This window comes from Pseudonocardia sp. ICBG1034, assembly GCF_020131375.1.
GTDB classification, from domain to species: Bacteria; Actinomycetota; Actinomycetes; order Mycobacteriales; family Pseudonocardiaceae; genus Pseudonocardia; species Pseudonocardia alni.
Window position 1 is genome coordinate 56,860 of sequence record NZ_JAHLEK010000027.1, and the last position, 47,580, is coordinate 104,439.

A 47,580-nucleotide genomic window follows, 5' to 3' on the forward strand; every position below is an offset into this window, starting at 1 on the left:
CGGCGTCGGCGACGAAGCAGCGGAGGCCGCGGTGGAGCGCCAGCACCTTACCGGCGGGCAGTTCTCGGATCTGCCCGGGGCGCATTACCGGGACGGTTTCGGTGCTGTAACTGTGGCGTTCTCGGCTGAACAACCCGTCGGCCTGGCTCTGACGTCGGGTGCGTTCGTAGGTGCCGCAGATATCCGAGAGCCATTGCAGGGTGCGGTCGTCCTTGATCCCGCCCCAGGCGGTGAGGGTGGTGGTGTTGTCGCGGACCTCGCGCTCGCCGACGGACCCGAAGAGGCGTTCGAGCTGTGCGAGGGACTGAGCGGCCCAGTGGATCACGACCCCTCGGCCAGCGGCGTCGGAGATGACCTCAGCCAGGCGCGGGACGGGGGTGCCGTTGGCGAGTTCGTCAAACACCACGGTGACCGGCGGGTCGGCCCGTCGTGCCGGGTAGTCCATGGCCATGTCCTGCGCGGTGCGCAGGAAGTGCTCGGCCAACGCGGTCAGTACAGGAACTGCTTCCGCGGCCTGCTGCTGGTCGGCGATTAGGAACAGCGAGCCGCCCTGGCCGATGAACCGGCGCACATCCAGGCCACGCCCGCGGGCCGGGCTCAGCAGGTCCCGCACTCTCGGATCGGTCCAGGCGCCCACGACCCGGCGCACTGACATCCATACCGCTGACGCGGTCCGTGGGTCCAGATCCATCTCCGCGCGAAGGTTGGCCGCCATCTCCGCGCGGCCCGCGTCCTGCAGGATCTTGACCGGCCGGGGGTCGGCTGGCAGCCGCCGCCCCGGCCTGGACGGTGCTGGGCGCTCACCGGCCTGAGTCGGCAACGCGTTCGACGCGTTGGGTTCCGGGGATTCGGTGGCCCACGCACGGATCGTGTCGACCGAGGAGTCGGAGACCGCGGCGGCCACGAGGTAGGCGGTCAGCACGACGACGGCGCGCTCGCGGAACACGCGGTCGTTGCCGGCGCCGCCCCCTCCACCGGCCTCGACACGCAGGGCTGCAGCCTCGACCAGGGTGTAGGCGCGGCGGCTGGCCTCTTGCTGGTCTTGGCAGCCTTCGATCAGTGACCAGCGGAGCGGGGCGGGCCAGCGCAGCCGACCGGTGGCGTCGTAGACGATCACGGGTCCGGCCAGCGGCCTGCGTGACCGTGACAGCGCCGCGAACTCGACCAGATCGAGCTTGGTCGTCGAGCACAGCATCGCCCCGGGTGCATCGAGGACCTTGTGCACCAGGTCCTTGCGGGACTTCCCGGACTGGGTCGGTGCCAGCGTGCCGGTCAGGTTCACGAAAGACCCGTATAGCGGTCTGGCGCGATAGTGATAGAGCGGGAAGCCCAGCTCGGTCGCAGCGGCGCCACGCAACTCCGCACTGCTCATCGACGGCCGCGTACGCGCCGCGCTGCGGCGCACCGCAACCTCCGAGAACTCAGCGCTGATCTGCTTGCCACTGGCATGACCAGGAGGAGCCGGAGCCCAGCGCTTGGCCCACCACACCCGAGCCACCACCGCGAGACCGATGAGTCCCAGCGCCACGACGATCACACAGGTCACAAACAGCGCAGAATGCTCAGTCAGATAGCCGACCGCACTATCAGCGGTCAGCGGCGCACCGAGCCACGATCGAAGCAGCTCGCTCAGATCGTCGAAGCCGACCAGCAGCAATCGCCCGGCACCGGACAACACCCCGGTCGCCACTGAGGCAAGCTCCAGCACCACGACCGCGGCGACAACCAGGCCGAGCGCCGTCGCCGGCAGAACCACCTCCTCGATCCAGGCACGATCAGTACGGGAACGGGTCATCACCCAACAGCTCCTTCACGGGTGGGGGAGTGAGAGCCGCCGTCACGACGTGACGAACCGGTCTCCTCGGAGCGCTCCGACATGCCAGCGGTCGATTGCTGATCCGTGCGGCCTATCGGCGCAGGCGCTTGCCAGGGGCCGGTGATCGCGAACAGCACCCCGGGTTGCTGGATTCCGGCGAAGAGCACCGTTCCGTCGGGGGAGAAGGTGGGGCCGGTGAACTCCGAGCCCATCTGGCTGCGGGCGATGGGGTAGGCGGTCCCGTCGTCGGTGACGCCGGCGAGGTGGTTGTCGCCGTCGCCGTCGGTGGACACGATCAGCCCGCCGAACGGGGCGGCGACGATGTTGTCCGGTGCCTCGACGGTCTCCCCGTCGGCTTCCACAGCGAACACCGTGGTCAGGGTCAGTGTCGAGGCGGTCGGATCGTAGTGCCAGATCTGGCCGCGGTGGGAGTCGGAGAAGCTGGAGACCAGGTAGGCGCCGGGGGCGCCGTCGTGGTCGGCCCACCAGGCGCCCTCAAGCTTCTTCGCCCGGGTGATCCCGTCGAGCGAGCGAACCGGACCCCGCGCTGCGTCGCGGTCGGTGACCGGCACCCACGTGACGGTGTAGGAGGTGCCGACGGTGTCGGCCTGGTCGAGGTCGGCGACGACCTTGCCGGACCGGTCGGCAGCCGCCATCGCGGCGAGCTCTCCGGCGCCCGCGTCGAGGGCCTTGAGCGCGCCGCTGCGGCCGCGGAACCCGGTGGGTGGGGTCCAGCGGTAGACGGTGCCGTAGGGGTTGGAGGTGTCCTCGGTGAGGTAGATGGTGAGGGTGTCGGGGTCGACGCAGCAGGCCTCGTGGACGAATCGGCCGAGGGCTTTGATCGGCTGCGGGTCTCGGTTGGCCTGCAGGTCGACCGGGTCGACCTCGAAGACGTAGCCGTGACCGTCCTTGTCGGTCTCCTCGCAGGTCAGCCAGGTACCCCAGGGGGTGACGCCACCGGCGCAGTTGGTGGAGGTCCCGGCGAGTGCGACGGTCTCCCAGATGAGCTCGCCGTCGGGGGTGGTCTTGACGACGGTGCAGCCGCCGCCGGCGTCCTCGCGCCAGGTGTATCCGCGCAGGTGCGGGACGGCGCCGTCGTCGTCGGGGCCGCCGCGGACCTCGTGGTTGAGCACCACGAGCACGTTTCCGTCCGGGGCGGGGAAGGCGGCGGCACCGTCGTGGATCCCGGGGGAGGCGTGGTCGGAGTAGAGGCGGGTCTTACCGGCCTGGGTGACCACTCGGTAGGAGAACCCCTCGGGCAGCGCGAGCATGCCCTTCGGGTCGTCGACCAGCGGCCCGTACCCGGCCGCGGGCGCGGGCTGGGCTGCGGGGCGGGTGAGCAGGCCGTGGACGGGCCCGGACACAGCGACGCCGAGGCCGAGCTGCCCGGAACGGCGTAGGAACGCGCGGCGGTCGATCGGCATGCGGGACCTCCAGGGAAGCGGGCCGGATGAGAGGGGGAGCAGGGTGCTCACCAGGGCAGGTCTGTCTGCGTGGCCGGCCCGACGCGGGCGCGGTGGGTGGTGATGTGCCAGTCGGCGGCGTCGATGGCGGTCTCGGGGTCGGGGTAGGCGCCGGCTTCGCGGACCGCGGTGAGCGCGACGAGTTCCCCGGCGGAGACCCGGCGGTAGGTGTGGATCTGGTCGCGGCAGCCGCCGTGGGCGGGGTAGTGGCGGATCGCGCACTGCCCGGTCGGTGGTCCGAGGTCGTCGCGCACTGCGCGGGGCAGCACGTCGACGGCGTGGTCGGTCATCCGCACCTCTGCCTCGCCGGGGTCGGCCGTGGCGGGGGTGTGTGGGGGGCGGGCCCAGCGCTGGGTGGTGGGCCCCGGCCCGGTCAGGGGGTGGGTGCTGACCAGGACGTGGCCGGTGCCGGTGCGGCGCAGCTGTGGCGTGGTGCCGGTGCTGGTCGCGGCGCCGGTGGGGGTGAGGGTTTCGCGGGCGCGGACGGTGAGCAGGACAGTGGTGGAGATCCACCAGGCGTCGGTGTCGTGCCAGTACCGCCCCGCGCTGTCGCGGCGGGTCACGGCGGCGTAGGTGCCAGCCGCGAACACCGGCCCGGCGGTGGGCTCGGCGGTGTGCCCGGCCGCGGACAGGGCGAGGCGCGCAGGTTCGGGCAGCCGGTCCCAGCCGACCGGCTCGTCACGGCGCCAGCGGATCCGCGCACCCTGCGCCGGGCCTTGGGCCGGCTGGGCGGTGGGCGCGGTGGCGGGTGGGCGCGGTGTGCGGCGGGCCAGGAACCCCATCAGCGGACCTCCTCAGGACGATGGTGGCGGGCGCGCCGGTGCACGGCGGCAACGGTGAGAAAGCGGACGGTCCAGCAGGCCAGCGGGATCGCGGCCGCCGTCCCGACGACCAGGGCCTCGACCGGTGCGCGGTCGTGCCCGGCCAGGGCCAGGGCCGCGGCGAGGAGTACCGCCGCGAGGACCGCGGCCGCGGCGAGCGGTCTGTGCGGGAGCGGCGCGAGCCGCCAGATCCCCAGCAACAGCCGACCACCCACGCGGTGGACGTCGATCTGGCCCACGGGCCACCCCGCCGGCCAGCGACCGCCCGGTGGGGCAGCGCCGGGCCCGCAGCCGTGCCCCGGGGCGGGCCGCCTGACGTGGTGGGGCCTGACGTTGTGGGGCCTGACGTTGTGAGGCCTGACGTTGTGAGGCACGGCGGGGGTGGTCGGGAGGTAGTCGTCGACGATGACGGGTGGCCCGGCCGGTGCGTAGTCGTCGTAGCGGTCGCCGTCGTCCCCGGCGCTTGTGCCCGTACCCGGGGCCCCGACGTCGTGAGGGGCAGCCTGGGCGGCGCGGATGGCGTCGTAGTCGGCGCGGCGGGACGGGCGCGACAGCACGGCGTAGGCGGCGCTGACCTGCCCGAACCGCACTGCGGCGGCGGGGTCGGGGTTGCGGTCGGGGTGCAGGGCCATCGCGAGGCGTCGGTAGGCGCCGCGCAGCTGCGCGGGTGTGGCGTCGGCACCGACGCCCAGGTCGGCGTAGAGGTCACGCTGGTGCAGGTCCGGGTGAAGGGTCATGGCCCGACCTCCGCCAGTGCGGCGGTCACCGGCCCGGCCGGGGCCGGAACCCCGGCGGGGCCGGCGATGTGGCGGACGTGGGTGATCTTGTCGGCCCAGTCCGAGAGCGGCTGCAGGATGACTCCGGTGCTGGAGTCGTAGGCGTTGACGACCAGGCCGTTGCCGACGTACATGCCGACGTGGCGGGGGTTGGTGGGGGAGCCGAGCGAGCCGGGGATGAACACCAGGTCGCCGGGGGCGATGGTCGCGGGGCTGGCGGGGGTGCCGGCGTTCTTCTGGTTGACCGTGCCTGCGGGGATCGGGACGCCTGCGGCGGCCCAGGCGGCGAGCATCAGCCCGGAGCAGTCGAACCCGTTGGGGCCCTTCGCACCCCAGATGTAGGGCTTGCCGAGCTGGGCCAGGGCGTAGGTGACCGCGGCGCGCTGTGCGGGGTCGGTGGGCGGGACGAACCCGGGCGGGAGCTTGGTCGGGTCGATGTTCGACGGGGCCAGCGGGACCCCGGCGCCGCCCTGGTCGGGGCAGGCGAACGCGGTCGAGGCCAGCTGCACGTCCGGTGCGGCACCGGGCGCGGCGGGGACGGGGCTGTCCGGGCCGACCCAGAACCGGTCGACCAGGGCTGCGGCCGGTGCTTCCTGGGGGGCGTAGCGGTCGGGGAACGCCGAGCGCTGCACCGCCTGCGCCGCGGTCCCCGGCGGCATGGTCGCCCAGCCGGGCAGGGCGATGAGGCGGTCCAGGAAGATCCGAGTCGCGTAGTCGGGGTTGAGGACCTGCTCGGGTGTGCCCCAGCCCTGCGAGGGCCGCTGCTGGTAGAGGCCCAGGGAGTCGCGGTCGCCGTGGCCGACGTTGACCAGTCTCGATTCGACGATCACCGTCGAGATCGCGATGACCGCGGCCCGGCGCGGGAGGCCGCGCTGGGCGACGATGTTGACGATCGTGGCGGCGTTGTCGGTCTGCTCGGCGTTCCAGTCGGTGCCGCCGATGGACTGCGACCCGCCACCCAGGCCGCCGTCGCCGCCGCAGCCGCCGCCGGGCAGGGCACCATCGACCAGCACGCTGAGCATGGCCATCCCCATGCTGAACGTGGCGGCGAGGAACGTCAGCACCGCCGCGGCCAGCGCGAGTGCGATCGTCGCCTTCTTCTGGTCCACGGGTCAGCTCACCGGTGGGTGCCGTTGCGCCGCGCCGGATCCCCACCGGCGCCGGCCAGCGCCGGGCCGCCACCTGCGGTGTCGGGGACGGCGACCAGCCGCGGCCGCCCACCCGTGGGGTCGGCGGGCTGGTCGAGGGCGGTGGCGCGCAGCCCGGCGTTGGTGTCGAAGATGGCGCGCTCGGTCGCCGAGAGCACGGTCTGGATCTTCATGCCGGGCCGGTTCTCCAGCTTCCACAGCGCCCGGCCCTGGCCCTCCATCGCCCAGCCGGTGATCACAGCCTGCTCGCGCTCGGACAGCCCGAGCTCGTCGGCGAGCTCGTCGCCGACCCGGGTGGACTGGCCGAGCAGGATCCGGGTCGAACACAGGGCCAGCAGGTCCTTGGCGATGGAGACCTCCTGGGACCCGGCGGCGCCGACCGAGAGCAGGTCCGAGGGCTTGTGCATCACCAGGAGCTGGATCTTGCGTTCGGCCCGGGACAGCCGCAGGTCGGAGTCGACGGCCTGGACGGCGCGCAGCCCGAGGCGCATCTGGCGCCACACCTCGTCGCGCACGACGATGCGCACGTCGCCGTCGTCCTGCAGGTCGGTGATCATCGATGACCAGGAGCCGAGGCAGGTCAGCGCGACCGCGATCGCCTGGTCCCCGCGGGACCGCAGCAGCGACAGATCCATCGACTGGACCGGGGCGTCCCAATCGAGGTCGAAGTTGGTGGGTTCGTCGAACAGCCCGGCCAGCGGTCCGACGACGAGGTTGGACAGGGCGTCGGTGATCTGGCGGGTGTGGTCGAGGAACTGGCGGCGGTCGGCGAAGCGCAGCTCGCGCCACAGGTCGTCGGTGGGTGCGGCGAGCTGCGCCACGACCTGCGGGATCGTGATGGGGCGCAGCTCGGTGTAGCCGTCGGCGGCGCCGACCAGGCGGGTCAGCACGGTGGACAGGACGAGCTCGTCGGTGACGGTGGGGTCGTAGCCCTGGGCCTCGGCCAGCGCGGTGAGCAGCCGGGTCCAGCGGGCGGTGATCCCGGTGAGCTCCTCACGCTGGCGCTCGACGCCCCAGCTGGCCCAGCGGGTGCGGATCGGCCCGAGGTCGAGGGCGTTGAGCCGGTGCGGGCTACCGCGGCCGAGCGCGATCGGGGTGATCCCGAGGGAACGCAGCAGGGGGGTGTACTCGCCCTTCACGTCACCGGAGATCAGCGAGCGGACCCCGAACAGCATCATCCGCAGCATCAGCGCCACGACCGAGGAGGACTTCCCGCGGCCGGGTTCGCCGAACACCACCAGGTTGGGGTTGGTGACCATCTGGCGCAGGACCCACTCGGTGGGGTGGACATAGAAGGCGCCGCCGGACTGGGTGTCGTAGCCCAGCCGGGCGCCGATCGCGGGGACGCCGTTGGAGGCCAGCAGCGGGAACAGCCCGCCCACCTCGGCGGTGGTCGCGCGGTAGACCGGTGCGCGGCGGGCGGCGTCGACTGCGGCCCAGCCGCGGCCGGGTTCGCGCGGCCCCTGCATCGGGGCGGTGGCCTGGTTGACCCGCTGCCGCCCGCCCGAGCGGCGCCGGGGCTGCTCGCCCGCCGCGCGGGCGGGTACGGCGGGGTCGGGTCCGGGGCGGGTGACGGGGATGCCGTCGAGGTCGGTGAACTGGGCCAGCAGCTCACTGGTGCTGCGGGGCTGCGGGCGCCGGCGCCGGCGGCGAGGCGAGATGCTCATGCGGTGAACGCCCTCTTCTGACGGGGCAGCCCGATCCCGACCGGGAGCGCGGCCGCGACGAACGCGGAGTCCTGGGCGAGCTCGAGGCGCAGTAGCCGGAACCGGCCTGAGGCGTCGTTCTCCAGGCGGGCGGCGTGGTCCTCGACGTTCCAGTCGGCCGGGACGGTGATCGAGGAGGCGACGGTGTAGCGGACCACGGCGTGCCCGGCCGCGACCGCGGCCTCCTGCTCTCGGGCGCCGCGCTGGCGCCGCGAGTCGATCTCGGTGGTGTTGAACCCGCGGGCGGCCTTCGCATCGACCAGCACGTTGTTGCGGAACCGGTCGCTCTTGACCACCCGGGCGCCCTCGGCGGCGGAGAGGATCTCGTAGTGGACTGCCAGGGTGCGGCGCTCACCGGCGGTACGCACCGCCAGCAGCGGGCCGAGTGACCCGAAGGTCGTGCCGGACTCGGGGGGCTGCACGGCGTAGGACACCGAGGAGAACCCGTCGTGGTGGTAGGCCCGCGCGGCCGGGGCCGGGGCGAGTGCCGGCCCGGCCTGGGAGACCGGCAGCCCGACGGTGCCCTCGGGGTCGGGGCTGGTCAGGTGGCGGAACGACAGGCTCGCCGCCGCGGCCGGGTTGAACCCGGTCTTGATCGCCTCCGCGACGCCGGTGGAGGTCAGCCAGGTCACCGAGGTCACCCCGAGCCCGCGCAGCCCATCGGCGACCCCCTCGAGGAGCCGGTAGAGGGCGTAGGCGCGCCCTGCGATCCCGCCGCCGGCGGCCTTCGCGGGGCGGCGCAGCGCCTCCTCGGTGCCCGACACGGTCACGAACAGCTCGGTGCGCACCGACACCGAGGCGACGTCGTGGTCGATCTCGACGGTGACCTGGCGGGCCAGGGCGGGGGCATCGGGGCGCTGGTGGCGCTCGCGCCACACCGCGTACTCGGTGCCGTCGTCGGGCACGGTGCGCACGCACAGCGAGACCCGGTCGACGATCTCGCGGTGGCCGAGCCCGACCAGCATCGACCCCAGTCGGGACGCCAGGCGTTCGCACTCGTCGTCGGAGAGCATCCCGACCCCGGAGTGGGTGAGCTTCGCCGTGGCGCCCCACCGGCCCTCGGCGGTGTCGTGGATCAGGCAGATCCGCGAGCCGCGGAACTCCGGGCCGTCGGGGAACTGCAGGCGGGCCAGGACCCCGGGCAGGTCGGGTTCGGTGTGGTCACCGGCCAGGCCGGCGGCCGCGCGGGACTGCCAGGGAGACCAGCGCATCAGCACTCCTGTCTGGAACATGATCAGGTCGGCCAGCCAGCGGAACGCGGGGCGGCCGTGGATCGGGATGAGGATCAGGACGGCGACGAACGCGGCGAACAGGCCCCAGCCGAGCGTCGCCGACCACTGGTTGCGTGACATCGCGATCAGCGCGGGCGTGCAGACCGCGATCAGCAGGAACGCCTGGACCGGGGTCATGCCCGCGATCCAGCCGATCCCCTCCTTGTGGTTGAGGCCCCGGTAGATGCGAGGCCCGGGCGAGGTGGTGTCGGTGCTCATCAGGTCGGCTCCTCACGAGGCGGCGCAGTACGCGGCGGCGCAGTACGGGGCGACTTGCCGCGGGGTTGAGCGGGCCGGGGCGGCGCGGTCCGCGGTGGTTCAGCAGGTCCCGGGGCCGGTGTGGTGGGCGCCCCGTCCGTTCCGGCGGTCACCGGAGGGGGCTCAGGAGGGTCCTGCGAGTGCCCCGAGGAGGGGGCGGTGTCGGGGCGTCCGGCCTCGGGTGGGCCGGGGTCGACCGGCGGCGGATCCGGAGCGGCGCCGCCCGGTGGGACTGCTGCAGGACCCGACGAGCCTGGGCTGTCGCCGGGGTCGATCCCCACCGAGTAGGGGCCGATCGCCGTATAGCTCTTCGCGTCCTGGGCGGAGTGCGCTGCAGAGCCGGCCGCCGAGCTGATCATGTCCCCGCTCGGGCCGGCGCCGGGCGCGGGGCCCGGGTGCCCGACCCCGGTCTGGGCCATCTGGGACGAGCCGTAGCCACCCGCGGCCTGAGCGGCGGCCTTGGTGGCCAGGTAGCCACCGACGAGGGCCGCACCGGCGATCCCGCCGGCGGCACCGACCCCGGCCGCGACACCGCCCGCGGCGGCACCGCCACCCGCACCACCCGCGGCGGCGCCGCCACTGGCGGCACCGCCCGCGCTGCCCCCGGCGCCGGCTGCGCGGCCGGTCGCGGCGGGGGAGGTCGCGGTGCTGCCGCCGAGCTCGCCGCCCCCACTGCTCGCGGGACCAGCGCCCGACGAGGAGGAGGATTGCATGTGGCGGGCGATGTTGGTCGCCTCGCTGCTGCCGCTGTCGCTGCCGGCCGGGCCCGACCCGGACATGCTTGATGAACCGAAGGAGCGCACCGCGATCCCGGCGCCGGTGCCCGGGTCGACGAAGGCCAGGAGCCGGTAGAGCACCATCGGGCAGAACAGGCTGATCAGCAGTACCGCGGTCCCGGCCAGCAGACCGGCGACGCCTTGGGTGCGGGACATGATGTTGACCCCGATGACAACGACCAGCGCGAGTGCGGGCTTCATCAGCACCGCGGCCAGGATCCAGCGCACGGCGCGCCAGAACATCGACGCGGTGGTGTCGGAGACCAGGCAGGCGGCGGCGATGGGGATGGTCGCGATCAAGACCATGATCGCGGCCGCGCGGAAGATCATCGCGAGTGCGAAGCCGATGGCGGCCGGGATGACCCCGAACAACGCGGCGATGCCCAGGATCATCGATCGGACGCTGTCCTCGACGTCGGCGCCGAGATCGGGGTTGTCACCGAAGCGGTCGGCGACGGCGGGGTTGTCCATGATCGCGGTGAAGCTGCCCTGCTCACCGAGGTTGGACAGGAACATGGCGGTGAGCCCGTCGGCACCGGTGAGCAGCGCGGCGACGGCGCCGGTGGTGACGGCCAGCGCGATCCCGAACTGGACCGGGCCGGTGACCGCACGGAACATGCCGCGTCCGCCCCGCAGCGCGACCGAGGCGAGTTGGTAGAAGAACAGGCCCAGCGCGATCAGCGCGGCCAGCCAGATCATCGTCGACCACAGCGAGCCCAGATCCAGCGCGCCCTGGGGCGGATCCGGAGGCGGGGCGGCGGATCCGGGAACGGGGGCGGGGACGGGGACGGAGTCGGCGTCGTTGCCGGTGATCGTGGCGGGAGAGACGTGCGAGACGGTGTCGGCGAGGCTGAAGCCGCCTTTGAGCAGCCAGATCGCCGAGTCCCACACGGTCTGCATGGCGTCGCTGAACGCGTTCTGGGCGATGCCGCTCAGGGAGCTACCGACCAGATCCGGGACGGGGTTCCACCCTCCGCCCCCGTCGTCGGCCGGGGGCGGAGCGGGGTCCTGAGCCGGCCAGGCCAGGCTGTTCATCGGACGATGTCCCGGTACCCGACGGCGACGGCTTCATCGCTGCCCGGCCACGCAGCGGGAGCATCGGCCGCGGCAGGCCCGGAGGCGATCCGCCACTGGTCCGCGACGCGGCGCATCGGTAGGCAGGTGCCCAATCCTGCGTTGACCACGCGGCCCTTGTTGTCCGCGATGAGTTCGCCCAGGACGCAGGCCACGGTGTAGGTGCCGTCGTCGGTGGTGCCCTTGATCAGCGCGCTGGTGGGGGCCCAGGAGATCGTCATCCCGGAGCGCAGCGGCCCGGATTCGCGCATGTTCGCCGCTCGCCGCAGACTCATGAGGTTCCGCGAGGCGGGCGTCTGCTCCGCGGCAGCGGCACCGGGCTCGGCCATCGAGTTGTAGGCCTGGGCCCAGACCTGCGGATCAGCGCCGGACATCCCCACCCGGGCCAGTTCGATCACCTGCGCGACCGCGCCCTCCTCGCTGTCGGGGAAGCCGGTCGGGACCAGTACCCCCGCCACCTGTTGCGGCTGGGGGAGCGTGATCGGGGGGCCCGCGGTGCGGGTCGACAGTGTGTGGGGCAGCGCGGCTTGAGCGGGGATCTCGAGCATGGGGCGGCGGGCCAGCGCCGTCTCCGCCTCGGGCCCGCTACCGGCGCTCGCTCCGCCGGGTGCGGGCGCGGTTGCGGTCCCCGGGACCGAGGAGTCGGATCTATCGGGACTACCGCTGCCGAACATGCCGGTCAGTGACACGACAACGCCGACCAGCAGCGCCACCACCAGTACCGCGACGACCCCGAGGGTCAGCAGCGCCCGCCGTCGACTACCGCCGTCGGGCAGTTGGTCGGTGCTCATCAGGCGGGCCATCACGCGGCGGAGGCGGCGAACTGGGAGACCAGGGTGTATCCCAGGCCGAACAGCACGGCCAGGGCCAGGCTGCCCACGATCATCCGGGCGCCGAGGCGGCCTGAGCCGTGGTGGTCCCACAGCCGCCCGGCGGTCGCGGCGACGATCCCGCCGAAGAACAGGCCCAGGATGCAGATCCCGGCGATCCAGCGCAGGTAGCTGACGACGTCCTCGATCGCGCCGGCGCCGGGCGGGGCCTGCGGGCCGGGGTTGGGGATGTCCTGGGCAGGCAGCAGGTGGATCTGAGCCAGGGACTCGCTGATCACGTGGGTGAGGGACATGTCGTGTACTCCGCAGGCTTGGGGGTGGATGGGATGGAGACCGGCGCTGGTCGGGCCTGGCCGGCAGACCGATGTCGGTAGAGCGGTGTCGGGGTGACGGCGGTGGGGGCGCCGGGGGTGGGTCAGCGCCGTCGCGGTGAGGTGATCAACCGCCACGACGCGAGCAGCGGGCGCAGGGCCTCCACCGCCCGGGCCGGGCTGGGTTCGTCGCTCACCCCGCCGACCTCCCAGGCCGGGACGTGCGGCACGAACAGGGCCTCGTCCAGCAGTGCCGCGACCCGGGGGCCGGCCGCGCCGGCCACCCCGGCGGGCCACTTGCGGGCCCCGTTGACCACGAGTTGGTAGATCGGGGTGGCCAGGCCGCGTTGGACCCAGGGGTCGAGGCGGGCCAGCAGTTGCTCGGCCTGGCGCAGGGACGGTCGGGTCGCGCGCACGACCAGGATCGGGCGCTGGGTGGGCAGTCCGCGGCGTAGCCAGCCCCCGGCCCCGTAGATCGGGGAGGCGGCGGCGCGCCAGCCGCCGTGGCCGAGGTCGACGACAGTGGCGTGCAGCGGGTCCGGCGCGGGGTTGGGCAGCCAGTCCGGTGGAGGGGGCACCATCCCCGGGGTGATCGCCGGAAGGGCGGTCTCCAGCCGGGCCAGGAGGGCGTCGTCGCGCCAGCTGTAGCGCACGGTGAGGTGGTCGTTGACCTGCCGCGTCCACGGGCCGTCCACCGAGGAGGCACCGGCCAGGCCGGAGCGGGCGGGGTCGTCGGCGTCGATGAGCAGCGCGCACCGCTGGTCCTGCTGCAACGCATCCACGATCGCGGCCGCGACACACGACGCCCCCGCTCCGGCGGATCCGGCGAGCACCGGGATCAGCGGGCCGAACGCTGCCCAGGACACCGGCCGGGACTCGGGGAACACCGTCCGGGTCCGGGTCTGGGCGGTGTCGGTGGCGGCGCCGAGCTCGGCGGCCACCTCGACCGGGTCGGGGCCGTAGCCGTCGTCGACAGCGGCGGCCGCGGAGGTGGTGTTGACCAGGTCCTCGCTGTCGACGATCTCCAGCCCGCTGGGTGCGCGCGAGCGCGCCGCAGCACCGAGCCGCTGGTTGAGTTCATACGAGCTGCGCGGCGGCGACGCCCCGGGCGCCGCCCAGCGGTCGTGCGGGTCGGCCGTGTTCCTGGGTGAGGTCATCAGCTGGTCCCTCCTCGAGGGGCGGTCCGGGCGAGCGCAGGGTCGGGTGCGGGGGGCTGGTCGGGGAGCTGCGCGGCGGAGTCGGCGGCCTCGTAGACCTCGCGGGCCGCGGCGCCGAAGCGGGGTGAGACCAGCTGGGTGGCATCGCCGCCGGACACGACCCCGACGACCTGCCCGCGCCCGGCCGCGGCGTCCGGGCCGGCCAGCCAGGGCCCGCCCGAGGCGCCCTCGGTCATGTCGCAGGTCATCGCCAGCACCTGCCCGCCGTCGCGGTCAGGCCGGGTGAAGGTCTCGACCGCGGCGGGGCCGTCGCAGCCCCGCAGGGACTGCCCGTCGTAGACGCCGGTGGCCGGGTAGCCCAGCGCGGCGACCGGGAGCTGGTCGGGGGTGGTGAAGCGGATGCCCTGGGCCCCGAGGACCTGCTCGGGCAGGATCCCGCCGCGGGGCAGCAGCGTCACGAACGCGAAGTCGGTGTCGGCGGCGACGTCGTTGATGGGGGAGTCGATCTGCTGCCAGGCCGGTGGCACGTAGGCGGTGTCGACGGTCCAGCGGCCCAGCGGTTCCTCACCCGCGGCGTAGCCGGGGATGAAGAACGCCCCGTCGACTCGCCAGCTGCCGGCGAGCCACACACAGTGTGCGGCGGTGGCCAGTACCCGCCGCGACCGTGAGGCGACCACCGCCGCCGAGCACTGGTGGCGGCCGCCGTCGACGACCAGTACCCCGACCGAGGTCGCCGACAGCCCGCCGACGACCGGCCCGGCCTGGCCCTGCACCGGCGGCGCCGGCGCCAGGGATGTGATTGGGGTCCTCGGGTCGGCCGACCCCCACGGTGCGGCCGACCCGAGTCCCACCACCCGAGTGCCCTGCGGGGCCTCGGAGGTCCACAGCGCCAGCGCCAACGCCGCGGTCATCACCGTGGTGAGGACCGTGGTCGTCGACGTCGTGCGCCAGTTGCGGTTGGTCATGGCTCAGGCCAGACCCAGCTTCTTCGAGCACGCCGGCCATGCCGAGTAGCCGTCGCGGTCGGCGCGGACCTGCTCCGCGACCGCGATCTGCTCCTCGCGGCTGGCCTCGTGGGCCGAGCCGGTGCCGCCGTAGGCCGCCCAGGTGGCCTGGTCGAACTGCAGCCCACCGGAGTAGCCGTTGCCGGTGTCGATCGCCCAGTCCCCGCCGGACTCGCACTGGGCGAGCCGGTCCCAGGTCGCGGCCTGCGCGCTGCCACCGGCCACCGGTGCGGGCTCGGATCCCTCCGGGTCCCGGGGCTGCTCCCCGTCCTCGGACGAGCCGCCCTGCCCGTCGGAGCTTTCCTGGGGTTCCGAGCTTCCCTGCTGGTCGGAGCCGGTCTGCCCGGCCTCGCCCGGACTGTCGCCCTGCTGGTCGCTGGGCTGGTCGGTCTGCCCCGCGCTGGTCTGACCCTGCCCGGTCTGGTCCGCGCCGGGCCGCGAGATCGGCTCCCCGGCCTGCGGGCTCTGCACGTCGTCTCCGCCCGCCGCGTCGCTGCCCGACCCGGCTCCACCGGTGTCGGCGTCGCCGTTGCTGGTGGAGGGCTGCTCGGAGCTGCCGGTCTCGCCCTGTCCCGTGCTGTCCGTCTCCTGCTCATCGGGCTGGGTCGAGCCCGAACCGGCGTCCGACCCGGTGCCGGAGCCACTGCCGGCGCCACTGCCGGAGTCGGAGCCGGAACCTGTGTCGGAGCCGATGCCGGCGGCGTCGAGCTTCTCGGCGAGCTGCTCGGCCAGCGGGTCGGCGTCGGCGGCGTCGCGCACCTGCTCGGCCAGCTTCTCCGCCCCGGCCTCCCACGCATCACCTGCGCCGCCGGTACCGACCTGCTCGGTCGTCGACGGCGACTCACCACCGCCCGACGACGACGTCGTGGACGCGTCACCCGAGTCCGAGGTCGTCGACGAGTCGGTGTCCGATGAGCCCGAACCGGTGCCGTCGGAATCGGCCGTGCTGGTGCTGTCGGAGCCGGTGCTGTCGGAGCCGGTGCTGTCCGTGCCGGTGTCGCTCGACCCGGAGCCTGATGAGGTGGGGGAGTCCCCGGAGCCGAGGTCGTCGAGCTGGTCGAGCTTGGCCAGGTCCGCGGGGTCGGCCCCGAGCTTCTCCAGCTGCTCACGGTCCAGAACCCCGAGCACGGAGTCGCGGACCTGCCCGGCGTCGGAGTCCGAGCTGGCACCGAGAGCCTGCATCAGCTCACCGACCAGCTGCAGCGCGATCCGCGCCTTCTCCAGGTCCTGGGTCGAACCACTCCCGGAGGAGGTGGCGGACTCGCTCGTGTCCGACGAGCCGTCCGAGCCCGACGAGGTGTCCGAAGCGTTGTCCGGCGAGGTGTCCGTGCTCGTCGAGCTGTCCGAGTCCGCCCCGGCACTGGTGTCGTTCGTGGTGTCGTCGGTGCTGCTGGTGCTGTCCTGGTCCGACGAGCCGGGGTCCGAGTCACCGGAGGTCGAGCTGCTGGAGTCCGAGCTGTCGGAGTCCGAGGAGTCCGGCTCCGACGGGCCCGAGGGGTCGGGGTCCTGTCCGCCGGCGGTGCTCGGTGCGCCGGTGTCGGGCTGCTCGGCGGCGTCGCCGTCGTCGGCGGGGCTGTCCGAGCCGGTCTCGCCGGTGCTCGGGCTGCTGGTGTCGTCGCTGTCCGGCGTCGCATCCGAGGGCGAGTCCTCGTCCGGCTCGGGGTCCGGTGTCGCTGCGGGCGCCGCCGGTGCCGGAGCTGGGGCTGGGGCGGCGGGTGCGGCCGCAGCGGGCTTCGGCGCCGGCGCAGCGGGCTTCGGCGCCGGTGCCGGGGCGGCGGGTGCTGCGGTGGCACCGGCGTGGTCGATGCAGGTCTGGGGCAGCGCGGGCTCGGCCTGGCGCTTGGGGTTCGAGGCGGCAGGTCGTCCGGCGGACCCCGCGCTGCTGGGCGCGGGCTTGGGTTTCCCGATCTCGGTGACCGCCTCACCGGCGGAGGTGACCGCACCGACGGCGCTGTCCGCGGCGTTGCCGAGAGACTCGCCCAGCTCGGCGACCGGACCCGGCGCGGGCGGCGGCGGGTCCTTGGGCAGCAGGTCGGCAGGGGTCGGACCGAACCCGGCGCGGGCCAGCTTCGCCGCGACCTGCTGCAGGTGCGGATCGGCGGCGTCGAGGGTGTTGAGCTGGTCGGAGACGTCCACGGCCTTCTGCCGCCACCCGGGCGGCTGGGTCGCGGGGGTGAAACCGAGCCCGGCGATCTCGCGGGCCAGCCCCTGAGCCCTGGTGTCGTCGCTGACGGCGAGATCGGCCAGTAACGCCCGGGTCTGGGTGCGGGTCTCGCGGGCGGCGGCGAGCTGGCGCACGGCCTTGCCCTCGTTGCAGCCGACCGCGGTCAGGCCGAGCTGGGCGGGTAGCGGGCTCAGCGAGAACGCGGTCACCCCGACCAGCGCTCCGGCGGTCAGCACCGCGACCGCGGCGCGGCGCGCGGCAGGACCGCGCGAGGACGGGGGGAGGTGCTCGGCCCACGAGGGGCGCGGCGTGCGGTTCCAGGGCATGTCACAGGTCCTCTGTCAGGTGATCCGGGGGCTGTCTCACGAGCAGGTCGGTCGGTCAGTCACCTCCGCGGGACCCGCCACCGGAGTCACCGCGTTCACCACCGCCATCGCCACCGCGGTCGCTGTCGCCGCCGCTGCGGTCGTCGCTGCTCTGACCGGTGGAGTCGCCGTCACCGCCGCCGAGGGAGACATCGGCGCCGGCGTCGACGCCGTCCTGCCCGGCCGAGACATCGACCCCGACCGAGGCGCCGCCGCCGGTGAGCTCGTACTGGCGGACCCAGTCGACGTGCATCGCCGCCCCGCCTGAGGCGTCACCGCCGAAGTAGTCGAGCTGGATGGTCAGGTGCATCGGCCCGGGCGGGTTGTGGGACTTGTCGTCGTCGGTGAACCACGGCTCGCCGTCGACGAGGTAGGTGATCTTGTCCGGGGTCCACTCGACGGCGAAGGCGTGCCACTCGGTGGCGTCGATCTCGACCGAGCCCTGGGTCTGGGAGTTGTCCGAGCCGTAGTGCAGGAACCCCTCGACCTTCTGCCGGGTCCCGTCGGAGATCTCCATGAAGTCGACCTCGCCGCCCTCGGGCCAGTTCTCCGCGGTCGGCCAGAGCAGGAACAGGGTGTGCAGCGACCCGGCCCCGGGCGGGGACTGGGCGCAGCCCTCCCAGCGCCCGTACTGCTGGCTGTGGGGCGACCAGGCCATCCCGCCTGCGTCGCCGTTCTCCGAGCCGGTGATGGTCAGCTGCCCGTCGGCGACGCTGATCGCGTCCGGGGTCCGGCGGCCGTTGCCGCCGTGGCCGGGCCCGTCGTAGGCGTTCCAATCCCCGGAGATCGAGGTGCCCTCGAACTCATCAGCCACCTTCGGCTCGCCCCAGCCGAGCGTCTCCGCCGCGGTGGTCGTGCACTTGCTGGCAGCTCCGCCGCCCGAGCCCGTCCCGCCGCCGGAGCTGTTCCCCGGGTCGGAGCTGTTCCCCGGGTCGGAGCCGGTGCCTCCGGAGCCGGTGCCTCCGGAGCCGGTGCCTCCGGAGTCGTTGCTGCCCGAGCCGTTGCCTGTGCTCGGGGCCGTACCGGTGTCGCTGGAGTCGTTGCCGGACCCACCGGACCCGCCGGAGCCGGACCCGCTGGAGTCGCCGGAGCCGGGCTCGTAGCACTGGGCCGGGATGAAGCCGGGCTTGTTCGCGCCGACGTCGAGCAGGGCCCGGCGCAGCTTCTCCGCCCGCGCGGAGGTGTCGCCGGTGAGCTCGGCGAGCACGTGCACCGCGGTGATCCGCCACCCGCACTCGACCCCGCCCTCGGGGGCGGCGGCCGGGACGAGCCCGGACGCGGTCAGGGTGGTGGTGAGCGCCAGCGCGGCGCCCACGACCAGCTGGGGACTGATCACCGGGGACCACCGGGGTCGGTCGGCGGGGTGCGGAACCCGTGGCTGGCCAGCCCGTGGGTGCGCCGGCCCTGGAAGCCCTCGGCGACGGTCGCGGCGAGCTCGAGCGCGGCGTCGCGCGCGGCGGGGGTGAGGGCGTCGAAGTCGATGATCCCTCCGGCCTGCAGGTGCGGGTCCGGGGGAAGGACGATCACCGCGCGGCAGCGTTCGGCGAAGAAGTCGCGAATCACGCGGTCGTCGATGTCAGGGCTGTGACGGTCATAGGACAGCACCACCACCGCGTCCTCGGTGAGGTGGCGGTACCCGTTGGCAGCCAGCCAGCGGAACGTGCGCGCCGCGCGGGAAGCGCCGTCGTTGGTCGGCGCACCGACGATGACCAGCGAGTCGGCGTGGCGCAGGCTGCCCTGCATCGCCGAGTGCACGATCCCGGTTCCGGAATCGGTGATGATCGCGTTGTAGTAGCGGGCCAGCAGCCGCAGCGCGGCCTCGTAGTCGCCCGCGGAGAACGTCTCCGACAGCTCCGGTTCCTGCTCGCTGGTGAGGACCTGCAGGCGCCCGGCGAGATGGGTGTAACCGGCCAGGTCGGTGTGGGCGCGGATCTCGTCCAGGGCGTAGAGCAGGTCGCGCACGGTGGTCTTCGCAGCCAGGGTCTCGCCGACAAGGCGGTCGCCGAGGGTGCCGGCGTCGGGATTGGCGTCCATCGCGATGACCCGGTCCCCGCGGTACTCCGCGAGCGCGAGCCCGAGCAGCGCGGACACGGTGGTCTTGCCGATCCCGCCCTTGATCGAGCCGACGACGACGCTGTGCGGGCCGGGCAGCGGGGTTCGGATCTTCTGCAGCTGGTCGCGCAGCCGGGCCTCGGCCTCGGACAGTCCGGGGTTCCAGCGGCCGCCGGTCAGCTGGTAGGCGAAGTGGCGCCATCCCTGCTGAGGACGGGCCCGTCGCTCGCGGACCACTCCCGACAGCACCCCGGTCTGCTCGTCCCACGCCGGGCGGAACGCCTGCGGATCCTCCGAGGGACCCGGACCCTGATGAAGGGGGAGGGACGGCGGGACCACCGGAGACGGCGACGGCGCCGCCGCAGACGGTGGCGCCGGCCGGACCGGTTCGGCGGCGGGGCCAGCGGTCGGTGGCTCGTCGCGGAAGCGCTCCGGCGCGGGCGCCGGGCGAGACGGCGGGCTGCTCGGCGCGGTGGTTGCCGAGGTGGTCGAGGCGCTCGCCTGCGTGGCCGGGGGCTTGGTCGCGGGGACCTGGGCCCCGTCGTGTCCGGTGGCCGGGGCGGCCCACGCGGCGCCCGCGTCCAGCCAGGACGGGGCGGCGGGGGTGTTGTTGGTGCCGTTGGACGAGGACATCAGCAGCTACCTCTTGGTGGGGGTCAGGAGGAATCGGTGGGGCGCAGGTGCGGGTCGACGACCAGGTGGCCGTCGTCGTCGCGGGTGATCGGGACCGTCATCCGGACCCAGTTCGCCTCGACCGCCGTCCACGCCGGGTCCGCCTCGGGCGGGGCGCACGAGGGGCCGAGCAGCCCGGGCACGTCCACCTCTGCGGACCCGGCGTGGCGCGGGGTCTCGGGCGGCGGGCAGGCGCGCGCGTACGTGGTGACCCGGACGATCACCTCGACGAACACCACCGTGTCGCCGGGCCGGTAGAGCCGGCCCGGCAGTGGTGAGTCGGCGCGCTGCCTGCCCGCGCCCGACCACCCCCAGGTGCTGGCCTGGGGGTCAGCGAGCAGAGGCCGCAGCACCTCTGCCCGACGACTCGGGTCGTCCTCATCGAAGGACTGGAAGTCGGTGGCGAAACGCCCGGCGAAGCTGGCCGCTTCAAGATCAGAGATCGGCTCCAGCGACCGCACCGAGCGCGAGAAGAACTCCTCGCCCGCAGAACGGCGAACCACCGCGGTGGTGCCGGCGCCTCGGGCGGCCCGTGGCGAGGGCTTGGCCCGGGGCAGGTCAGCGTTGAGCCGGACCTGGGGCCGGGCGAGCTCATCGGCAGGCTCGGGCTCGGGCTCGGACTCGGGGGCGTGCCGATGGTTGCTCTCGGTCGCTGCTGGCTGCTCCTCGACCGCCACGTCCTCTGCTACGGGCTCTACAGGGGCCGGGGCGGTGTTCTGAGAGCTGTCGCGGACGGGCGAGTCGGTGGGGCTCGCAGTAGATGTCTGGTCGGGAGCCTGGTGAGGCGTGGACGGTCGGAGCCGCGTGGGGGCCGGACCGTGGTGGTCGTCGACGTCTCGGTGCGTGTGCAGATCTGTGTAGCGGTCGGGAGCGGGGCTGCCCGGCTGTGGTGCCGGGGCCGCAGCGCCATCGGAGCCGCGCCCCGGCGCTGTCCGCCAGGGCGCACCGTTGGTCGGCACCGGACGGGAACGAATCGGCATCACGCCCTCCGCCCTGCACAGTCTCGCCGCGACCGAAGCGCCATGACCACGACTCCTTCATGCTTCTAGATTCAGAGCTAGCTCTTTATCTTGTTTATAAGATCCGCGGGATACTATCCGCGCACGGTGACCGTTCGTCAACCGATCGTGTTCAGTGCTCCTGGCTCTATCCGGTCCCGGAGCGCCCCGGCTGGGATCCGTGGCTGGGCGCCGCTAGCGTCACGACATCTCGTGTCGAGATCGCGAGGCGGCGTGCGCATGTGGGGGTGACCTGGTGGCAGACGAAGCGCTGGCTAGTGACGCGCCGCGGACGCTGGCTGACAAGCTGAATCGTCTCGCCCGACCACCCGGCAGCACCCGCGCCCTCTACCTCGACGAGATCGTCGAGGGCATCGCCGGAGTAGGTGGCCAGGTCTCGCGCGCCACGCTGAACACCCTGATGCGCGGGCGCAACACCAATCCCCGCCGAAGCACCATCGAGGCGCTGGCCCGGTACTTCCGGGTCTCGGTCTCCTACCTCCTCGACGACCCACACCCGATTGCGACGGCTCAAGAGCACGAGCTTCTGGCGAAGCTGCGCGACCCCGACCTCGCCGCACTGGTCAGCGGCATCAGCGAGCTGCGCCCCGAGACCCGCAGGTCCCTTGCACGCATCGTTGAGGACCTGCGACGGATGCAGACCAGCGAACAAGCTCATCGCTCGTCCTGAGTGGTTGCGGTACCTCCGAGCAACGCCTGGTGGGTTGCGATAGCCGAATCGAGGGCCTCGGCGGCAAGGGCCAGCCACTGCCCCGTGGTCTCACCCGGTGGGCTAGGGCGCGCGCTCCGACTCGATCCAACTGCGCCACGAACTGATGTCAGCGCGTGGACGGTGAGGCTGGATAGCGATGTCAGCTCCTGCTCTAGCCGGCTGAGCAGGGCTGCTGGCACTGCATCAAGCTGACGCGTCGCTTCCTGCCGGGGAGCAGACGGGTGAGAACGGCCCAGGGAGCCCCGAAACGCAGCACTTGGCTGGCGCATTCCTCCTCCGTTCCTGCTCGTGCCTCCGTGCCGCTGAGGTGCAGCCGGAGGGGGTGGTCCACGAGGAGACTCAAGTCGCTGCGCCGAAAGTTCCCGCGCCGCAAGACCTTTCGAGCAGAGCGACATGGCGCAGGGCCTAAGCCATGGCCCTCGGTGCTGGCGAGATACCTCGCGGTGAGGGGTCGACGGCTGTAGGACAGTGCGGGCCCGGCGGAGGGCGGTAGCGTGATCGAGAACTGGCCTGGCCGGTCACCGGCAGCTACCCGAGGCTCGGAGTGTGCTGCGGGGGACGACGAAGTGGGTGGGACCATGGACTTGCTGGATGAGAGTCGATTCGCAGGAATTCACACTTTTGTATACGTAGGCTTGCGGTTTGACTGGACTAGCGGAGTCGCAGAGTTCAACTTTCGGCACGAGGGCGACCATGAGGAGCTCTCTTTTACCGACGTAGTCGTCTTTCCTCTTCCGGAGGCCGTTCCCGCACAGGAGCAGAGAGAGACATTCGAGCGCGTTCTTGAGTTGCTCTATATTGCAACCGGGACCATCTACTATAAAGCAGTGGCGCCGAGGTCAGTGTCTGTCGAGTCGGTTTCACTCGCCCCGGCAGCAGTGAGGTGGGCCCAGCACTTGTATCGCGACGGGCTAGCCGAGTTCGCATATCGCTGGTCGCTGGAACACGTGCTAGAGGTGCCACTCAAAGCCAATTTCAAAGAATCTCTATCCCCGCGCTGTGACCATGCAGATTCCGGGCGTCCGCCCCTTGTTGGAATGGGAGGTGGCCGGGACTCTCTCGTCGCCCTCGAAGTGTTGTCTGCTGCCGGGTTCGAGCCTGCAACCTTCATGGTGGAGAAACGCGGTCGTGGCGCGAGACCGCTCACCCTTTCTGCGGGAGCGACTCGCGGTCGTGCCTTCGCGGTCACACGACGTCCTGATGAGGACATGCTGCGGAAGCTCGCGAACAACACGTTGCGCATCGGCCACGTCCCGGTGACTGCGATCAACTCCATCGCTGGGGTGGCTCTTTCCGTGCTCCACGGGCTAGGTCCGGTCGTAATGGCGAACGAGCGGTCGGCAAGCGAGGCAAACACAGTCTGGTGCGGCCGCTCGATCAATCATCAGTGGTCGAAGACGTTCGAGGCTGAGCAGCTGCTCAATGAGGCGGTCCGAGATCATGCGGGGATCGACCATGCTAGCTTCTCGTTGCTCGGTGGAATGTCGGAGTTGGTGATCTCTCGACTCTTCGCTGCGACGTCGCGATACGACAACGTTGTGACTAGCTGCAATGTTGCAGCTCGGCGGCCGGGCGGTGGGCGATGGTGCAACGACTGCGCGAAATGCCGGTTCGTCTTCCTAGGGCTGGCTCCGTTCATGTCTGTCGAGCGCCTGGTCTCAATTCAGGGGCGCAATTTGCTCGATGACTCCAAGCAGATTTCCGGTTATCGGGAGCTCGTCGGGATGAGTGGGCATAAGCCATTCGAATGTGTCGGCGAGTTGAACGAAGCACGCGTGGCGGTACAGCTTCTGGCTCGCGACCCGCAGTGGCGTGATGCGGTGGTCGTCTCTGATCTCAGCAACCGTCTGCCCCCGGTACGTCAGGCCGACGTCGACAAGGTGTGGCGGGTGGACCCGGCGCCCGGCGCTCCGGTCGCCTACCGCCAGGCGTTGGAGGTATGGCCGGCCTCGGCGAAGGCTGGGCAGGGCGGGTCGTAGGAGCGATCTGGCGACACGAACGTATCCCACGCCCGTTCGGTAAGGGCATCGGCGGTACTTGAGCAGATTCGGCTGATCGCGCGATCGACGCTCAGGTCCCATAGACGGACGACGCGGTCGCGGCCACCGCTGGCCAGGACACCAGGGGGACCGAAGCTGACGGCGTAGATGTTGTCGGTGTGGCCGGTGATCGGCGTCCCGACGAGGCGTCCGCCGTCCGGATTGGTCATGTCCCACAATGCAATCGTGGTGTCGCTGCTGCCAGTGGCGAGCAGGGCGCTGTCCGAGCTCCACGCCACCCCACCGACCGATTCGGTCTGCTCAAGGAGCGGAGGCTCCTCGCGTGGTTGCGCAGGGTCGGCGATGTTCCAGACACGGACGGTGTGGTTGGCGCCGACGCTGGCCAACCGTGTTCCATCGGGGCTGATCGCGATCTTGAAGATGTTGTCGGTGTGGCCGCGGAGGATTCCGGCAGGTCGTGGTTGCGACGGCACCGAAACATCCCACAGTCGCACGTCGTGATCGTTGCCCGCGGTAGCGAGAATCCGGCCGTCTGGGGTGAATGCGGCGGTGGTGACCAACTCGCCAGGGGTGGACACGAGGGGCTCGGACAGCTGAGTCGGCCGTGCTGGGTCATTGAGATCGAACAGCCGGGTGAGACCGTCGGTGGACCCGACTGCCAGGGTCCGGTTGTCCGGACTGATGGCCAGCCCAGCCGCGACAGCGGGGAGTCTGATGTCTGGTCCGGCGCGAACCGGCCTGTAAGGGTCGTGGATGTTCCACATTCGAACTACTGGGCCGCTGGCCGCCGCGAGCACGCTATCGTCCCGAGTGATCGCGATGGAGTCCACGTCGCCGTCGGCCGGCAGCGGGCCGGACGCGCGTTTCGGCAACGTGGGGTCGGTGACGTCCCACAGGTGGACTGAGCGGTCGCCCTTCCCTCCTCCGACGGCCAATGTCTTGTTGTCGTGGCTGAACACCACCGCGGTCGCATTGCCAGCGATTCCTGCCAGGCGTGTCGTGGGAAGCGACCAGATCCGCACGGTGTCGTCCGCACTCCCGGTGATCAGGGTGCGTCCGCCCTCGGCAAAGGCCACGGTGGCCACCCCGCGTTCATGCCCGGCCAGTGGCTCGCCGAGGGGGAAGGGGCGCGTCGGATCACTGATGTTGAAGAGGGTCGCCATGTTGTCTGCACCACCCACTGCGACGGTCTGTTCGTCGGGGCTGATGTCCAAGGACAGGATGGAGGGCGAGGCGTCTGGCCCCCCTCGGGAGGCGCCGAGCAGCCGTGCCTGCGCGGGGTCGGCGACATCCCAGAGGCGTAGCGAGCTATTGCCACCGCCAGTGACCAGGATGTTCCGGGTGGGGCTGAACGCCACGGCATGAGCGATCCCCGTCCCGCTGGGCAGCGGCGAGAGCTCTGCCGGGCGCTGTGGATCGGTGATGTTCCACAGCTTGGTCGAGCCGTCGGGCCCGGCAACGGCCAGTGTGCGGTCATCGGGGCTGATGGCGACGTTGCTGCCATAGACGGCCGTGGTTGTGCCTGGGAGGCGAGAGCCGAGGTCGGCGGGGCGCGCGGGGTTACCGATCTCCCACAGACGAGCACTGCCGTCGGTGGTCACGATGGCTAGTAGACGACCGTCAGTGCTGGTGGCCAGGCCGCTGACCTGTTTGCCGCGCTCGACGGGTAGCTCCGGAGACAGCGGTTCCGGGTGCTGATCATCGCGCATGCCCCAGACCCGGATCGTGCTAGCCGTACCGTTCCGCCCTCCAGCCCCGGTGATCATGATGTGTCGCTGGGGAACGGTGACCATGCTGGTGACCGGGCCGGGCTCGTTCAGTGTCGTCGGTGCAGCGTCTGTAGGCGTAGACGGCCAGAGCCGGATGGTGCCGTCTGCGGACGTGCTGATGATCGTCTTGTCGATCTGTCCGACGGCTCGTACGTTGCCGGTGTGGCCCAGGAGCTGCCGGGACAGAGGCGTGTTTTCCGTGCTGAGCAAGGCGGTGTAAAGGTCGGGGGTGGGCTGCATCCGGTAGGCGGTCAGCCACAGCTGCGCTGACATCGACGTGTCAGTGTCGGCGAGCTGCTTGGCGTGTGCGATCACCTCGGAGAGGATCGCCCGCTGGGAGGCTTGTCGCTCCGCGATGCCCGAGATGACGGCCACGGTGCCTGCCGCCACGATGAGGACCGCGGCAGCGACGACAGCGATCCACTGGCGACGGCGACGCGCCGCCGCGAGCTGTTCCTGCCGATCAGCCTCATCGAGGAACTGGCGCGCCATGTCGTCGGCGACGGTGGCGTGTACCCCTGTGTCGATGACTCGATGAGCATCGGCAAGCACCGTTCCGCGGAGGAGCTGTTCCGGTGGCCGTCCGGCTTCGTCCCACTGCCGCGCGCGCAAAGCGATGCTCTGACGAAGCACGAGGTCAGCTCGTTCGGAGTCGATCGTGTCGCGCAGTAGCTGCCAGGCCCGGATGAGGGCCTCATGGGTGATCTGGACTGTGTCCTCGCCGATGGTGATCAGACGCGCCCGGGCCAGGATCTCCAGGGCCTGGCCTGTGGGGCCATCACCGAGGCCGGGTAGTTGGGCGCGATCCAGAGGGCGGCGGGTGTCATGGCCGGGGTACTCGCCGACTCGTACCAGGCGAACCAGCAACGCCAGCGCGGCGTCCTCGAGCCCGGCTTGCCGCAGCTCCTCCCAGGCCTGATCTGCGGTGTGCGCGACCGCCCCGTCGATGCCCCCGACTCGTTCGTAGGAACGAACCGTCATTGGCCCGGACTGGTTCATCAGACGCAAGACGTGAGAGATGAGCGGCAACTTTCCCTCGACCAGGCCGCCGTCTCTGACCCCCGCGTCGGCGAGCAATCGGTTCACCAGATCGTTTCCGACGGTGATCCCCGCCCGGCGTGCCGGCTCACGGATGGCCTCGGCCAGGGCTTCCCCCGTTAGAGGATCCAGGTTGAACGGTGCATCGAGGGCGGGCTTGAGCAAGGCGAGCTGTCGAAGTTCCGGATAGAACTCGTTGCGACAGGCGATAACTACAAGCGCGGTGGGGTCGCTCTCGCCGCCTCCAGCCGGGGAGGAGGCGGCAGAAAAAAGCTCTGCAACGAATTGCTGACGAATTGCGGGGTCGAGCTGGAAAACCTCCTCGAATTGGTCGACAACGAGTATCGATCCGTTCCTCGGAGCCGTTTCATCTCCGCTGTCCGACGACGCGGCGTGGCGTTCCCAGAATTCCCGTAGATTCTGCAGCGGCGTCGAGCCGGGCGTGATGACAGCCGCTGGCCAGGAGGCAACCTCTGGGCTCGATGGGAGGCCACGCGTTTCCAACGCTGGGAGCAAACCCGCCGCCAGCAGACTGCTCTTCCCGATCCCCGACTGCCCGAGGACGGCCAGCACAGCGCTATCCGGCGAGCGCTGCAGGGCATCCAGCCGTCCGAGCATCGCCTTGATTTCCCGGTCGCGCCCGAAGAACCGGGCGGCGTCGTCGCGTCCGAACGGTTCCAGGCCCTGATAGACGACCTGGGGAGTGCGCTCACCGCCGTTCCCTCGCCCGGACTCACGGACCGCCTTCTGATAAGCCTCACGCCACCACGCAGGCCGGAGCAGCGTCTCGCGCTGCTGGCGCGTCGGGTTCTTCGTGTGCTCCTTGACTCCCTGAACCACGAGCTCGAGGGCACGGAAATCGGTCGGCAACGTCGTGCCACTTACCCAGCGGTTGACCGTCGGACGCGAGGGCGCCTCGTCATCGCCGATCTGCGCAGCCCACTCAGCGAGCGCACGTGCCGAAGCCGGCCGGGACCCGGGAACGCGCCGCAACGCGTCCAGGTAGCCCACGAACCACTCTGGTGCAGCCACCTACACCCCACCAACCTTCTCACTGAGCAACACGTTCACCGGCTCTGAGCTGCGCAATCACCTCTGACCTACCAGCTCTCGCCCATCAGGTCGGGCGCAGGCCCGGCCTGGATCGGGGCGTGAAACCTCGTCTGGCGGCGAGCTCGGACACTGCCCGCTGCGCTCTCAGTGATCAGTGAGTTCACCCGCCGCAGCCTGCAAGATCTTTCCACCTCGGACTGACACCGCACACCGTGCGTCCCCGCTTCGCAACGCTGAGCAGGCCCCGGAGGAGATCGTATAAGCAGAGGTAGCCCCACATGCCCAACTGCACCAGCACACTCGCGCGAACGCGAGCACCGAGTACGCCAGAGGAACTAGTTCCGACGGCTCGCAGCAGTGAGCCGCTGACGAAGAGGCACTGCTCATCGCGGCCTGCCCACGCCGCATTGGCTGCCGCAGCCGCGCACGAAACCTGTGCCTCTCATGACGATTGCATGCTGATGCACGCCCATCTCGCTGGCGACCCCCAGGCGTTCAACGAGCTGATCCGGCGTCACCGCACACTTCTGCGGGTCGTGGCGCTGCGAGTGCTGGAGAACCATCACGACGCCGACGACGCGGTGCAGGACAGTCTCATACGTGCGTTTCGCAGCGCGCATACCTACTCCGGGCGCAGCTCGGTCGGGGCCTGGCTCCGTACCATCGTCGAAAACACTGCGCGCACAGCCGCGCGCAGCCGCAGCCGCGATCAAAATCGCGTGGTCCAGATCGACGGGACGCAACTCGCTGAAGCCGAACAGGTCGGCGGCGATCCCGCAGTCATCGTCGCAAACCGGGAACGTATCGCCTCGGCCCTTGCGCAGATCCCCCTTCAATGGCGGCGGACCTTCGTGCTGGTGAAGATCAACGGACTGTCGTACGCCGAGGCTGCTGAAGTACTTGACATTCCTATCGGGACCGTCCGAAGCCGGATCAACCGTGCCAACGCCGCCCGTGCGAAGCAACGGGCTCAGAAGACCAGCGCCGCCCCGGGAACCATCTAGCATCGTTCGAGAGTCTCCCCTACTGACCAGCATCCACCGCCACTGCTGTGAGATCACCGCCCACGACCGCACCCGAGCGTTCTTCGCTCCGGGCACAGTCGGGCCCGAGGTGATCGCGCGACCACGACGCGGCTCGACACGAGGAACGGCTCACCATCCCGATGGAGCAGAATTCCGAGCTCGCCGCCCGCATAGCCAAGGCGCTGGCAGAGGTCCAAGCAGAGTTCCCCGATCCGCCGAACGCCCACGAGCCGCTCCACGTCCCCGCACACGTCGCCGCCAGGTGGCAGTCCGCCATCGCTCGGGAAGCCGAACGACGCGCCCGCAACTACGACGACGGGGCCCCTTCCACTGGCGACCTCGACTCGATCGAGCCACACCGCGAGGGCACGGCAGAAGAGGATCGTGACCCTCGGGACGATCCGGGTGCCGGGGCAGCGCGGTCCTAAGGCCCCATTCACCCGACCGTCGGTCGAGCGACCAGGGTTGACGGGTGGCGGTAGTTCGGTCGTTGCTCTGGTGTGGCCGCTGGTGCGGCGGTGATGGCGAAGTAGCCGTTGACCAGGATCGGGGCGTCGGGCGACGGGGTGGGGTGGTCGGCTCCGGTGCGGCCGTCGAGGACGACGGGGCCGTTATCGGTGTAGCCGTAGACCATGCCGTGCCAGGCCGTTGTCACGGTCGGGACGACCCGTCCTGCGTCTCGGGTGATGCGCCACAGCTCGGTGCCGTTGTCGTCGAAGCCGAGTACGGCGTCGGTGTCGTTGTAGGGGGCCAGAGAGCACACGGTGAGGGACTGTTGGTCGCGGCGGCAGGTCCAGCCGGGCTGTCCGTTGAGCGGGCTGTCGAGCTCGCGGCCGGTGGCCGTGTCGATGACCTGGCTGCCGCCCCAGGCGTTGTCGAGGGTGCGTAGGTCCACCAGGGCCCGGGAGGTGCCGAGTGGCGAGACGGAGCTGCCGGCGATCCCAGCCCAGCGGGGCCGGCCGTCAGCGAGGGCCAGGCCTCGTAGCTCGCTGCGGGCGAGGTCGCGGAGCCTGACGACCACGGTGTCGTCGGTGAGTAGCTGTGCGGCGACGTCGGGGGTCGACCACAGCAGCCGACCGGTGGGCAGGTCGACCGCGGCGGTGAGGGCGGCATCGGCGGCCGCGGCGCTGACGACCGCGGTGGTGCCGACGACACCTGTGACGTAGACGGTGAACCCGGTCAGCGACTCCTCGAGCCAGGATCGGGGCAACGGAACCGTCGTCGAGGTGAGGGTCTGGGCGGTCTTCGGGTCGGCCGAGACGAGCTCGATACCGCGCTGGGACGGGGTGGTGCCCTGGCCGGGCTGCTCGACCGGCCACGCTGCGAGCACACGCCGTCCGCTGGGCAGGTCAGCGAGCACCGGTGCACCCAGGATCTCCGGAGCGCCGATCGCGGTCGGTCGGGACAGGTCCAGTCCGCGGAACAGCGGGGCCCGGGGGAATCCGCCCACGAGCACCTCGCCCGTGGTCAGGTCGACCCGGGTCAGGCCGGCGTCGGTCAGGGACCAGCCGTAGACGCCGTCGAGGGCCTGCGGTGCAGGGAGCCCGGTGCGGCCAGCGAGGGTGAGCTGCGCCGGGCCGAACACGGTCGGCGGGTCGAACTCCTGCCTGGTGGCAGGCGACGGCGTAGCGGGGGCGTCGGGCCTGGTCGCGGTGCAGGCGACTGACGCCCCAGCGACGGCCACTGCGATGACCCCCGCGAGGGCCACCGCGGTGAGACGGCGGCCGTGGCGCCGGGGTCTAGCGGGTGAACAGGTTGCTGCCGAGGTAGATGTCCCAATCGGCGTCTTCAAGTCCGTGCCCTCCCGAGCGCAGGTGGTAGCTCATGCCTGGGCCGCGGAAGCTCTTCCCGGTGGCCGGCGGCCAGTTGGTGCTCGACAAGCCGGTGTTTCCGAGACCGTAGAGCTCGTAGACCGGGGCGGCACCGAGGTAGGACAGGAACTCGCCCTGGGGGTCGGCGTTGCCGTCGTCGGCGGCGGAGGCGACCACGACCCGGCCGGGCGCGATCAGCGCGAGCAGTTCGTTCTGGTCCACCGGCAGTGCGTCGGCGTTGCCGTCGAAGCGCTTGTAGGTCTCGGGGAACCAGTGCGGGAACTGGGAGTTGATCGCCGAGATCGACTCACCGGCCGAGTCACGACGGGCGAGCTTCGCGCCGGTCGAGCCGGAGTTGTTGGAGATGACCACCGGGAACCGGGGGTCCTGGGCGCCGGCCCACAACGCGGCCTTCCCGCCACGGGAGTGACCGATCACTGCGACCTTGCTCGGGTCGATGCCCGTGCTCGCGGCGTCGGCGGTCTGCAGGTAGTCCATCGCCCGGCTGGCGCCCCAAGCCCACGCGCTGATCGTGCGGCACGCATCGGCCGGGAGATCCTGCCCTGCCGGGTAGAACGCATTGATCACACCGTCGCGGTAGGACCCTGCGTCGTCCGGAGCTACCTCTTCGGCGTTGAGCGCGGCCAGCGCGTACCCGGCACCAGTGATCTTCGAAGCCGGGGCGTACCCGCCCGAGCTCGGATCGTCGCCAACCGAGCCGCGGTGGTCGATCAGCAGAAACGTGCCCTTCGGCTTACCCGAGGACGGAGTGAAGATCCGCAGGGTGAAACTCGCGCTGCCCTGCGGCCCGGTGACCGTGATCGTGACCTTCTTCGCCGAGCCGTTGCCGCCGGCATCGCGGTAGGTCGTCCCGGTCGGGGCCGGCAGGGTCGTGCCGTAGACGTTCTCCTGGAAGGCATTCAACAGTTCCGGGCGACGCTGCCGCTCCCACTGACGCACGCTGGTGACGCGACCACCCGAGTCCAGAGCGAGCGGATCGGGGACCTCCAGACCGCCCAGCGGAATCGCCGCCAGCACAGCTGAGGTGGCCCCGTTCGGGGCCCGATCGGCGCCGACAGCCGCCACCCGCGCTACCGCTGGCCCAGCCTCCTGGGCGGGGAGCACGGATAGGGCGACCGCCACAGCACCAACAGCCACGCCGATCCGCGCACGCCCACGACGCGACTGAACCCTCATCCTGCGATCCATTCTGTGATACTGGGATAGGTTATAGGATTCAGCAGGGAAGATCCAGCGTGGCGCGGTCAGCGATGCCCCGGGGCCGGTCTGAGATCTGGATGTCCACAGGTCGGTCGGGAGACGTAGCCCACGACAGACGGGCTCAGCTCGCTTTGAGCACCGGCCGCGTCCCCTTCGGTGCCGGGGCGTCCAGGTCGGTGACCTGCTCCCCGTCGAGGTGGATACGGCCCGCGGCGAAGTGCTGCGCGATGGCGTCCTCGCCGAGCCACGCGAGCCGGTCTCTCACGGTCGGAACGTCCTGCGGTGCGGTCTCCTCACTCACACTGGCCATCCTGCACCGTGCACACCAGCGGGCTGGGTGCCCGCAGTGGTACGGGGTGTGGGCATGTCGTCCTCCTCGGCTCAGGGTCTCGGTCTAGCGCGCGCCCCTGCCAGCGGCGGTGCCGCTCAGCGGGCAGCCGCAAGGTGGCGCGGGCGCGGCCGGCTCGTAGAGTGACCGGGTCGCTCCGTGCTCCCCCGCGGCGCGTTCAGCTCATGCTGCGGCGACGAGGGGGAACGATCGTGACCGGCCTGCCGACACCACCGACCACCCGGTTCCAGACCGATGTCGCGGGGTGTGCGCTGTCCTCGGCGGGGCAGCAGGACCCCCGGGCCTGCCGGTGCCCGGTGACCCGTGCCGGGCTGCGGCTGGTCCTCGAGCCCGAGCCGCGGCTGTTCCTGTGCTTCGCCTGCGACGAGCACGCCAATCAGCTCGACGCGCCCCGCCCGCTGCGTCCCCGTGACGCCGAGGAGCGCGCCGCTCGCCGCCGCCGCCGCGCACAGGCCGGCCCCGCAGACTCCCCGGCGGCGCCGATGGCGGTGGGCCGTGACGCGGTCGAGCTCCACGCCCGCGCGCTGGCCTGGGCCGCCCGCCACACCCCGACGCCCGCGCACCGCAAGGACCCGGGCCCACCACCGCGGCCGCGGCGGCCGGCCGAGCGAGCCGACCAGCGCGGCCCGGCACCGGCTGCGCGCGATGGGCTGTTGGAGGAGCAGATGCGCGGCTATCAGCAGGCCGCCGACCTCGCGGGCACGCTGCACGAGCTGCCGAGCTGCCTGCGCTCGGCGGTGGTGCACGTCCTGACCGCGGCTCGGGTCGAGCTGTCCAACGGCCGCCCCCTACCGATCGAGGTCCGCCGCGCGGTCACCCACCTCCAGCAGGCGCTGACCGAGATCCACGACGCTGCCCGCCAACACGCTCGGTGAGCCTCCCTCCCGCCCGGGCGCCGGTTGAGCCCGAACGAACAGGGCGGTCCGCTCGGGTACCGCAAGGGTGGGGCTGGATACCGGCAGCGACTCGGACTTCACCCCGGCACCCACGGTCCGACGCTGGCGGGGGATCGCCCCACGTCGCGAACTGGTGCCAGAACCGGACGGAGGTTCAGGACGTGTCTGGGTCGCCGGATGCGGTGGTGCGGGTGTAGAGCAGCAGATCGCCTGGCTGGCAGTTCAGCTCGCGGCAGAGTGCCTGCAGCGTGCTGAAGCGGATCGCACGGGCTCTTCCTGTCTTGAGGTTCGAGAGGTTGGCCATCGTGATACCGACGCGCTGGGAGAGTTCGGTCAAGGTCATCTCTCGGTTGCGAAGGACCTTGTCGAGGGTGACTGTCACGGTCGGCTCGTCCTGCTCAGACGGTGAAGTCATTCTCTTCCTTGTACTCGAGGCCGACCCGCAGGGACTCGCTCAGTACGGCCGTCAGCAAGGCCGTCGCGAGGCCCCAGCCAAGGGGCGCGAGGCTGAGTACGGCACGTAGGGAGCGCCGCATCGTGGACCATCCCGCCCGTCCAGGACGTGTCCGAGGCGAACCACGACCCGATCCGGCGAGCACACCAGAGACGGCACGAGCTCATCCGAACTACCTGCGACGGGCGCTCGGTACCCGCTCGCTGTTGAGGTGACCGCAAGGCCTGCGGGTGGGCGGATCCGTGCAGGGGTTCACAGGGGCCCGGCGGGTACCGCACAGCCAGAAACGCCACTGCCTGGCTGTGCCCCGAGGGCGCCGAACTCGTGCCAGAACCGGACGCCGGAATTATCCCGCTTCCTGAAACTGGGGCGCTGGCGTCGTCGATGTGGTGCGTGGCGCCGGAGCGGCCCCCGATCCTGCGTTCTTCTCGTATGCGTCGACGATCTCGAGGGGGATACGTCCACGGTCGGCGATCGGGTATCCATTCTGGCGGGCCCACGAGCGGATCGCGTTGTTGTGCTGGCGTCGTTCGGTCGTCATCGTCGACGCAGCGGCTGCCCGGGCTCGACGGGGCCGAACAGCGCCGCTGGGGGCCCGGCGAGCTGCGGCAATGTAGGGCGCCAGCGCATCACGGAGCTTGTCGGCGTGGGCGTGGTTCAGATCGATCTCGTAGGCGGCGTTGTTCACCATGAATGCGATGGTCTCGTCCGCGCTGCCGCCGTCGAGGTCGTCCACCAGTCTAATCTGCTCAATGCGAGCCACAATCTGTCTCCCAGGTTCTACGGGATTCTAGTACGGCAACGCCTGACTGTAGCTGACAAGCATGCAGGAGTGGAATGTGTGAGATGGGGGATAGATAGAACCAGTCCGAGGGCACTCTGCGAGCTGGGGTCAGTACAGGAATCGTGAGAGCGCGTCGCCGCTCCACATGGCGTTCATTCGGTCGGCGAGGCGCTGGTAGGCGGCCTCGGTGGTGTCGTCGAGGATGACCGGGTCGGTGTTGCCGGCGTGGTCGAGGACGGCGATCAGTGCTCGGGTGTCGTCGGTGACGGCGAGGTCGAGCAGACCATGCAGGCGGGCGAGGCGTTCGATGATGTCGCGCGGCGTTGGCGGGGGACCGTAGGTCGGGGCGGCGGCTTCGGCGCCGGCGGCGATGGCCTCGGCGAGTTCGGTGTCGGGGCGGGCCGCGACGGTGTGCCCGAGCGCGGCCGCGGCGCCGGCGAGGACATCAAGGTCGGCGACGGCGATGGCCACCGCGTGCAGTGGCATGTGCTCGTAGCGTCCGTCGGGTGCCAGTAGCCGGGCGCCGACCTGCGCGCCTCGGTCGAACATCTGCGGCGGGGTCTGGGTGGGGGCGAGGACGTCCCGTATGCGGTAGAGCGCGTCGAGTGCGCAGCGCCCGGCCAGCGGGGCGGGCAGCACGAACGGGCCCGGCCCGTCGGTGTCCTCTTCCCAGCCGGCCAGGGTCAGTAGTAGCTCCTCGACCTCACGCAGGACCTCGGTCAGCCCGTCGACCAGATCGGGCACCAACACCCGTCGTGCCCCGGAGTCGCTGTCGGCGTCGGTCGGCCGGTCGTCGGTCACGACTGCGGGCGCGGTGAGGGGGTCTGCAGGACCGCCAGGGCCGCCTCGGAGGCGATCTGTTCGGCGTCGGGCCCGAGGTCGATCCCGCGGCTGGTGAGGACATCGCGGAGCCGTGCCGCCGCCGCATCGACGTCGCGGGCGGCGGCGGGAACGGTGTCATCCGGTCGGGCGGGGTCGTTCTGGTCCGTGGGCTGGGCGATCGCGGTCCAGGGCGAGGTCCAGACCGGGACCCCGCGGTCGATGAACCCGGGCAGGTCCGCGGAGTCCGGGCGGCCGGCGAACACCGGTGGGTACTCGATGCGCCGTTCGTCGGGGCCGCCGCGGATCTGGGCGGTGATGACCTGGATCCCGCAGGATCCGCAGCGTCCCAACGTCAGGTGGCCGGTGCGGGCAGCGAGCGTGTCCGCATCGCCGAGATCCTCGGTGCCGGTCGGGCCCGGGACGGGCTGCCAGGGCAGCGGTTCGTGGGCGCCGAGGTGGGCGACGACATGGGCGCTCGGGTGGGTGCACGGGGCGGGTGCGGCGGTCATGGTGTCTCCGTGGAGGTCCAGCCGGCGGCGATCGCGCGGCGGGCGTGTTCCTGGGCGGTCATCCGTCGGGAGACCTGGTCCCACAGCTGGCCGAGGGTGCGGGGTTCGGCGCGGTCGTCGAAGGCCACCGGGTCCAGGACCCGGGCGAGGCGGTCGACGAGCTCGCCGGTCGTGTCAGCGGTCATCTCGGGGTCCTTTCCACTCCGCGTGTGCGGCCGGATCGGGCGTTGCGGCCGGTTCTACCGGACGGGTACGACCGTGACGCGGACAGCGAGTGACCGACTAGGACAGCCGACCCGAGCTCACCGCGACGCCTATACGTCCGACGCTCACAACCCGAGGGGAGAGGCCGGGGCGTTCACAGGTCAGCGCCGGCGGCTCGAGGTCGTGGTCCGGCCCGCGTCGTGTCGAGACGTGCCCGACGGAGTGCGCTAGCGTCGCTCACTCACCGATTCAGGCCACTGTGGAGGTCGAGATGGCGAGCAAGTTCGAGGTCTACAAGGACCGTGCCGGGAAGTTCCGGTTCCGGCTCAAGGCCGGCAACGGCGAGGTCGTGGCCTCCGGCGAGGCATATGAGACTAAGGCCGGCGCGCACAAGGGCTGCGAGGCCGTCCAACGCGCTGCCGCCGACGCCACGATCGTCGACGTCGACTCCTGAGACACCGACTCCTAGACGCAGGACGGACGGCATAGGCCCAAGGTAGAGCAGCGCCGCCCTGCGACCGGTCGTCCGGGCAGGGCGAGGTCGGGTTGACCGGAGCAGTCGGGAGTCAGTTGAGGCTCGCGTCGAGCGCCTGCTGCTGGGCGTGGCTTTTTCACCCGAGGGGTCAGTCGGTGGCTTTCGGTGGCTGGTGGAGGCGGCGACGACCCAGACGATCTGTCGTTCGGGTTCGGGGCAGGTACTAGATCCGGCCGCCTGTGGTGACCTCGTACTGCCACTGCTCGAGGACGTGACCGCCGAGGGTGCGGGTGACGGGTCCACCGCGTAGGCGGTGTTGGCGCCCGGGGTTCTGCGGATCGGTGGGTCGCTCGGTCAGCACGATCCAGGCTTCCCAGGTGTTGGGCCGGGCGACCCGGCACAGCTCCTCCGCCTCCCACCCCTTGACCGCCTCGGTGGTCACGAAGCGGCTTCCCACCCGTGCGGACGGGCTGGAAGGTGCTGATTGCTCATGCCAGGGGTCGCCGTAGTACTCGCCGAAAATCGGGCGGATACGGCTGAGTAGCCTCCTGAGCTGCCGATGGTGGTTGCGCGGGGGGAGATCGCGGTTGGCGGCGCAGGTGTTGCCCACCTCGTCGCCAGGCGCGGCGGTAGTACCCAGGACTCGCGATGACCCGAGGTGCAAGGTAACTGCCGGGCCGGGTCAGCCCACCTTCGCGCGAGCGCGGGAGAGCGCTCGGTAGACCGTGGAGCGGGTGACGGAGAAGAGCTCCTCAAGCTCGCTGATGGTGTGCTCGCCGGCGGCGTGGAGTGAGACGAGGTGGGCTTCCTGTCGCGGTGAGAGCTTGGGCTGCTTGCCGCGCAGCCGGCCCTTGGCTCTGGCGACCTTCATGCCCTCGCGTGTCCTCATCCTGACGAGGTCGGCCTCGAACTCGGCGATCATGGCGAGTGCGTTGAACAGTAGCCGGCCGATGGGGTCGGTGGGGTCGTGCACCGAGGCGCCGATGCAGAGCTTGATCTCGCCGGCGGTGAGCTCGTCGGCGATCGCACGGGCGTCGGGCACCGAGCGGGCGAGGCGATCAAGCTTCGTGATCACGAGGGTGTCGCCGGCGCGGCATGCGGCAAGGGCTTCGCGTAGCCCGGGTCGGGCGCGGTTGGTGCCGGTGAGCCCGTGGTCGACGTAGATCCGCTCGGTCGCGACGCCGAGCGCGGTGAGGGCGTCGCGTTGAGCGGTGAGGTCCTGGGCGTCGGTGGAGCAGCGGGCGTAGCCGATCAGCAGTCCGGTCACCGGGGCAGTGTGCCGGTTATGGCCCCCTCACCGGAACTATTCACCGAACCAGGCTTACGGGACGCCTCGTACTGGGCCGATGCTTCAGCGCTGGTCGGCGCGGGGGTGTCCCGGTAGGGGTTCCTCTCGTGGGATATCGACGCTCCATCTGGTGGACGGCCTTCTCACAGGGACCGGGCAACAAGCTCCTTCATGATCTCGTTGGTGCCGCCGTAGATCTTCTGCACGCGGGCCGAGGTGAACATGCGCGCGATCGGGTACTCGTTCATGTAGCCGTACCCGCCGAACAGCTGCAGGCAGCGGTCGACGACGTTGTTCTGCACGTCGGTGCAGAAGAACTTCGCCATCGAAGCGGACGCGGCGTCCAGCTCGCCCGCCATGTGGCGGGGGATGAACCCGTCGACCATGCTGCGGGCGGCCGTCGCGTCGGTGGCGCACTCGGCGAGCACGAAGCGGGTGTTCTGGAAGCTCATCAGGTTCTGACCGAACGCCTCCCGCTCCTTCACGTAGGCGATCGTCTCGCGGACTGCCGCGGTGGCGGCCGCGGCGCCGGCCACCGCGATGATCAGTCGTTCCTGCGGCAGTTGCTGCATCAGCTGTGCGAAGCCGCGTCCCTGGGTGCCGAGCAGGTTGCCCGCCGGGACCCGCATGCCGGAGAAGAACAGCTCCCGGGTGTCCTGGCCGTGCTGGCCGATCTTGTCCAGCACGCGGCCGCGCTCGAAGCCCTCCAGGCCCTCGGTCTCGGCGACGATGAGGGACAGCCCCTTGCCGCCCTCGTCGTCCCCGGTGCGGGCGACGACGACCAGCAGGTCGCAGTGGGTGCCGTTGGAGATGAACGTCTTGGCACCGTCGATCACATAGTGGTCGCCGTCGCGGCGGGCGCGGGTGCGGACGCTTTGGAGGTCCGAGCCGGTTCCGGGTTCGGTCATGGCGATCGCGCCGACGAGGTCACCGGAGGCCATGCCGGGCAGCCAGCGCTGCTTCTGCTCCTCGGTACCGAACGCGTTGATGTAGTGCGCGACGATCGTGCTGTGGACCATGTTGGCCCAGGCGTCGTCACCGACGCGGGCCTGCTCCTCGGCGATGACGGCCTCATGGGCGAACGTCGCGCCGCCGCCGCCGTACTCCTCGGGGATGCTGATGCAGAGCAGCCCGGCCCGGCCGGCGGCCCGCCAGAACTCGCGGTCGACCATGTGCGCCGCCGCCCAGCGCTCCTGGTTCGGCACGACCTCCTTCGCGATGAAGGTGCGGGCGAGCCCGCGGAGGTCGTCGAGCTCCTGGGTGGCCCAGGGGGCGCGGTAGTCGTCGAGAATCATCGGATGCTCCCTCTCATCGGCCGGTGAAGGCTGGTGTGCGGCCCGCGGTGAAGGCGGACAGCCCCTCGCGGGCGTCGTCGGTGCCGAGCGCGCGCAGGAAGTTGTGGCGTTCGGTCGCCAGCCCTTCCCGCAGCGGCTGGTCGTGGGCTCGGCGGGCGGCGTCCGCGGCGAGTGCCACGGCGCGCGGCGCGTTCCCGGCGATGCGGCGGGCCAGCCCGATCGCGGCCGGGACGACCTCGTCATCGTCGACCACGTCGGCGACCAGCCCGGCGTCGCAGGCCCATGCGGCGTCGACCGCGTCGCCGGACAGCAGCATGCGCATCGCCTTGGCCTTGCCGACGGCGTGCACGAGCCGCTGCGTGCCACCGGCCCCGGGAATGACCCCGAGCTTGACCTCGGGGACGGCGAACCGGGCCGAATGGCCGGCGATCGCGATGTCGCAGGCCAACGCCAGCTCGCACCCGCCGCCGTACGCGATGCCGCGCACGGCCGCGACCGTCGGTGTCGGGTAGTCGGTGAGGACGTCGAAGAGCCGGTCGAACGGCAGCTCGTCGGTCGGCGCGGCGCCGATCATGGCCGGGACCTCGGCGATGTCGGCGCCGGCGCAGAACGCCGGGCCGGCGCCGGTGACGACCACGACGCGCACATCCGGGTCGGCGGCCGCGTCGGTGAGCCGGCCGGTCAGCTCGGCGACCAGGTCGCGGCCGAGCGCGTTGTAGGACCCGACGTGCTCCAGCGTGAGCAGTGCGACCGGGCCGTGCCGCTCGGCGGAGACCAGGGTCTCGGTGGGCTGCTCAGTCATCGGTACCGCCGTAGTGACCGGCCCACGTCGTGCGGATGGTCTTCTTGTCGCACTTGCCGACGCTGGTGCGGGGGATCTCGCTGACCGTGATGAAGGACTCCGGCAGCTGCCAGGACGCGAACGCCGACGACAGGTGCGCATGCAGGTCCGCGAGCGTCACCTCGTGCCCGGGGGTCGGGACGATGAGCACGAACGGCCGCTCCTGCCACTTGGGGTGCGGCAGCCCGACGACCGCCGCCTGGGCGACGGCGGGGTGGCCGGCCAGCAGGTTCTCCATGTCGATGGAGGAGATCCACTCGCCGCCGCTCTTGATCACGTCCTTGAGCCGGTCGGTGACCTTGAGGTAGCCGTCCGGGTCGATCGTGCCGACGTCGCCGCTGCGCCACCAGCCGCCCGTGAAACGGTCGTCGGCATCGGCCATGTTGTGATAGCGCGTGGTGATCCACGGGCCGCGCACACAGATCTCGCCCTGGGCGACGCCGTCGTGCGGGACGTCCTCGCCGGCCGCGTCGACGAGCCGGACGTCGACCAGGGTGGCGGGGAGCCCCTGCTTGCGCTTGAGCTCGAGCAGGTCGTCACCGGACAGCCGGGCACGCACGCCCGGCTTGTACCGGTTCATGGTGACCAGCGGCGTGGTCTCGGTCGCGCCGTAGGCGTGCACGATCTCCGCGCCGGTCAGCTCGGCGAAGCCGCGCATCAACGACAGCGGCGGCTCGGTCGCGCCCGACATCATCCGCAGCCGTCCCAGGTCGGGCTTGTCCTCGAGCGAGCGGATGTAGTCCAGCATCGGCCCGAAGATCGCGGGAGCACCGTTGGTGACGGTCACGTCCTCGGCGATCAGCGCGTCGGTGAGCGGCCTGGTGTCCTCGGCCGTGTACCGGCCCGGCAAGACGATCTTGTTGGCGGTCAGGGTGGCCGCCTGCGGCAGGCCCCAGGCCTGTCCGTGGAACATCGGCGTGATCAGCATCGTGCAGTCGTCGAGGGTCATGCCGATGTTCGTGGCGAGCGAGAAGGAGTGCAGGCAGATCGCGCGGTGCGAGTAGTAGACGCCCTTCGGCCGGCCGGTGGTGCCGGTCGTGTAGCAGGCGCCGTAGGCGGAGCGTTCGTCGATCTCCGGCCAGTCGATCCGGGGCGCCGCGGCAGCGACGAGGTCCTCGTAGTGGTGCACGTTCGGCAGCGTCGTGCTGATCTGGTCGAGCGGCTTGTCCGTCAGCACGACCCACGCGGTGACGTCGGGCAGCATCGGGGCCACGGCCTCGGCGACCGGCAGCAGCGTCTCGTCCACGCAGACGATCGAGGTCCCGCTGTCGGCGACGACGAAGGAGAGGTCCTCGGGCCCCAGGCGCAGGTTGAGCTGCACCATCACCGACCCGAGACCGGGGATCGCCCAGTAGAGCTCGTAGTGACGGCGGCTGTTCCAGTCGAGGATGCCGACCCGGGTGGCCGGGCCGGCGCCGAGGCCGGCCAGGGCGTTCGCCCCGCGCACGATGCGGTCGTAGGCGTCGGCGTAGGTGTAGCGGCCCCAGCCGCCGTCCGGGAGCCGGTAGACGATCTCGCGGTCGCCGTGGGTCCGGGCGGCGTGCCGGATCAGGGTGGTGGTGTTGAGCTGGACGTCGTCGCCCATCGTGGACGGGTATCCGGTCACGACGGTGCGGGTGGGTGCCGGCACGAGGGACTCCTTCGTCGGTGCGCGGGTGGGGTCAGGGGAGGCGTTCGATGACGGTGGCGTTGGCCATGCCGGCGGCTTCGCAGACGGTGAGTAGGCCGTAGCGGGCCTCGCGACGCTCCAGCTCGTCGAGGAGCTGGGTGAGCAGGCGTCCGCCGGTCGAGCCGAGCGGGTGGCCGATCGCGATCGAGCCGCCGTTCACGTTGAGCTGGTCGTCCGGGTAGCCGAACTCGTCGCGCCAGAGCATCGGGACGGGCGCGAACGCCTCGTTGACCTCGGCCAGGTCGATGTCAACGATCGTCAGCCCGGCCCGGTCGAGCGCGGCGCGGGTGGCGGCGAGGATCGCGGTGAACTGCAGAACCGGGTCGTCGGCGGCGACCGCCATCGACACGATCCGCGCCCGCGCCCGCAGGCCCACCGCCTCCGCGTACGACCGGTCGGCGACGAGCAGCGCGGCGGCGCCGTCGCTGATCTGGGACGAGTTCGCGGCGGTGATCGCGCCCGCCGGGTCGAAGACCGGCGTCAACGTGGCCATCCGCTGCCGGTCGGGCGCGGCGCGGATGCCCTCGTCGCGGGTCATCGGGCCGTCGACGCCCTCCAGCGGCACGAGCTGCGCCGCGAAGTGCCCGGCGTCGGTCGCCGCGGCGGCCCGCTGGTGGCTGCGGACGGCGAAGTCGTCGAGCTGGTCGCGGGTGTAGCCCCACTTGGCGACGACCAGCTCGGCGGACGGACCCTGGGCAGGCAGGTTGCCCTCGAACCGGGCGAGCGCCCGCTCGCCGTACCACTCGCCCCGCGGCCCGCTCGGGTCGAACAGCGGACCGAGATCGACCCGCGACATCGACTCGACACCGGCGCCGATCGCGACGTCGTACTCGCCGGAGCGCACGCCCTGCGCCGCGAAATGGACCGACTGCTGACCGGAGCCGCACTGCCGGTCCAGGGTGGTGCCGGGCAGACCGATCGGCAGCCCGGCGCCGAGCAGCGCGGTGCGGGCGACGTTGCCGGTCTGCTCGCCGCGTTGCAGGGCGCAGCCCACGATCACGTCGGCCAGCGAGTCCGGGGCCACGCCGGTGCGGTCGACGAGGTGGGTGAGGGTGTGCGCGAGCAGGTCGACCGGGTGCCAGTCGCGCAGCTGCCCGCCGCGCTTGCCGACCGGGGTGCGGACGGCGTCGACGATCACGGCTTCTCGGGTCATGCGGCGTCTCCTGTCAGCGGGTGCGGGAATCCTTCACGTTCCTCAGCCATCCAGGGCCCCCCGGAGCCGGTGCTTGAGGATCTTGCCGGACGGGTTGCGCGGCACGGCGCCGATCGTGAGCTCCCGCGGGAGCTTGTAGCCGCTGAGATGCGTGCGGCCGTACTCGCGCAGCTCGTCGAGCGTGAGCGTGGCGCCCGGGGCGAGGTCGACGACGGCGACGGCGATCTCGCCGTACTCCTCGCTCCGGCGCCCGACGACGGCCAGGTCGCCGACCGCGGGGTGTGCGGCGAGGACACCCTCCACCTCCGCGGAGTAGACGTTGGCCCCGCCGGTGATGATGAGGTCCTTCAGGCGGTCGACGAGGGTGATGTAGCCGTCCTCGTCGATCCGGGCGAGGTCGCCGGTGTGGACCCATCCGTCGCGCACGGTCTCGGCGGTCGCCTCCGGCTTGCGCCAGTAGCCCTTCATCATCGACTCGCCGCGCATGATCATCTCGCCGACGGTGCCCGGCTCGACGTCGTTCCCGCTCGGGTCGACGATCCGCACCTCGGTGTTGGGCACCGCGACCCGACCGCTGGCCTCCGGGCGCGCGACGACGTCGTCGTGGTGCAGCAGGATGCCGCCCGGGCCGCCCTCGGTCTGGCCGCACGCCTGCACGATCCAGGCGTCGGGCAGCGCTGCGACCAGGGCCTCGGCGGTGCGGGCGGGCATCGGTGCGGCGCCGTAGAGGCAGATCCGCAGGCGCGAGAGATCGCGAGCGGCGAGGTCCGGCAGCCGCAGCAGGTGGGTGTACATCGTCGGGACGCCGAAGAAGAACGTGATCCGCTCGCGGGCGAGGGTGTCGGCCACCGTGGCCGGTTCGAACGCCGGGAGGATCACGTGGGTCGCTCCGAGCATCACCCCGTTCAGTAGCAGCATGTTGAGGCTCGCCGAGTGGTACAGCGGTGCGACGTGCAGCATCCGCTCCCCGTCCCGCAGACCCATGCCGATGCTGGAGTTGATCCCGACCCACAGCACCCGGCGATGGTCGAACAGTGCCCCCTTGGGCCGCCCGGTGGTCCCGGACGTGTAGATGATCAGAGCGTCGTCGTCCTCGGAGACCTCGACGTGGGTGGGCCGGGCGGCGTGGTCCCGGGCGGCCGCGCGGACGTCCTCGTATCCCTCGACGGTGCCCAGCGCCAGCGGCTCCGCGTCGCCCGTCCGGTCGGGCAGCGAGTGCCACGCCCGGACGCCGTCGGCGACCTCGGGCCCGAACAGCAGGAGCCGGGCCCCGGTGTCGGTGACCAGGTAGTCGATCTCCGTCGGTGCCGAGCGCGGGTTGATCGGCACCACGATCGCGTCCAGGCGGAGTCCGGCGTAGACGGCGACGACGAACGCGTCGCTGTTGCCGGCCAGCAGGAGCATGCGGTCGCCCTGCTCGAGACCACGCCCGGCCAGCTCGGCCGCCAGCTCGTCCACCGCGCGGTCCAGCTCGGCGTAGGTGAGCGCCACGTCGCCGAACTGCACGGCGACCCGGTCGGGACAGCGGCGGGCGGTGCGGGCGAGGACGCCGGCGAGGGTGGTCATCGCATCTCCTGGAGGGTGTCGTCGACGGTGGGCCCGACCGAGACGATCGGGATGTCGAGCTCGTTGCCGAGCTCCTGCCAGTGCGTGCTGTCCGCCGTGGCGAACCGCGCGGCGAGCTCGGTACGGGTGCGGCCGACGGCGTCACCCAGCCGCGCGACGAAGTGCGGCTCGACCGCGCCGACGGCGACGTATCCGTCGGTCGTCGGGTAGATCCCGTACCCGGGGCTCCCCCCGCCGAGCACGTCGCCGGGCCCGGTCAGCCCGTGCCGCACGCCGGCGGCCGCGTCCCGGGCGACCCGGTCGAGCACGACCGGCTGGTGCACCGCGGCACCGCTGCGATCACGCAGGCGCAGACCAGCGACGGCGGCGAGGGCGGCCCGCTCCCCGCCGAGGAGGTCCGCGACCGGGACGGTTGGGACTGCCGGCGGCTGCAGCGTGCCGTGCGCGGCCTGGTAGGTCAGGTCGTGCCCGGCCTCGCCGGCGCGCTCGCCGTCGTAGCCGACGATCTCGACGTGCACCAGCCGGTGACGGCTCACGCTCTCGCGCAGGCCCAGCCGGTCCAGTGCCGCCGGGCGCATCGCGGTGAGCAGGACGTCGGCCGTCGCGAGCCGCTGCTCGAGCCGCTCGCGGTCGGGCGCGTCGCGCAGGTCGAGGGGCACGACCTGCTGCCGGGCGGTCAGCTCGCGGTACCAACCAGGCGCCGCGACCTGCAACGCGTCCCCGGCCGGCGGCTCCACCTTGACGACGTCGGCGCCGAGGTCGGCGAGCCGTGCCGCGGCCACCGGGCCCGGGACGTTCACCGCCAGCGACACCACGCGCACGCCGTCCAGCGGCGCGGCCGCCCCTCGGTCCACGTCGTCTCCCATCCTCGAAAATGACTATACATACGTACAGTAACCTAGGTGAAGCGTATAGTTCGCGGTGTGATCGACACAAGGGGCGGGGTCGTACTATGCGTGCCGTGACGGTGCAAGCCCGGTTGGCGACATGAGCGAGCGATCGCGGCCGCGCCGGACCGAGGACCTCACGGCCCGGGCACGGATCCGTCACGCCGCGCTGGAGCTGTTCGCGGAGCGCGGGGTGGCGGGCACGCCGATGCGCGCCGTCGCGGCCCGGGTGGGGGTCACGGTCGGGCTGATCGTCCACCACTTCGGCACGAAGGAAGCGCTGCGTGAGGCGGTCGAGCTCGACATCGTCGACCGGTTCGCCGACGCGATCCTGTCCGCGCCGGCGGACGGCTCGGGTGCGGATGTGGCCGCGGCCCGCGACCGTGCCGTGGCCGCCATGCTCGCGGAGAGCCCGGCCGTCGTGGACTACCTGCGGCGCGCGGTCTTGGACCCGCACGGCGAACGCGGCGACCTCGTCAGCAAGCTCAGCGCGCTGGCCGCGGACCAGGTGGGCGAGCTGCGCCGCCGTGGCCTCGCCTCACAGCGCAGCACGATCGGCGAGCAGGTCCTGACGATCATGATCAGGCAGCTGGGGCAGGTGTTCCTGCAGCCGCTCGCCGACCGGATCATCGACGAGTTCGGCGAGAGTTCGGACGACGCGCCGTCGCCCCTGATTGTCGTGCGCCTGGAGCACCGAATCGACACGTTCCCCGGTCAGTGAACCCGCGACGCCTGGAGACGTCCGGGCGCGCGGCCGCGGTCAAGTCGCATTGCGACTCCGTCACGGCTGGCTCTGGTTCTGGCGGTCAGGAGGACCCCGCCGCGTGACCGCCAGCGTTCACTGAGCGTCCCGCAAAGCGATCGGCTTACGGCACACTTTTGGACTCGCTGCTCGGCTGGCTGCGCCCGGCTTGTGAACGATCAGAACAGGGTGTCGCGCACGCGCAGCGGCCGGTACCCGGTGGGGTCGAGCTGGGCCAGCTCGCCATCGATGTCGACGTCGATCGTGCCGAAGAAGTTGATGTTCTCGCTGTGCGCCGGCGAGATGTGCGCGAGCACCTCATCGTCGATGCGCCGGCCCGCCGCGCGCATCGACTCCACCGCCAGGCCGTAGTACTCGGTCGTCCAGGCCACGACGGCGTTGGTGACCAGGGTGAGACACCACGCCTGCTCGGTCTGGGCCTGCAGCTGTCGGGCACGCACGGTTCCCTCGTGGGCGTAGAGCAGGTCGCGCTTGAGCGCGTGCAGCGACTCGCCCTTGTTGAGCTGACGAGAGATCCTGCGCCGGTAGGTCGGGTCGGACAGGTAGCGGGCGGCGTAGATCGTGCGCCGCAGCGCCCCGTACTCCTTGAGCGCGGCGGCCAGCGCGTTCTGCCGAGACGACGCCGAGAGTTCCCGACGATCAGCGACGCGGTGGCGTGCCCGAACTTCAGCGACCCGGCCAGGCGCAGCAGGTCGTCCCAGTGCTCGGCGATCAGCTCGACGTTCACCCGCCGGGTGAGCAGCGGCCCGACGTGGGGGTAGTCGGTCTCGGCGCGGGCCTTCGCGGCGATCCGGTGCAGCGTGATCTTGCCCAGGTCCCGGATCCGGGGCGAGAGCTGCAGGCCGAGCAGGTCGAACAGGCCGAAGTTGACCAGGGTGACGCCGTGGGTGTCGGTGGCGTGCTCGGTGATCGGGGTGTCGGTGGCGTTGCCGAGGATCTCGTCGAGCACGTAGTGGGCCTCGCGCTTGGTCGCGACGATGATCTTCGTGCCGTAGGTGGTGTGCTGGTCGGTGACGTGGGTGTAGGTCGAGAGGACCTGCCCGCCGTGGATGGTCATCTCCCGCCCGGTCGTCGTCTTGCCCCGCACCGGGAACCGTTGCCCGTCCGAGGAGGACAGGGTGCCGGTGCCGAACACCTCGGCCAGGGGCATCCGCTGGTGGTGGTCGATGATCGCGAGGTTCGCCGCGCGCAGCGTCTCCTCGCGCACGTACCACTCGGCGGTCCAGGCGAGGATGTCGTAGGAGATCCCGCACGCATCGGCCATCCGGGTCAGCCCGAGGTTGGTGGAGTGGCTGAGCAGCACCGCGATCAGGTTCCGCTTCAACTCCGGAGAACGGGTCTGCTTCCCGCCGGCGTGGGTGAAGCAGTCCAACAACCCGATCCGCCCGTCGAGCTCGATCAGCAGCGACACGATCGGCGCGAACGGCAACATGTCGGTGAGCTCGGCCTTGAGCGCGACCGCCTCGCCGGGGATGTCCTCGGCGGTCAGCGGGGAGATCACCAGGTCGCCGGCGTCGTCGAGGCGGACCGGGCCGTCACCGGTGGCCAGGACCTGCTCGAGCTCGCCGAGCGCGCCGGTCAGCTCGTCGCCGACCGCGGCCAGCGCGACCGCCGGGTCGGCGGACTTGCCGACGAGCCCGCAGAACGACGCGCGCTGCAACGACCACTGATCGGCGGTGAGCAGGTAGGCGGCGGGGTCGGCGTAGCGGCGCGAGCCGGGCACGTACACGTCCCCGGTGCGCAGCCCGTCGCGGAGCCCGAGCAGGGTGCACAGCTCCCAGAAGTGCCGGTAGGCGCTGGTGTTCCCCGATGCGTGGGCCGCGTCGAGGTAGCCGCGCCAGCGCGTGGGCACGAATCCCGTCAGGGCACCGGCCGGGACCCGGCGGGCGCCGGTGGCGTTGAGCCCGCGCAGGATCTCCACCGCCGCGAGCAGCTCGGCCGCCGCGGTGCCGCCTGCGAACTCCACCGCGGCCAGGACCTGCGGGGTGAACTGCCGCAAGTACCCGTAGGACGACACGTCGAGCGCGCCGAGGTGGCCGTGATCGCGGGGAAGGCGGGGAACGGCTTGGGCCATCGCCGCCCGGATTCGTGTCCATCCGATCCGTTCACCCCGGAGCACGCTGCCGATGTCCTCGTCGGCAATCGTGGTGTCGGCGATGACGGCCAGCAGCTCGTCGAGCAGCGCCTGGCGGTCCTCGCCGGCCTTGCCCCGTTCGGCCAGCGCGTCGCGCATCGTGCGCTCGGCCTTGCCCTCGCGCGCCGACACCGCCTGGTCGAACAGGCTCACTACCTCGTCGAGCACGTCGGTTGCGG

39 protein-coding genes and 1 pseudogene (1 of these 40 only partly in view) are annotated in these 47,580 nt (G+C 71.5%); 6 read left to right on the forward strand and 34 right to left on the reverse strand.

Annotation, left to right across the window (positions count from 1 at the left end; translation table 11 throughout):
- The 16 genes from KPF22_RS31050 to KPF22_RS31125 form a co-directional block, all read right to left on the reverse strand.
- Positions 1 to 1,795: the 5' portion of a type IV secretory system conjugative DNA transfer family protein gene (locus KPF22_RS31050; protein WP_224404245.1), read on the reverse strand. Its footprint begins 164 nt before the window's first position; only the first 1,795 of its 1,959 coding nucleotides appear in the window; it begins with the start codon at positions 1,793 to 1,795; its stop codon lies beyond the left edge, outside the window.
- The gene (locus tag KPF22_RS31055; RefSeq protein ID WP_224404216.1) at positions 1,795 to 3,240 is read right to left on the reverse strand and encodes an alkaline phosphatase PhoX; all 1,446 of its coding nucleotides are present in this window, start codon (positions 3,238 to 3,240) and stop codon (positions 1,795 to 1,797) included. The genes KPF22_RS31050 and KPF22_RS31055 overlap by 1 nt, the downstream gene beginning before the upstream one ends.
- Positions 3,241 to 3,287: 47 nt before the next feature.
- Positions 3,288 to 4,061 carry a hypothetical protein gene (locus tag KPF22_RS31060; RefSeq protein ID WP_224404217.1) on the reverse strand — a complete coding sequence of 258 codons (774 nt, stop codon included), beginning with the start codon at positions 4,059 to 4,061 and terminating at the stop codon, positions 3,288 to 3,290.
- Entirely contained in the window at positions 4,061 to 4,837 is a 777-nt protein-coding gene (locus KPF22_RS31065; RefSeq protein WP_224404218.1) for a J domain-containing protein, read from the reverse strand. The genes KPF22_RS31060 and KPF22_RS31065 overlap by 1 nt, the downstream gene beginning before the upstream one ends.
- Entirely contained in the window at positions 4,834 to 5,985 is a 1,152-nt protein-coding gene (locus KPF22_RS31070; RefSeq protein ID WP_224404219.1) for a C40 family peptidase, read from the reverse strand. Before KPF22_RS31070 ends, KPF22_RS31065 begins: the two co-directional genes overlap by 4 nt.
- 8 nt (positions 5,986 to 5,993) lie before the next feature.
- Positions 5,994 to 7,691, reverse strand: coding sequence for an ATP-binding protein (locus KPF22_RS31075; RefSeq protein WP_224404220.1), 1,698 nt, complete (start codon positions 7,689 to 7,691; stop codon positions 5,994 to 5,996).
- Positions 7,688 to 9,220 carry an SCO6880 family protein gene (locus KPF22_RS31080; RefSeq protein WP_224404221.1) on the reverse strand — a complete coding sequence of 511 codons (1,533 nt, stop codon included), beginning with the start codon at positions 9,218 to 9,220 and terminating at the stop codon, positions 7,688 to 7,690. The genes KPF22_RS31075 and KPF22_RS31080 overlap by 4 nt, the downstream gene beginning before the upstream one ends.
- Positions 9,220 to 11,070, reverse strand: coding sequence for a hypothetical protein (locus KPF22_RS31085; RefSeq protein WP_224404222.1), 1,851 nt, complete (start codon positions 11,068 to 11,070; stop codon positions 9,220 to 9,222). Before KPF22_RS31085 ends, KPF22_RS31080 begins: the two co-directional genes overlap by 1 nt.
- Positions 11,067 to 11,900 carry a hypothetical protein gene (locus tag KPF22_RS31090; RefSeq protein ID WP_224404223.1) on the reverse strand — a complete coding sequence of 278 codons (834 nt, stop codon included), beginning with the start codon at positions 11,898 to 11,900 and terminating at the stop codon, positions 11,067 to 11,069. The genes KPF22_RS31085 and KPF22_RS31090 overlap by 4 nt, the downstream gene beginning before the upstream one ends.
- An 11-nt stretch (positions 11,901 to 11,911) precedes the next feature.
- Positions 11,912 to 12,232, reverse strand: coding sequence for a hypothetical protein (locus KPF22_RS31095; protein WP_224404224.1), 321 nt, complete (start codon positions 12,230 to 12,232; stop codon positions 11,912 to 11,914).
- A 122-nt stretch (positions 12,233 to 12,354) separates the two neighbouring features.
- Positions 12,355 to 13,407 carry a hypothetical protein gene (locus KPF22_RS31100; protein ID WP_224404225.1) on the reverse strand — a complete coding sequence of 351 codons (1,053 nt, stop codon included), beginning with the start codon at positions 13,405 to 13,407 and terminating at the stop codon, positions 12,355 to 12,357.
- Positions 13,407 to 14,372, reverse strand: coding sequence for a serine protease (locus KPF22_RS31105; protein WP_224404226.1), 966 nt, complete (start codon positions 14,370 to 14,372; stop codon positions 13,407 to 13,409). The genes KPF22_RS31100 and KPF22_RS31105 overlap by 1 nt, the downstream gene beginning before the upstream one ends.
- Before the next feature lie 3 nt (positions 14,373 to 14,375).
- A complete protein-coding gene (locus tag KPF22_RS32825; RefSeq protein WP_305080381.1) occupies positions 14,376 to 16,901 on the reverse strand; it encodes a transglycosylase family protein in 2,526 nt (841 codons plus the stop codon).
- A gap of 55 nt (positions 16,902 to 16,956) precedes the next feature.
- Positions 16,957 to 18,276 carry a family 16 glycosylhydrolase gene (locus KPF22_RS31115; protein WP_224404227.1) on the reverse strand — a complete coding sequence of 440 codons (1,320 nt, stop codon included), beginning with the start codon at positions 18,274 to 18,276 and terminating at the stop codon, positions 16,957 to 16,959.
- Positions 18,273 to 19,625 carry a MinD/ParA family protein gene (locus tag KPF22_RS31120; protein ID WP_224404228.1) on the reverse strand — a complete coding sequence of 451 codons (1,353 nt, stop codon included), beginning with the start codon at positions 19,623 to 19,625 and terminating at the stop codon, positions 18,273 to 18,275. The genes KPF22_RS31115 and KPF22_RS31120 overlap by 4 nt, the downstream gene beginning before the upstream one ends.
- A gap of 23 nt (positions 19,626 to 19,648) precedes the next feature.
- Positions 19,649 to 20,341: a hypothetical protein gene (locus tag KPF22_RS31125; protein ID WP_224404229.1), complete on the reverse strand. Its 693-nt coding sequence runs from the start codon at positions 20,339 to 20,341 to the stop codon at positions 19,649 to 19,651.
- Between the two features lie 577 nt (positions 20,342 to 20,918).
- Here KPF22_RS31125 and KPF22_RS31130 point away from each other — a divergent pair.
- Positions 20,919 to 21,353, forward strand: coding sequence for a helix-turn-helix domain-containing protein (locus KPF22_RS31130; RefSeq protein WP_224404230.1), 435 nt, complete (start codon positions 20,919 to 20,921; stop codon positions 21,351 to 21,353).
- A 620-nt stretch (positions 21,354 to 21,973) separates the two neighbouring features.
- Complete coding sequence (locus KPF22_RS31135) at positions 21,974 to 23,374, forward strand: hypothetical protein (RefSeq protein ID WP_224404231.1); 1,401 nt, start codon at positions 21,974 to 21,976, stop codon at positions 23,372 to 23,374.
- On the opposite strand, the gene KPF22_RS33480 is transcribed toward KPF22_RS31135, so the two are convergent.
- Entirely contained in the window at positions 23,314 to 27,234 is a 3,921-nt protein-coding gene (locus tag KPF22_RS33480; RefSeq protein WP_224404232.1) for a WD40 repeat domain-containing protein, read from the reverse strand. The two genes, KPF22_RS31135 and KPF22_RS33480, sit on opposite strands and share 61 nt — an antisense overlap.
- Before the next feature lie 476 nt (positions 27,235 to 27,710).
- Between KPF22_RS33480 and KPF22_RS31145 the strand changes: the two genes are divergently transcribed.
- Complete coding sequence (locus KPF22_RS31145; RefSeq protein WP_224404233.1) at positions 27,711 to 28,259, forward strand: RNA polymerase sigma factor; 549 nt, start codon at positions 27,711 to 27,713, stop codon at positions 28,257 to 28,259.
- Between the two features lie 457 nt (positions 28,260 to 28,716).
- Here KPF22_RS31145 and KPF22_RS31150 read toward each other — a convergent pair whose 3' ends face one another.
- The 3 genes from KPF22_RS31150 to KPF22_RS31160 form a co-directional block, all read right to left on the reverse strand.
- The gene (locus tag KPF22_RS31150) at positions 28,717 to 29,964 is read right to left on the reverse strand and encodes a hypothetical protein (protein WP_224404234.1); all 1,248 of its coding nucleotides are present in this window, start codon (positions 29,962 to 29,964) and stop codon (positions 28,717 to 28,719) included.
- Between the two features lie 55 nt (positions 29,965 to 30,019).
- Entirely contained in the window at positions 30,020 to 31,177 is a 1,158-nt protein-coding gene (locus KPF22_RS31155) for an acetylxylan esterase (protein ID WP_224404235.1), read from the reverse strand.
- Positions 31,178 to 31,433: 256 nt separating this feature from the next.
- Complete coding sequence (locus KPF22_RS31160) at positions 31,434 to 31,613, reverse strand: hypothetical protein (RefSeq protein WP_224404236.1); 180 nt, start codon at positions 31,611 to 31,613, stop codon at positions 31,434 to 31,436.
- Between the two features lie 239 nt (positions 31,614 to 31,852).
- Here KPF22_RS31160 and KPF22_RS31165 point away from each other — a divergent pair, with 239 nt between their 5' ends.
- Entirely contained in the window at positions 31,853 to 32,536 is a 684-nt protein-coding gene (locus tag KPF22_RS31165) for a hypothetical protein (RefSeq protein WP_224404237.1), read from the forward strand.
- A gap of 175 nt (positions 32,537 to 32,711) precedes the next feature.
- Here KPF22_RS31165 and KPF22_RS31170 read toward each other — a convergent pair whose 3' ends face one another.
- The 5 genes from KPF22_RS31170 to KPF22_RS31190 all read right to left on the reverse strand — a co-directional run bounded on the left by KPF22_RS31170 (position 32,712) and on the right by KPF22_RS31190 (position 35,311).
- Positions 32,712 to 32,972 (reverse strand): helix-turn-helix transcriptional regulator, encoded by a 261-nt coding sequence (locus KPF22_RS31170; RefSeq protein ID WP_224404238.1) that lies wholly within the window; start codon positions 32,970 to 32,972, stop codon positions 32,712 to 32,714.
- A gap of 385 nt (positions 32,973 to 33,357) precedes the next feature.
- The gene (locus KPF22_RS31175; protein WP_308010502.1) at positions 33,358 to 33,774 is read right to left on the reverse strand and encodes an Lsr2 family protein; all 417 of its coding nucleotides are present in this window, start codon (positions 33,772 to 33,774) and stop codon (positions 33,358 to 33,360) included.
- A gap of 129 nt (positions 33,775 to 33,903) precedes the next feature.
- Positions 33,904 to 34,596, reverse strand: a complete 693-nt coding sequence (locus KPF22_RS31180; RefSeq protein WP_224404239.1) for a hypothetical protein — start codon at positions 34,594 to 34,596, stop codon at positions 33,904 to 33,906.
- Positions 34,593 to 35,126 (reverse strand): hypothetical protein, encoded by a 534-nt coding sequence (locus KPF22_RS31185; protein ID WP_224404240.1) that lies wholly within the window; start codon positions 35,124 to 35,126, stop codon positions 34,593 to 34,595. The genes KPF22_RS31180 and KPF22_RS31185 overlap by 4 nt, the downstream gene beginning before the upstream one ends.
- Complete coding sequence (locus tag KPF22_RS31190; RefSeq protein ID WP_224404241.1) at positions 35,123 to 35,311, reverse strand: hypothetical protein; 189 nt, start codon at positions 35,309 to 35,311, stop codon at positions 35,123 to 35,125. The genes KPF22_RS31185 and KPF22_RS31190 overlap by 4 nt, the downstream gene beginning before the upstream one ends.
- A 290-nt stretch (positions 35,312 to 35,601) precedes the next feature.
- Here KPF22_RS31190 and KPF22_RS31195 point away from each other — a divergent pair, with 290 nt between their 5' ends.
- Positions 35,602 to 35,784 carry a DUF1508 domain-containing protein gene (locus KPF22_RS31195; protein ID WP_068801081.1) on the forward strand — a complete coding sequence of 61 codons (183 nt, stop codon included), beginning with the start codon at positions 35,602 to 35,604 and terminating at the stop codon, positions 35,782 to 35,784.
- A 244-nt stretch (positions 35,785 to 36,028) separates the two neighbouring features.
- On the opposite strand, the gene KPF22_RS31200 is transcribed toward KPF22_RS31195, so the two are convergent.
- The 8 genes from KPF22_RS31200 to KPF22_RS31235 form a co-directional block, all read right to left on the reverse strand.
- A complete protein-coding gene (locus tag KPF22_RS31200) occupies positions 36,029 to 36,247 on the reverse strand; it encodes a hypothetical protein (protein ID WP_224404242.1) in 219 nt (72 codons plus the stop codon).
- 240 nt (positions 36,248 to 36,487) lie between these two features.
- Positions 36,488 to 37,072, reverse strand: coding sequence for a recombinase family protein (locus KPF22_RS31205; protein WP_161152134.1), 585 nt, complete (start codon positions 37,070 to 37,072; stop codon positions 36,488 to 36,490).
- A gap of 164 nt (positions 37,073 to 37,236) precedes the next feature.
- Positions 37,237 to 38,388, reverse strand: coding sequence for an acyl-CoA dehydrogenase family protein (locus KPF22_RS31210; RefSeq protein WP_161152135.1), 1,152 nt, complete (start codon positions 38,386 to 38,388; stop codon positions 37,237 to 37,239).
- A gap of 13 nt (positions 38,389 to 38,401) precedes the next feature.
- The gene (locus tag KPF22_RS31215; protein WP_161152136.1) at positions 38,402 to 39,190 is read right to left on the reverse strand and encodes an enoyl-CoA hydratase/isomerase family protein; all 789 of its coding nucleotides are present in this window, start codon (positions 39,188 to 39,190) and stop codon (positions 38,402 to 38,404) included.
- Positions 39,183 to 40,859 (reverse strand): long-chain-fatty-acid--CoA ligase, encoded by a 1,677-nt coding sequence (locus KPF22_RS31220; protein ID WP_224404173.1) that lies wholly within the window; start codon positions 40,857 to 40,859, stop codon positions 39,183 to 39,185. Before KPF22_RS31220 ends, KPF22_RS31215 begins: the two co-directional genes overlap by 8 nt.
- 31 nt (positions 40,860 to 40,890) lie before the next feature.
- On the reverse strand, positions 40,891 to 42,051 hold the full coding sequence (locus tag KPF22_RS31225; RefSeq protein ID WP_161152137.1) for a thiolase family protein: 1,161 nt from the start codon (positions 42,049 to 42,051) through the stop codon (positions 40,891 to 40,893).
- A 42-nt stretch (positions 42,052 to 42,093) separates the two neighbouring features.
- A complete protein-coding gene (locus tag KPF22_RS31230; protein ID WP_161152138.1) occupies positions 42,094 to 43,617 on the reverse strand; it encodes a class I adenylate-forming enzyme family protein in 1,524 nt (507 codons plus the stop codon).
- Positions 43,614 to 44,471: a CoA transferase gene (locus KPF22_RS31235; protein WP_202417230.1), complete on the reverse strand. Its 858-nt coding sequence runs from the start codon at positions 44,469 to 44,471 to the stop codon at positions 43,614 to 43,616. The genes KPF22_RS31230 and KPF22_RS31235 overlap by 4 nt, the downstream gene beginning before the upstream one ends.
- 133 nt (positions 44,472 to 44,604) lie before the next feature.
- Between KPF22_RS31235 and KPF22_RS31240 the strand changes: the two genes are divergently transcribed.
- Positions 44,605 to 45,225, forward strand: coding sequence for a TetR/AcrR family transcriptional regulator (locus KPF22_RS31240; protein WP_161152140.1), 621 nt, complete (start codon positions 44,605 to 44,607; stop codon positions 45,223 to 45,225).
- Between the two features lie 200 nt (positions 45,226 to 45,425).
- On the opposite strand, the pseudogene KPF22_RS33485 reads toward KPF22_RS31240, so the two are convergent.
- Positions 45,426 to 47,500: pseudogene (locus KPF22_RS33485) on the reverse strand (Tn3 family transposase).
- Positions 47,501 to 47,580 lie beyond the last annotated feature (80 nt).

What these genes read in the sequence shown, in the direction of transcription:
- KPF22_RS31055 (WP_224404216.1), bottom strand. Translation starts at nt 3,240, where the DNA reads ATGCCGATCGACCGCCGCGCGTTCCTACGCCGTTCCGGGCAGCTCGGC.
- KPF22_RS31060 (WP_224404217.1), bottom strand. Translation starts at nt 4,061, where the DNA reads ATGGGGTTCCTGGCCCGCCGCACACCGCGCCCACCCGCCACCGCGCCC.
- KPF22_RS31065 (WP_224404218.1), bottom strand. Translation starts at nt 4,837, where the DNA reads ATGACCCTTCACCCGGACCTGCACCAGCGTGACCTCTACGCCGACCTG.
- KPF22_RS31075 (WP_224404220.1), bottom strand. Translation starts at nt 7,691, where the DNA reads ATGAGCATCTCGCCTCGCCGCCGGCGCCGGCGCCCGCAGCCCCGCAGC.
- KPF22_RS31080 (WP_224404221.1), bottom strand. Translation starts at nt 9,220, where the DNA reads ATGAGCACCGACACCACCTCGCCCGGGCCTCGCATCTACCGGGGCCTC.
- KPF22_RS31085 (WP_224404222.1), bottom strand. Translation starts at nt 11,070, where the DNA reads ATGAACAGCCTGGCCTGGCCGGCTCAGGACCCCGCTCCGCCCCCGGCC.
- KPF22_RS31090 (WP_224404223.1), bottom strand. Translation starts at nt 11,900, where the DNA reads ATGAGCACCGACCAACTGCCCGACGGCGGTAGTCGACGGCGGGCGCTG.
- KPF22_RS31095 (WP_224404224.1), bottom strand. Translation starts at nt 12,232, where the DNA reads ATGTCCCTCACCCACGTGATCAGCGAGTCCCTGGCTCAGATCCACCTG.
- KPF22_RS31100 (WP_224404225.1), bottom strand. Translation starts at nt 13,407, where the DNA reads ATGACCTCACCCAGGAACACGGCCGACCCGCACGACCGCTGGGCGGCG.
- KPF22_RS31105 (WP_224404226.1), bottom strand. Translation starts at nt 14,372, where the DNA reads ATGACCAACCGCAACTGGCGCACGACGTCGACGACCACGGTCCTCACC.
- KPF22_RS32825 (WP_305080381.1), bottom strand. Translation starts at nt 16,901, where the DNA reads ATGCCCTGGAACCGCACGCCGCGCCCCTCGTGGGCCGAGCACCTCCCC.
- KPF22_RS31120 (WP_224404228.1), bottom strand. Translation starts at nt 19,625, where the DNA reads ATGTCCTCGTCCAACGGCACCAACAACACCCCCGCCGCCCCGTCCTGG.
- KPF22_RS31135 (WP_224404231.1), top strand. Translation starts at nt 21,974, where the DNA reads ATGGACTTGCTGGATGAGAGTCGATTCGCAGGAATTCACACTTTTGTA.
- KPF22_RS31145 (WP_224404233.1), top strand. Translation starts at nt 27,711, where the DNA reads ATGCTGATGCACGCCCATCTCGCTGGCGACCCCCAGGCGTTCAACGAG.
- KPF22_RS31170 (WP_224404238.1), bottom strand. Translation starts at nt 32,972, where the DNA reads ATGACTTCACCGTCTGAGCAGGACGAGCCGACCGTGACAGTCACCCTC.
- KPF22_RS31185 (WP_224404240.1), bottom strand. Translation starts at nt 35,126, where the DNA reads ATGACCGCCGCACCCGCCCCGTGCACCCACCCGAGCGCCCATGTCGTC.
- KPF22_RS31190 (WP_224404241.1), bottom strand. Translation starts at nt 35,311, where the DNA reads ATGACCGCTGACACGACCGGCGAGCTCGTCGACCGCCTCGCCCGGGTC.
- KPF22_RS31195 (WP_068801081.1), top strand. Translation starts at nt 35,602, where the DNA reads ATGGCGAGCAAGTTCGAGGTCTACAAGGACCGTGCCGGGAAGTTCCGG.
- KPF22_RS31210 (WP_161152135.1), bottom strand. Translation starts at nt 38,388, where the DNA reads ATGATTCTCGACGACTACCGCGCCCCCTGGGCCACCCAGGAGCTCGAC.
- KPF22_RS31215 (WP_161152136.1), bottom strand. Translation starts at nt 39,190, where the DNA reads ATGACTGAGCAGCCCACCGAGACCCTGGTCTCCGCCGAGCGGCACGGC.
- KPF22_RS31225 (WP_161152137.1), bottom strand. Translation starts at nt 42,051, where the DNA reads ATGACCCGAGAAGCCGTGATCGTCGACGCCGTCCGCACCCCGGTCGGC.
- KPF22_RS31230 (WP_161152138.1), bottom strand. Translation starts at nt 43,617, where the DNA reads ATGACCACCCTCGCCGGCGTCCTCGCCCGCACCGCCCGCCGCTGTCCC.
- KPF22_RS31240 (WP_161152140.1), top strand. Translation starts at nt 44,605, where the DNA reads ATGAGCGAGCGATCGCGGCCGCGCCGGACCGAGGACCTCACGGCCCGG.